The 56,195-nt window shown below is 69.7% G+C and carries 52 protein-coding genes and 1 pseudogene (1 of these 53 running past the window's edge); 17 read left to right on the top strand and 36 right to left on the bottom strand.

Annotated features, from left to right (window positions below; translation table 11 throughout):
• The 5 genes from ABT130_RS06175 to ABT130_RS06155 form a co-directional block, all read right to left on the bottom strand.
• Positions 1–647 carry the 5' portion of a cation efflux transmembrane domain-containing protein gene (locus ABT130_RS06175; RefSeq protein WP_350953309.1) on the bottom strand. It extends 73 nt beyond the left edge of the window, so 647 of the gene's 720 nt are visible here — the first part of the coding sequence; its start codon is at positions 645–647; its stop codon lies off the left edge, out of view.
• On the bottom strand, positions 644–1,051 hold the full coding sequence (locus tag ABT130_RS06170) for an ArsR/SmtB family transcription factor (RefSeq protein ID WP_350925294.1): 408 nt from the start codon (positions 1,049–1,051) through the stop codon (positions 644–646). The genes ABT130_RS06175 and ABT130_RS06170 overlap by 4 nt, the downstream gene beginning before the upstream one ends.
• A 250-nt stretch (positions 1,052–1,301) precedes the next feature.
• A complete protein-coding gene (locus tag ABT130_RS06165; protein WP_350953307.1) occupies positions 1,302–2,078 on the bottom strand; it encodes a VOC family protein in 777 nt (258 codons plus the stop codon).
• Positions 2,079–2,303: 225 nt separating this feature from the next.
• Positions 2,304–3,215 carry an NADP-dependent oxidoreductase gene (locus ABT130_RS06160; RefSeq protein ID WP_350953305.1) on the bottom strand — a complete coding sequence of 304 codons (912 nt, stop codon included), beginning with the start codon at positions 3,213–3,215 and terminating at the stop codon, positions 2,304–2,306.
• 11 nt (positions 3,216–3,226) lie between these two features.
• The gene (locus ABT130_RS06155) at positions 3,227–3,907 is read right to left on the bottom strand and encodes a TetR/AcrR family transcriptional regulator (RefSeq protein ID WP_350953303.1); all 681 of its coding nucleotides are present in this window, start codon (positions 3,905–3,907) and stop codon (positions 3,227–3,229) included.
• Positions 3,908–3,995: 88 nt separating this feature from the next.
• Between ABT130_RS06155 and ABT130_RS06150 the strand changes: the two genes are divergently transcribed.
• Positions 3,996–5,306: an MFS transporter gene (locus ABT130_RS06150; RefSeq protein ID WP_350953301.1), complete on the top strand. Its 1,311-nt coding sequence runs from the start codon at positions 3,996–3,998 to the stop codon at positions 5,304–5,306.
• 429 nt (positions 5,307–5,735) lie between these two features.
• On the opposite strand, the gene ABT130_RS06145 is transcribed toward ABT130_RS06150, so the two are convergent.
• On the bottom strand, positions 5,736–6,089 hold the full coding sequence (locus ABT130_RS06145) for a beta/gamma crystallin domain-containing protein (RefSeq protein ID WP_350953299.1): 354 nt from the start codon (positions 6,087–6,089) through the stop codon (positions 5,736–5,738).
• Between the two features lie 286 nt (positions 6,090–6,375).
• Between ABT130_RS06145 and ABT130_RS06140 the strand changes: the two genes are divergently transcribed.
• Positions 6,376–6,645 (top strand): hypothetical protein, encoded by a 270-nt coding sequence (locus ABT130_RS06140; RefSeq protein WP_350953298.1) that lies wholly within the window; start codon positions 6,376–6,378, stop codon positions 6,643–6,645.
• Between the two features lie 5 nt (positions 6,646–6,650).
• Here ABT130_RS06140 and ABT130_RS06135 read toward each other — a convergent pair whose 3' ends face one another.
• The 3 genes from ABT130_RS06135 to ABT130_RS06125 are packed head-to-tail and all read right to left on the bottom strand — an operon-like array spanning position 6,651 to position 14,037.
• Positions 6,651–9,494, bottom strand: coding sequence for a hypothetical protein (locus tag ABT130_RS06135; protein ID WP_350953296.1), 2,844 nt, complete (start codon positions 9,492–9,494; stop codon positions 6,651–6,653).
• A complete protein-coding gene (locus ABT130_RS06130) occupies positions 9,491–12,712 on the bottom strand; it encodes a DUF7824 domain-containing protein (protein WP_350953294.1) in 3,222 nt (1,073 codons plus the stop codon). Before ABT130_RS06130 ends, ABT130_RS06135 begins: the two co-directional genes overlap by 4 nt.
• Positions 12,709–14,037, bottom strand: coding sequence for an SWIM zinc finger family protein (locus ABT130_RS06125; protein WP_350953292.1), 1,329 nt, complete (start codon positions 14,035–14,037; stop codon positions 12,709–12,711). The genes ABT130_RS06130 and ABT130_RS06125 overlap by 4 nt, the downstream gene beginning before the upstream one ends.
• 67 nt (positions 14,038–14,104) lie before the next feature.
• Here ABT130_RS06125 and ABT130_RS06120 point away from each other — a divergent pair, with 67 nt between their 5' ends.
• The 3 genes from ABT130_RS06120 to ABT130_RS06110 all read left to right on the top strand — a co-directional run bounded on the left by ABT130_RS06120 (position 14,105) and on the right by ABT130_RS06110 (position 16,284).
• Entirely contained in the window at positions 14,105–14,308 is a 204-nt protein-coding gene (locus ABT130_RS06120; RefSeq protein ID WP_350953290.1) for a DUF1707 SHOCT-like domain-containing protein, read from the top strand.
• Between the two features lie 64 nt (positions 14,309–14,372).
• On the top strand, positions 14,373–15,041 hold the full coding sequence (locus ABT130_RS06115) for a class I SAM-dependent methyltransferase (protein ID WP_307662605.1): 669 nt from the start codon (positions 14,373–14,375) through the stop codon (positions 15,039–15,041).
• 904 nt (positions 15,042–15,945) lie between these two features.
• On the top strand, positions 15,946–16,284 hold the full coding sequence (locus ABT130_RS06110; RefSeq protein WP_350953288.1) for a hypothetical protein: 339 nt from the start codon (positions 15,946–15,948) through the stop codon (positions 16,282–16,284).
• Between the two features lie 389 nt (positions 16,285–16,673).
• Here the strand turns inward: ABT130_RS06110 and ABT130_RS06105 are convergent, their stop codons facing one another.
• The 6 genes from ABT130_RS06105 to rpmF all read right to left on the bottom strand — a co-directional run bounded on the left by ABT130_RS06105 (position 16,674) and on the right by rpmF (position 21,798).
• Complete coding sequence (locus ABT130_RS06105) at positions 16,674–17,432, bottom strand: MerR family transcriptional regulator (RefSeq protein ID WP_350953286.1); 759 nt, start codon at positions 17,430–17,432, stop codon at positions 16,674–16,676.
• Between the two features lie 10 nt (positions 17,433–17,442).
• A complete protein-coding gene (locus ABT130_RS06100) occupies positions 17,443–18,327 on the bottom strand; it encodes a DUF2268 domain-containing putative Zn-dependent protease (protein ID WP_350953284.1) in 885 nt (294 codons plus the stop codon).
• A 132-nt stretch (positions 18,328–18,459) separates the two neighbouring features.
• Entirely contained in the window at positions 18,460–18,714 is a 255-nt protein-coding gene (locus ABT130_RS06095; RefSeq protein WP_350953283.1) for a TetR family C-terminal domain-containing protein, read from the bottom strand.
• A 148-nt stretch (positions 18,715–18,862) separates the two neighbouring features.
• A complete protein-coding gene (locus ABT130_RS06090) occupies positions 18,863–20,470 on the bottom strand; it encodes an ABC-F family ATP-binding cassette domain-containing protein (protein WP_350953281.1) in 1,608 nt (535 codons plus the stop codon).
• A 27-nt stretch (positions 20,471–20,497) separates the two neighbouring features.
• Positions 20,498–21,583 carry a radical SAM protein gene (locus ABT130_RS06085; RefSeq protein ID WP_350953279.1) on the bottom strand — a complete coding sequence of 362 codons (1,086 nt, stop codon included), beginning with the start codon at positions 21,581–21,583 and terminating at the stop codon, positions 20,498–20,500.
• A 29-nt stretch (positions 21,584–21,612) separates the two neighbouring features.
• Positions 21,613–21,798, bottom strand: a complete 186-nt coding sequence (gene rpmF / locus ABT130_RS06080; RefSeq protein WP_350953277.1) for a 50S ribosomal protein L32 — start codon at positions 21,796–21,798, stop codon at positions 21,613–21,615.
• 843 nt (positions 21,799–22,641) lie between these two features.
• Between rpmF and ABT130_RS06075 the strand changes: the two genes are divergently transcribed.
• Both ABT130_RS06075 and ABT130_RS06070 read left to right on the top strand, forming a co-directional pair.
• Complete coding sequence (locus tag ABT130_RS06075) at positions 22,642–24,042, top strand: eIF2A-related protein (RefSeq protein WP_350953275.1); 1,401 nt, start codon at positions 22,642–22,644, stop codon at positions 24,040–24,042.
• Between the two features lie 499 nt (positions 24,043–24,541).
• A complete protein-coding gene (locus tag ABT130_RS06070; protein WP_350953273.1) occupies positions 24,542–25,102 on the top strand; it encodes a hypothetical protein in 561 nt (186 codons plus the stop codon).
• A gap of 795 nt (positions 25,103–25,897) precedes the next feature.
• Here the strand turns inward: ABT130_RS06070 and ABT130_RS06065 are convergent.
• From ABT130_RS06065 to ABT130_RS06060, 3 genes and pseudogenes are all read right to left on the bottom strand, one after another.
• Positions 25,898–26,089 (bottom strand): hypothetical protein, encoded by a 192-nt coding sequence (locus tag ABT130_RS06065; RefSeq protein WP_350953271.1) that lies wholly within the window; start codon positions 26,087–26,089, stop codon positions 25,898–25,900.
• A 58-nt stretch (positions 26,090–26,147) separates the two neighbouring features.
• Positions 26,148–26,357 (bottom strand): annotated as a pseudogene (locus ABT130_RS47735) (transposase); the annotation flags it as partial.
• A 283-nt stretch (positions 26,358–26,640) separates the two neighbouring features.
• Complete coding sequence (locus ABT130_RS06060; protein WP_350953269.1) at positions 26,641–28,092, bottom strand: MFS transporter; 1,452 nt, start codon at positions 28,090–28,092, stop codon at positions 26,641–26,643.
• A 101-nt stretch (positions 28,093–28,193) separates the two neighbouring features.
• Between ABT130_RS06060 and ABT130_RS06055 the strand changes: the two genes are divergently transcribed.
• Positions 28,194–29,045: a helix-turn-helix transcriptional regulator gene (locus ABT130_RS06055; protein WP_350953267.1), complete on the top strand. Its 852-nt coding sequence runs from the start codon at positions 28,194–28,196 to the stop codon at positions 29,043–29,045.
• A gap of 217 nt (positions 29,046–29,262) precedes the next feature.
• On the opposite strand, the gene ABT130_RS06050 is transcribed toward ABT130_RS06055, so the two are convergent.
• From ABT130_RS06050 to ABT130_RS06015, 8 genes are all read right to left on the bottom strand, one after another.
• Entirely contained in the window at positions 29,263–29,907 is a 645-nt protein-coding gene (locus tag ABT130_RS06050; protein WP_350953265.1) for an FAD-dependent oxidoreductase, read from the bottom strand.
• Between the two features lie 71 nt (positions 29,908–29,978).
• On the bottom strand, positions 29,979–33,122 hold the full coding sequence (locus ABT130_RS06045; RefSeq protein ID WP_350953263.1) for a hypothetical protein: 3,144 nt from the start codon (positions 33,120–33,122) through the stop codon (positions 29,979–29,981).
• A 590-nt stretch (positions 33,123–33,712) separates the two neighbouring features.
• Positions 33,713–35,146, bottom strand: a complete 1,434-nt coding sequence (locus tag ABT130_RS06040) for an MFS transporter (RefSeq protein ID WP_350953261.1) — start codon at positions 35,144–35,146, stop codon at positions 33,713–33,715.
• A gap of 23 nt (positions 35,147–35,169) precedes the next feature.
• Positions 35,170–36,273: a GntG family PLP-dependent aldolase gene (locus tag ABT130_RS06035; RefSeq protein WP_350925341.1), complete on the bottom strand. Its 1,104-nt coding sequence runs from the start codon at positions 36,271–36,273 to the stop codon at positions 35,170–35,172.
• 48 nt (positions 36,274–36,321) lie between these two features.
• Positions 36,322–37,629: an ATP-grasp domain-containing protein gene (locus ABT130_RS06030; protein ID WP_350953259.1), complete on the bottom strand. Its 1,308-nt coding sequence runs from the start codon at positions 37,627–37,629 to the stop codon at positions 36,322–36,324.
• Positions 37,626–38,657, bottom strand: a complete 1,032-nt coding sequence (locus ABT130_RS06025; RefSeq protein ID WP_350953257.1) for a PLP-dependent cysteine synthase family protein — start codon at positions 38,655–38,657, stop codon at positions 37,626–37,628. Before ABT130_RS06025 ends, ABT130_RS06030 begins: the two co-directional genes overlap by 4 nt.
• Positions 38,654–39,559: a GHMP family kinase ATP-binding protein gene (locus ABT130_RS06020; RefSeq protein WP_350925347.1), complete on the bottom strand. Its 906-nt coding sequence runs from the start codon at positions 39,557–39,559 to the stop codon at positions 38,654–38,656. Before ABT130_RS06020 ends, ABT130_RS06025 begins: the two co-directional genes overlap by 4 nt.
• Entirely contained in the window at positions 39,556–41,055 is a 1,500-nt protein-coding gene (locus ABT130_RS06015) for an argininosuccinate lyase (RefSeq protein ID WP_350953255.1), read from the bottom strand. Before ABT130_RS06015 ends, ABT130_RS06020 begins: the two co-directional genes overlap by 4 nt.
• Before the next feature lie 126 nt (positions 41,056–41,181).
• Here ABT130_RS06015 and ABT130_RS06010 point away from each other — a divergent pair, with 126 nt between their 5' ends.
• Both ABT130_RS06010 and ABT130_RS06005 read left to right on the top strand, forming a co-directional pair.
• Positions 41,182–41,916, top strand: a complete 735-nt coding sequence (locus ABT130_RS06010) for a helix-turn-helix domain-containing protein (protein WP_350953253.1) — start codon at positions 41,182–41,184, stop codon at positions 41,914–41,916.
• 4 nt (positions 41,917–41,920) lie between these two features.
• Positions 41,921–42,580: a LuxR C-terminal-related transcriptional regulator gene (locus tag ABT130_RS06005; protein ID WP_350953251.1), complete on the top strand. Its 660-nt coding sequence runs from the start codon at positions 41,921–41,923 to the stop codon at positions 42,578–42,580.
• A 55-nt stretch (positions 42,581–42,635) separates the two neighbouring features.
• On the opposite strand, the gene ABT130_RS06000 is transcribed toward ABT130_RS06005, so the two are convergent.
• Both ABT130_RS06000 and ABT130_RS05995 read right to left on the bottom strand, forming a co-directional pair.
• Positions 42,636–43,502, bottom strand: a complete 867-nt coding sequence (locus ABT130_RS06000; RefSeq protein ID WP_350953249.1) for an alpha/beta hydrolase — start codon at positions 43,500–43,502, stop codon at positions 42,636–42,638.
• A 12-nt stretch (positions 43,503–43,514) separates the two neighbouring features.
• Positions 43,515–44,228, bottom strand: a complete 714-nt coding sequence (locus tag ABT130_RS05995) for a hypothetical protein (protein ID WP_350953247.1) — start codon at positions 44,226–44,228, stop codon at positions 43,515–43,517.
• A 379-nt stretch (positions 44,229–44,607) separates the two neighbouring features.
• On the opposite strand from ABT130_RS05995, the gene ABT130_RS05990 reads away from it, so the two are divergent.
• Together ABT130_RS05990 and ABT130_RS05985 are read left to right on the top strand one after the other, a co-directional pair.
• A complete protein-coding gene (locus ABT130_RS05990; protein ID WP_350953245.1) occupies positions 44,608–45,141 on the top strand; it encodes a sensor domain-containing protein in 534 nt (177 codons plus the stop codon).
• Positions 45,142–45,171: 30 nt separating this feature from the next.
• Positions 45,172–46,054 (top strand): IS5 family transposase gene (locus ABT130_RS05985; protein WP_350953243.1). Its coding sequence is split into 2 segments (ribosomal slippage): positions 45,172–45,696 and positions 45,698–46,054, totalling 882 coding nucleotides; the frame shifts between segments, so codons are not numbered across the junction.
• On the opposite strand, the gene ABT130_RS05980 is transcribed toward ABT130_RS05985, so the two are convergent.
• Entirely contained in the window at positions 46,055–46,399 is a 345-nt protein-coding gene (locus ABT130_RS05980) for a hypothetical protein (protein WP_350953241.1), read from the bottom strand.
• A 122-nt stretch (positions 46,400–46,521) separates the two neighbouring features.
• On the opposite strand from ABT130_RS05980, the gene ABT130_RS05975 reads away from it, so the two are divergent.
• Complete coding sequence (locus ABT130_RS05975; protein ID WP_350953239.1) at positions 46,522–47,148, top strand: hypothetical protein; 627 nt, start codon at positions 46,522–46,524, stop codon at positions 47,146–47,148.
• 259 nt (positions 47,149–47,407) lie between these two features.
• On the opposite strand, the gene ABT130_RS05970 is transcribed toward ABT130_RS05975, so the two are convergent.
• From ABT130_RS05970 to ABT130_RS05955, 4 genes are all read right to left on the bottom strand, one after another.
• The gene (locus tag ABT130_RS05970; protein ID WP_350953237.1) at positions 47,408–48,250 is read right to left on the bottom strand and encodes a DUF4184 family protein; all 843 of its coding nucleotides are present in this window, start codon (positions 48,248–48,250) and stop codon (positions 47,408–47,410) included.
• Positions 48,251–48,451: 201 nt separating this feature from the next.
• The gene (locus tag ABT130_RS05965; protein WP_350953235.1) at positions 48,452–49,330 is read right to left on the bottom strand and encodes a hypothetical protein; all 879 of its coding nucleotides are present in this window, start codon (positions 49,328–49,330) and stop codon (positions 48,452–48,454) included.
• Entirely contained in the window at positions 49,327–49,668 is a 342-nt protein-coding gene (locus tag ABT130_RS05960) for a PadR family transcriptional regulator (protein WP_350953233.1), read from the bottom strand. The genes ABT130_RS05965 and ABT130_RS05960 overlap by 4 nt, the downstream gene beginning before the upstream one ends.
• Before the next feature lie 451 nt (positions 49,669–50,119).
• On the bottom strand, positions 50,120–50,362 hold the full coding sequence (locus tag ABT130_RS05955) for a RidA family protein (RefSeq protein ID WP_502992086.1): 243 nt from the start codon (positions 50,360–50,362) through the stop codon (positions 50,120–50,122).
• Between ABT130_RS05955 and ABT130_RS05950 the strand changes: the two genes are divergently transcribed.
• Both ABT130_RS05950 and ABT130_RS05945 read left to right on the top strand, forming a co-directional pair.
• A complete protein-coding gene (locus ABT130_RS05950; RefSeq protein WP_350953232.1) occupies positions 50,337–50,603 on the top strand; it encodes a hypothetical protein in 267 nt (88 codons plus the stop codon). The genes ABT130_RS05955 and ABT130_RS05950 overlap by 26 nt on opposite strands.
• The gene (locus ABT130_RS05945) at positions 50,495–51,463 is read left to right on the top strand and encodes a 5-methylcytosine restriction system specificity protein McrC (protein ID WP_502992085.1); all 969 of its coding nucleotides are present in this window, start codon (positions 50,495–50,497) and stop codon (positions 51,461–51,463) included. Before ABT130_RS05950 ends, ABT130_RS05945 begins: the two co-directional genes overlap by 109 nt.
• Before the next feature lie 639 nt (positions 51,464–52,102).
• On the opposite strand, the gene ABT130_RS05935 is transcribed toward ABT130_RS05945, so the two are convergent.
• The 3 genes from ABT130_RS05935 to ABT130_RS05925 form a co-directional block, all read right to left on the bottom strand.
• Complete coding sequence (locus ABT130_RS05935; RefSeq protein WP_350953228.1) at positions 52,103–52,618, bottom strand: cupin domain-containing protein; 516 nt, start codon at positions 52,616–52,618, stop codon at positions 52,103–52,105.
• On the bottom strand, positions 52,593–53,522 hold the full coding sequence (locus tag ABT130_RS05930) for an AfsR/SARP family transcriptional regulator (protein WP_350953226.1): 930 nt from the start codon (positions 53,520–53,522) through the stop codon (positions 52,593–52,595). The genes ABT130_RS05935 and ABT130_RS05930 overlap by 26 nt, the downstream gene beginning before the upstream one ends.
• A 67-nt stretch (positions 53,523–53,589) precedes the next feature.
• Positions 53,590–54,051, bottom strand: coding sequence for a cupin domain-containing protein (locus ABT130_RS05925; protein WP_061253105.1), 462 nt, complete (start codon positions 54,049–54,051; stop codon positions 53,590–53,592).
• 174 nt (positions 54,052–54,225) lie between these two features.
• Between ABT130_RS05925 and ABT130_RS05920 the strand changes: the two genes are divergently transcribed.
• Together ABT130_RS05920 and ABT130_RS05915 are read left to right on the top strand one after the other, a co-directional pair.
• The gene (locus tag ABT130_RS05920; RefSeq protein WP_350953224.1) at positions 54,226–55,275 is read left to right on the top strand and encodes a helix-turn-helix transcriptional regulator; all 1,050 of its coding nucleotides are present in this window, start codon (positions 54,226–54,228) and stop codon (positions 55,273–55,275) included.
• A 279-nt stretch (positions 55,276–55,554) separates the two neighbouring features.
• Positions 55,555–56,195 (top strand): IS701 family transposase (locus ABT130_RS05915; RefSeq protein WP_350953222.1); only part of this gene is annotated, 641 nt, incomplete at its 3' end.

The raw sequence follows: 56,195 nt of genomic DNA, 5'->3' as shown, positions 1-56,195 counted from the left end.
ACGGTGGTGGTGGGGACGGCACAGCAGGTGTCGCCGCGCCAGGCCTCGCGACCTTCCTTGACCGCGACGGCCGCGATGACCAGGGCGGCGATCGGGTCGGCCCACGACCAGCCGAAGGCGCTGTTGAGCGCCAGGCCCACGAGCAGCACGGCGGACAGGTAGGTGCACAGCAGCGTCTGTTTGGAGTCGGCCACCGCCGAAGCCGAGCCGAGTTCACGGCCGGCACGGCGCTGGGCGGCCGACAGGAACGGCATGATCACCAGCGACAAGCCCGCCAGGATCAGGCCGGGCGTGGAGTGCTCGGCCTCGCCGGCCCCGGCCAGGGCGCGTACGGCGTCGACGGTGACGTAGGCGGCCAGCACGAAGAACGAGAGCGCGATGACCCGCAACGCCACCTTCTCCCGCCGCTCGTGATCGGTGGCCGAGAACTGCCAGGCGACCGCGGCGGCCGAGGCGACCTCGACGACGGAGTCCAGGCCGAAGCCGATCAGCGCGGCCGAGGAGGCGAGGGTGCCGGCGGTGATGGCCACGACGGCTTCGATCACGTTGTAGGTGATGGTCGCGGCCACCAGCAGCCGGATGCGGCGGCGCAGTACGGCACGGCGGGCCGGTGCGGGCCCGAGGCCGGGCAGATTCAGCGCGGTCATGCGATCGTGCCTCCAGCGGGCAGGTCGGCGTCGCGGTCGAGGCTGCCGGGGCCGGAGACGGGGCAGAGCGTGACGGAGTGACCGGTGGCGGCCAGCAGCTGCTCGGCCGCGCCCAGCAGGTCCATCAGCTCGGGCCGGGTCAGCGCGTAGAACGACTGGCGGCCCTCAGCCCGGTAGTCGACCAGCCCGCAATCGCGCAGGCAGGCCAGGTGCTTGGAGACCGTGGACTGGGCCAGGCCGAGCTGTTCGGTCAGGTCCACCACCCGGGCCTCGCCTCGGGCCAGGCGTTGCACGATCTTCAGCCGGGTCTCATCAGCCAGCGAGTGGAACAGCGCCGCCGCCGGTGGGATGCCCGCGGCGATGTCGGCGTTCACGCATCGGCCGGCATCATTATCAATCGCCATATGGCGATGATAGCCAGAAATGGTTATGTGTTGGCAAGAGTGCTCGACCTCGAAGCTCGGCGGCACCCGCTAAGGGCGACGCCGCGCCGATACGACGGCCGGGCCCCTCTGGAGCCTGGATCGAGGCCACCGGGCGGCAACCCGATGCGGGTGCGGCGAGAGCGGACCGGCCCGGCGCCCGTCCAGCAGGCAGGGCAACAGCCGTGCGGTGGCGGTGCGCCAGACGATGACATCGACCGCGCCGCCGGCATCACACCGTGCCGCGGGGTGGATCGGAGGCGCGCCGCCCCCCGGGTCCGGTCACGCTATCGGGGGGCAACACACAGAACTCATTGCCATCGGGGTCGGCCATCACCACCCGACTGACCCCGCGCCGGCCGATGTCGACTCGAGTCGCTCCGAGGGAGACGAGACGGTCGGCCTCCGCTTGCTGATCACCGTGCACAGATGGAGCGAGGTCGAAGTGCAGCCTGTTCTTCCCTGTCTTCGGCATCAGTGGCGGACCGCCCCACGTGATCTTCGGACCACCGTGGGGCGAGCGGATCGCGGTCTCTTGGTCCTGGTCCCAGACCAACGGCCAGCCCAGCGCCTCGCTCCAGAAGTACCCGACCTCCTGCGAACCGTCGCAGGCAAGCGCTCCGATGAATCCGCAGTCGGCAAGGAAGTTGTTGCCCGGTCCGATGACGCAGAACTCATTGCCTTCGGGGTCGGCGAGCACCACATGACCCTCCTCCGGGCGTTGCCCGATGTCGATGTGCCGCGCACCGAGTCCGAGCGACCTCGCCACCGTCTGCTGCTGGTCCTCCAGGGACGTGCTCGTCAGATCGAAGTGCATCTGGTTCTGGCCGGTCTTCTTCTCCTGGGTCGGAAGACATCGGATCCGGAACCCGGTGTCATCGCTCGGCAGGAGCACGATGCCATCGTGGGGGTCGCCTGCCATCTCCCAGCCCAGGACTCCGGCCCAGAAGCGCGCGAGACGGAGCGGGTCGTTCGCATCGAAGCAGAGCGCGACAAGCTGAGAAGTCATCCCGCATCTCCAATCTGCTGACTCACAGGCGCAGGCAGGGCACACCCTCCTGGCGCATGACGGAAGCAACGCTAGCCCGCTCGAGGACTGCGACGCCAACGCATATGAGTCAGAAGGCGACGCTTCCGGCGCACGACCCGCGATCAGGACAGTGGACGACTGACTCATCGCCGCCGTCACCGAACACCTCGCTCCACCCCGCCGAGGCCGGTAGGGCGTGTGCGTTCAGCTGATGTTGATCACGACCTTGCCGCGGCTGTGCCCGCTCCCGACGTCGCGCTGTGCCTCCGCGGCGTGGTCGAGGGTGTATTCCGCTCTGATGTGTACGGAAATTTGGCCCTTGTCGTGGTAGGAGAGCATCTCGGTGAGACCTTCCGCGCTGCGGACACCGGTCCAGTCGCGGATGCCGAGGGCGGCGATCTCGTCGGAGAAGACCATGGTCACCACGCGGTCCGGGTCGTGAGCGATTCCGAGCGCCGCGCGGAGCCCGTCGGCCTCGAATCCGAGAGCGGCGTCGACGCCGTTCGGGGCGATGGCGCGGAGCCGTTCCACGAGTCCGGGCCCGTAGGCGACCGGGACCGCCCCGAGGGACCGCAGGTAGTCATGGTTGGCCTCGCTGGCGGTGCCGAGCACAGTGCTCGCCCCCATCGCCTTCGCGAGTTGGACCGCCATCGTCCCCAGCCCGCCGGACGCGCCGTTGATCAGGACGATGTCGCCGGTGGTCACGCGCATCTGGTTGAGGGCGTTGCGGGCGCCCTGGGCGGCTCCGGAGAACCCGCCGGCGATCTTCCACGGCATGTCGGCCGGCTTCGGCACGACCTGGTCGTACGGCACCACGACCCATTCCGCGTAGCCGCCGAGCGTGCTGAACCCGAGGACGGCGTCGCCGACCGAGAATCCCGTGACGCCCGCACCGATCTGGTCGATCGTGCCGGCGAACTCGTTTCCCGGCACGATCGGGAAGTCGCCCACGAGCGCGCGGGGAAAGCGTCCCTCGCGGACCCCGCAGTCGAAGGGCTGGACCCCGGCGACCTCGACCCGGACACGCACCTGCCCGGCTTGCGGGTGAGGCTCGTCCAGTTCGACGGTGCGGAGCACCTCTGGGGGGCCGAACGAGGACAAGGCGGCGGCTCTCACTGATGTCTCCTTCACTCAGTGGGCTGGGCGTCGTCTGTTGGAGGCGCCCATCTCATGGTGAACAGCTCGTATCCGGGGGGTCGGCCGGGCACCGGTCCGGCGGGCGTGGCCCTGAGGCCGTCGAGCGCGATGGTGATGACGCGTTCTCTCGCGTTCTGGGCGGCGTCGTCCAGCTCGGTCCGCCCCTGCCGGTGCAACTGGTCCTGGAGCGGGGACTTCGAAAGCTGTTCGATGAGCAGCTCAAGATCGACCGGAGTAACCCCGGCACGGAGCACCTCGGCCCGGTGCGCGCGCTCGACGAGCATGGCCACCGCGCGGTCGCCCTGCCCGGCCAGCTCGGTCATCTCGGCGGTCACCTCGAAGGTGCCGGCCACCGGCGCCAGCGAACCGGGGCCTGACCGGATCGAGGACATCGCGTAGTGCCTCAGGCCCTCCCACGGATCGCCCATGGCAAGCCCTTCCTTCGCCGCGTCGAGATACTCGCGCAGCGCGATCAGGCATAGCCGCTGGAACAGTTCCTGCTTCGTGCGGTAGCGCCGATACAGCGACCCGACGCCGACTCCGGCTCTGGCCGCGATCGACGCCACCGAGGCGTGCGCGCCGTCCGCCGCCAGCACCTCGCGGGCCGCTCGCAGCAACGCCCGGTCATTCCGGGCGACCTCCTCGCTGCGCCATGAACGCGAACTCGTCATGGGGGCAGTCTACACATTTGCGGAGCGATTCGCTCCGCATCTATGGTTCGCTGCGGAGCGAATCGCTCCGCAGCGTAGGGAGGACCTCATGACCACCGGCACGACCGGCGTCGACGACACCGATCCGGCGCCCGATCGCAACCGACTTCCCCGGCCACTCCGCCCGTTCCGCACGGGCCGATACCGGCTCCTGGCCACCGCGCTGGGCCTGAGCCTGGCCGGCAGCGGCATGTGGGCGGTCGCGGTGGTGTGGCAGGTGATCGCGATCGGCGCGGGTCCATCCGAACTCTCCCTGATCGCCACCGCGAGCGGCGTCGGACTGGTCGCGACCGCCCTGTTGGGAGGCGTCGTCGCCGACCGCGCGTCCCGGCGGCGCATCATCCTGCTCGCCCAAGCGGCCAAGGCGGTGGGAGCCGGCTCGGTCGCGGTCGCCGCCACCATGGACCTGCTCACTCCCGGACACCTCATCGCGGTCGCCGCGGTGCTCGGGATCGCGGACGGGTTCTTCTATCCCGCCTACTCCGCGCTCGTCCCCGCGGTCGTCCCGCAAGACGATCTGCTCGCTGCCAACGGGATCGAAGGCGTGCTGAGACCGACCCTGATGCAGGCGGCGGGACCCGGCGCCGCCGGCGCACTGATCAGTGTCTTCGCACCGAGTATGGCGTTCGTGGCCATCGCCGCCGTGCATCTCCTGGCCGCGACCTGCACCGCCATCATGCGCGAGCCCGAGACGCGCGACCGTACGGCACGGGCGGGCAACCCCGTCCAGTCGGCGGTGAGCGACCTGCGGGCCGGGTTCGCCTACCTGCTCACGACGCCGTGGCTGGTCGGCACGCTGACGTTCGCCGTCACCCTCGTCCTGGTCGCCGGCGGGCCGATCCAGGTCCTGCTCCCGTTCGCGATCCGTGACCAGGGGGCGGGCGGGCCGCAGGCGTTCGCGCTCGCCCTCGCCTGCTACGGCCTCGGCGGTGTGATCGGCTCGCTCACGATGTCCGCGCTGCCCCTTCCCCGGCGCTACCTGTCGGTGATGCTCCTGGCCTGGGGTGGCGGCTGTCTTCCGCTCGCCGTCCTCGGGGCGGCCGACCAACTGGGGATCATGATTGCCGCGCTCTTTCTGCATGGCGCCCTCACCTCCGGCGCGGGCGTCATCTGGGGAACACTGCTGCAACGTCGCGTGCCGCCCGCCATGCTCGGCCGGATCTCCAGCCTCGACTTCTTCGTCTCACTCAGCGCGGCCCCGCTGTCCATGGCGCTGGTCGGACCGGCGGCGGCCGAATGGGGAATCCGGTCGGTCTTCCTCATGGCGGCCATCGTCCCGCTGACGGTCGCCGTACTGGCCATCGCACTCGCCCGCCTCAGGCGTGATGAGCTCGACCACCCCCTCACCGGCGCGAGATGAGCAGGTCACGCACCACACTGCCTTAAGGATCAGCAAGATCCAGACCCTTTCCATGAACCGGCGCTGATCACTGGACACGTGCTCCCTCAGGAAGGCGTCGATCCGTGCATTAAGGTTGCGGGCGGCTTCGAGTCCGCTGCCGGTCTTGCGGACGATGTCTCAGTGCCGGTCTTCGGCCAGAGCGAGGGCCAGGTCGAGGATCAGGGAACGTCCGGTGTGCTCGCCGGCGCGATGCCTTGCCTTCTTGGCTGGTCTCGGGAGTCGTGTGCGGAACCGGCGGACTGCCTCGCCGCCCCGGTAGGTAGCCCACCCGCATCCCACGGTGCCCGCCGGTCTCGCCCTGGCCCGGCCTGTCGCACTGCCCGCCGCCGGTCACGCCTGCGGGGCGTGACCGGCCGGCGATTCCGGCGGCAGCCGAATGTCAACGTGTCACACGATCTGGATGGCGACGACCTTCGGAGGGCGGTTCGGGAAGGTGATGTCGTGCCAGCGCTCGATCTTCACCGAGTCGCCGTTGGCGTCGTAGTAGATCAGGTCGTTGTTGCCCGTGGAGATCCGGTCGACCCACCATCCGCCGAAGTCGGTCTTTCCGCTGTTGGCGTAGCAGTCGACGCTCTGGCGGCCGTCGAGGTGCGACCAGATCTTCAGGAAGTTCTCGCCACCAACGCATTGGACGTGGTCGATGGCGAAGGCGGTGCCGCCCGGGATGGTGATGGTGAAGGCGGCGGTTGCGGCGAGCGCCACGGCCATGGAGCGGGCGTTCTTCTTGCTCTTCGAGATCACAGACTCTCCTCCTGCGGAGACCGGCGCGCACGGCCCCGGCCCTGTTGGTGACGTCGCGTCCTGACGGAACGGTGCTTCGTCGGGCCGGCAGACGGCCGACTGCGCACTGGAGCGGCCCCTCGCGGCTGCGCTTTTCCGTGACGCAATTGGGTGGCCAGGTAACTCAAAGTAATACCACCTTTTGTCCGGCCAACACGGGGTCCCAGTAGTAACGACGCAGGAAACAACGGATATGCAGATCAGCTGCTCGCCTTCCAAGCTGTGCCCGAGGGTCCTTAAGGGAGCTTTGACCTGCGTATCCGTTGAAAATTTCGCCGACACTACCGGGACCTCTCCCCAGAGCAACACGTTTGACGAACGAAAGGCGCTCCTCGGCTTGGTCCGGGTCAGCACCGACAAGCAGAAGACCCAACGTCAGCTTCGGGAGGAGGACGCCCAGTTCGAGGCCGCGCTCGCCCTGGCCCGCCAGATCAAGGCGCACGCCCCGCACTGCCGCGTCATCCTGACCGTGTACGAAATGAAACGACTCGGCCGCCGACCCTTCCGCCGCCGCTGAGCCGATCAGGCCTCCCGGGTCAGGAACTGGTGGAGGCTCCGACAGGCCCGGGTCAGCGAGGTCGAACCGCGCTTCTTCGCGTGGGCGGCCACCTCGGGGATCTCGCCCCGCGCGCCGGCCCACGCGGCGATGTCGGTGGCCAGCACGACGGCGTCGGTGTGCGGACGCCGGGCCCGCTCGCCCTCCCTCGGAAGGAAGACGGCCAGGAAGTGGCGCAAGATCGTCCATACCTCGGCGTGCGCGCCCTGCTTGGCGGCCAGTTCCAGTGAGGGCAACGCGGGGTCGGCCTCGTAGCGGGTGCGGCGGCCGAAGAGGCCCAGCAGGCGGCCCGTCTCGGCGGCGGGGAGCGCGCCCTTGGCCGCCAGCTGAAGCAGTGGGGGCACCGCGTCGTCGCCCTCCACGGTAAGGAAGTAGGCCAGCACCAGGGCCGTCGCCGGGCCGGACGTGCCTTCGGCCAGGGTCAGGTTGCGGAGGTCGTCGATCGCGATGTCGGGCGGGTCGAAACGGTCGATCAGGCCGATCGCCAGATGGGCCGCCGCGAGCTCCCGGTGGTGGGGCGTCATACCGGGCCAGAAGTGACGTGACACGCGCCGGAACGGGCGCATCTCGGGCACGGTCAGCAGGGCGTCGAGGTGGGCGAGACCGGTGGGCTCCACGGGTTGCCAGCTCACATTGGCGATGCCGCGCTGGTCGAGGAGATGGTCGTCGTAGGGCACGACGCGGGAGCCGAGGTCGAGGGTCCAGGTCAGCTCCACCTCCGGTGGTGGGGGCGCGCCGCGCTCGAACCAGCGGGCCACCACCGCAGCCGCCGCCGAGCCGATGCCCTTCGCGCGTTCGGCCAGGTCGGGGGCGGGATTGGGCGGGAGGCGCAACAGGGCCTGTGCCACGTCCAGCGGGAGCGGTTCGCAGCCGGATTCCGCGCACACGGCCAGGCGGTCGAGCAAGGTCTCGGGGGCGAGGTGGCCGTCGGCGCGGGTGGGGGTGGCCAGCAGTACCGGGGGCAGGGCTCCGGCCTTCGCCGCGCGCAGGAGTTCGTCGAGGCGGGACAGGAGGAAGGCGTGGGGGCGGGCGCACTCTCGCAGGTGGGGGAGGCGGTTCCAGGGAGCGGGGGCAGGTCGCGCCTTCAGGTCGTAGAGGTCGGTCTGGACGTCGATCGTCCGCAGGATCTCCTCTTGTACGTAGTCGGGCATCTCGTGGAGCGGGACGACCGTGCGGAGGCCGGGGAACAGCTGGAAGGCCGTGGCCGCGACGTTCACCATGCCGTCGTACAGGGCCTGCCCGAGATCGCCGGACAGGCCGGGGAAGGCCTGCTCCGCGTCGGCCCGCTGCTCCTCGGAGATCGTCTTCCGGTACGACGGGCGCTGCCTCGGCGGACGGGACATGGGCGGCCCCGGATCTTCGCCGGGGTTGACGAGTTCCCTGGCCAGCGCGGTGCACCAGTCACGCGGGGAGTGCCACGTCGGCGCGTCGTAGAGCACCGGCCGCAGGTGTTCGCCGAACCGCCGAGCCAGCGTTTCCTTCAGGGAGTCCGGGCTCGTATGTGCCTCCCGCGTGACCGCCGCCAGCCACGCCTCGACGTCGATCCAGCCGATCTCCTCCGGCGGGCCGCTCTCCAGGCCGGAGGTGGGGAACGGGCCGGGGACGGTGGCCTCGGGCAGGCGGCCGGGGGTGAAGTCGCTGGTCCAGCCTTCGGTGAAGCGCTCGAAGAGCTGCCGGGCTGAGGCCGGGGGCAGCAGTTCGGCCGACTCCAGGATCGGGGCGGGGTCGGTGAGGTGGTCGGCGTGCTTGAGGGTGAGGGTGACCGCGCGGTCGCGCACCTCGTGAGAGGCGTGCGCGTACGCGTTGGTCAGCGCGGTGACGTGGTCGGCCACACGTTCCGGTGTGGTGGCGAGGTCGCGGTCGAGCCAGGTCAGGCCCTTCACGGCGAGCTTGGCCTCTTGGCGGAAGGTCATCGCCTCGATGGCCTCGGCGACGTCCGCCGGGTCGAGCCGCGCCTGGCGCACCTGCTGCCAGGCCAGCTCGGCTACCGGGCCCGGCGCGGCGGGCAGCAGACGCAGGTAGTCGCGCAGCCGCACGGCCGACTCCTCTGGCGTGGGCGCCACGAGCGTGTGCAGCCGGACGAAAAAACGCAGGTCCTGCGCGTCGCCGCCGAGCAGGAAACGGCTCACGCAGCCGGTGATGATCTGCTCGCGCGACAGTGTGCGGGCGGCCAGGGCCAGCCAGCGGGACGGCTTCGGGGTGAGCGTCTCGTTGACCAGCGCCCGGCCCGCGCCGGCCGCCTCGAAGATCTTCGGAAGCAGGTGGGGCGTCAGCGGGTCCTTGGCCACGCCCACCGCCGACAACCAGGCCGCCACCAGCGGCTCGTGGTCGGGTGGGGCGGCCTCGCCGTCGCGCAGCAATTCCAAGGCCAGCGGCACGATCCGGTCGTCGGGACGACGGATGCGGCGCGCGAGCCGTACCGCCAGATCGGCACGCCAGGCCACCGGGCGACCGGAGACCGCCTTCACCAGCCGGTGCGGGCTCGGCGCGCCGGACCAGCGGGGATTGAGGTCGCGCTTCATCAGCCAGGTGACCACCCCGGCCGGGCCGGGAATGGTCGCCGCGCCCACCATCATCAGCACCTCGGACCGGCCGGTGACCTGCTCGTCGGCGGTCCAGTCGAAGGCGTCCCAGCCGACGGTGGCGGCCAGCAGCGGGCTCTCGCGAAGCTCGGCGAGCAGGCCCGGCAACCCGGCAGCGACGGTGGCCCGCTCGGCGTCGGTGAGCTTCGGCAACCGCAACGCCAGACCCTCGGCGTCGTGGTTGAGCACGAGATTCCTGATCTCGGTACGGATGTCGTCAGAGGTCATGACGTGGCTCCGGTGAGCTGGGCGTGAAGGCGCTTGCACTCGTGGACGAAGCGGATCGTCCGGCGGCTGCGCGCGAACTCGGCGACGACCGGGATCTCCCCGCGCGCGCCGGTCCAGCGTGCCACGTCGGCGGCGAAGGCGACGAGTTCGGCGTGGGTCACGGTGATGCGCTGCCCCTCGCCCGGCAGCATCCCGGGCAGCAGAGCGCGCAGGATGCGCCACACCTCGTGGTGGCCGCCGGCGTCGGCCAGCTCGGTCAGGGCCGCGATGGCGGGGCGGGTCTCCCGCCAGGTGCGGCGCAGCACCAGCGCGAGCTGGCGGCCGATCGCCTCGGCGGGCAGCTCGCCCCTGGCGGCCACGCCCAGGACCAGCGGGATCATGCCGGGCACGCTGTCAGCCAGGAGAAAGGCGAGGATCACCGCCGTGGACTCGCCCATCGGGCCCTGGGCGATCTCCAGGCCGGTGATCTCCGTGGGCGTCACCCACGCGCCCCAGCGGCCGCGCAGCAGGAAGGGCAGGAAGTTGACGGCCACGACCTCGCGGTGCGAGGGCAGCATGGCGGGCCACGCCCGGAGCGTGCCGCTGAACTCGTCGACCGTCCAATCGAACGGCTGGCGCAGCAGCACCTCGTCGATCAGTCGATGGCCGGTCGGGGCCGTCACCCGCAACACCGGCTGCAGCCTGACCTCGGTGAAGTGCTCCGGTTCGCCGTCGCCGAACTCGACCATGGACGCGTCCACCATGTGGCGCCACACGTGGCCGCACTCAGGGTCGGCCATGCCGTCACCGGCGAGCCAGCGGGCGGCCGAGCGCGCCGCCTCCGAGTCGACCTTGGCGGCCCGGTCGGCCGCGGCCTGGTGACTGCCCCGGGGCAACCGCAGCAGCGCCTGTGCCAGGTCGGCCAGGGGCGGCTCCACTCCGGCGGCGGCGCAGGTCTCCAGCCGGTCGACCAGCACGTCGGGGTCGAGGTGGCCGCTCATCCAGGTCGGCGTGGCCAGCAGCACGGGCGGCAGGGTGCCGTTTCGGAGGGCCTCGGCGAGTTCCGCGTAGCGGTGCAGCAGGAAATCGTGGGGCGGGGAGACGCGATTGGGGTGGGGCAGCTGGTTGCGCCGCCGCCACTCGTCGTGCTCGGGCAACTCCTTGGGCATGAAGGAACGCAGCCGGGGTGGGACGAAGACGACGGTCACCTCCACGAGCGGCTCGCTTGGGCCTGGCGGGGGTACCTGCTCCTCCGCCCGCATCGCCGCGATCCGGGCGGGGGCCACGCCGAGCTCGGCCATGCGCTCGTAGGCGTGGTCGAGGATGAAGGACGGCATGGCCTCCACGGAGTCGTCGTACAAGACGCCAGGCCTCGTCCGCACCGGATGGAGGCGATCCGGCAGTCTGTCGTCGTAGATCTCCTCGTCCTCGTCCTCGTCCTCGTCGTCGGCGCCGAAATACCACGGCTGCTCGACGTCGGTGGGGGAGCCGTACAGGTGGATCCGGCCCCTGGCGAAGGGGATCTGCCGGTCGCCCTCGTGGGCCACCGCCCCGTCCGGGCCGTCGTCGCTGGTCCAGGTGATGAAGAAGGCGCGCAGCGGGGTGTCGTCGTCGAGGTAGCGGCCAGGCCGGTAGGCGCCGCCCACCATGATCCGCCGGGGCCTCGGCTCCGGGTCGGGCTCCTCGCCACGGGTGAGGGTGCGCACTCCCACGGAGTGGTTCGCGTCGTCCCAGAACTTCTCCGGCCTGATCGGCGGTAGCTCCGGCACGCTGCCGGGGGTGACGAGCTCGGCGGACAGCGCCGACTGCCAGTCATCGGGGTCGAGGCGCACCTCCCTGGACCGCCAGTAGCCCTGGTCCTGCTCGACGTGGGGCTTGAGCTTGCGGCGCAGTTTCGCCCGGTCGTCGGCGATCCCGGCGACGAAGGCCGCCAGCCAGCGCTCCTGGCCGATCCAGCGCTCGTGGTAGTTGGGGGAGATCGACGGCTCGGGGAACCGCCGCGCCTCCGGCAGCTCGGGCAGCGGCGGGAACTCCTTCTGCTCCAGCAGTTCCTCGACCGGGGTCTCCCCGCCGAACTGCTCGGCCAGCTTCGCGCCCAGGCCGGCGGGGAGGTGGCGGACGCCGTCGAGGATCGCCCCGGTGTGGTCGGCGAACAGGTCGGCGTATTTCAGGGTCAGCTCGGCCGCGCGGTTGCGCACGTCGAAGGACTTGTGCGCGTATGCCGTGGTCAGCGCGGTCACGAAATCGGCGGCCGCCTCGGGCGTGGCCCGGATCGCCTGGTCGAGCCAGCGCAGGCCCGTGGCGGCGAGCTTGGCCTCGTCCCGGAAGGTGAGCGCGTCGACCGCCTCGACCAGGTCGGCGTGGTCGAGCGGCATCGCCCCGCGCACCTGCCCGGCGGCCAGCTCGGCGACCGTGCCCGGAGCCGACGGCAACAACCGCAGGTAGTCGCGCAGGCGGGGCGCGGACTCTGCGGGCGTGGGGTCGAGGAGCATGTGCAGCCGGACGAAGAACCGCAGGTCCTGCGCCTCGCCGCCGCGCAGGAAACGGCTCACGCAACCGTCGAGCACCTGCTCCCTGGGCAGCTCGCGGGCGGCGGCGGCCAGCCAGCGGGTTGGCCGGGGCTCCAGCCGCTCGTCACGGAGGGCGCGGCCCGCGCCGTCGGCGTCGAAGACACGGGGCAGCAGCACGGGGGTCAGCGGGTCATCGGCCACGCTCGGCGCGGCCAGCCAGGCGGCCACCAGCGGGTCGTGGTCGGGCGGCACGGCGCCGGACTCACGCAGCAGCGCCACGGCCAGCGGTGCGATGCGGTCGGCGGGACGGCGCACCCGCTGGGCCAGCCGGACCGCGACATCACGACGCCACTCCCGGGGCCGGGTGGCCGCCACCCGGCACACCTGGGCGACGTCGGGGTCCTCGGCCCAGCGGCGGTTGACGTCGCGGCCGGTCATCCACGTCACCGCGGCCGCCGGGCCGGTGATGACGCCGACACCGGTCAGCAGCAGCGCGTCGGCCAGTCTGTCGAGCAGGTCGCCGACCTCCCAGGAGGCCATCTCCTCGAAGTCGTCGGGATGATGGGCGCGCACCTGCTCGGTGCGGACACGGCGCAGCTCCTTGACGAGGCCGGGCAACCGCCCGCCCAGCTCGGCGCGCTCCTCCTCGGTGAGCGTGACCAGCCGGTCGGCCAGGCGGGTGACCTGGTTGCGGGTGACCAGGTCGCAGAGCTCCGTCCAGAGGGTCATCGGGAGACCTCCACGGCGGCGCGGGCGACGATCCGGGCGGCCAGCACGTGTTTGCACGGCCCACGGGAGCCGCGATGGTCCCACCACCACTCGCAGGTACAGGATCCGTCGGCCAGCGAGACCCGGCGCGCGCCGCCCGAGGTGTGGACGGTGGCCAGCTCGCCCTCGAGGTGCACGGCGCCCGCGTCGACGAGCTTGCGCGCCTTGGCCAGCCGCGGGTTGAGCAGGATCACGTTGTCCTTGTCATAGGGCAGCTCACGGTGGAAGTGGGCGGCCTCCGACAGGTCGTAGCCGACCCGGCCGGCGACGCCGAGCTGCGTTAGCGCGGCCCGCACCCGGTCCGCGGGGATGCCCGCGCGGTCGGCCAGCAGGCCGATCTCGACCTCGGGCTCGAAGTTGAGCAGCATGCCCACCACGTCGGCGTCGTTCTCGGCCTCGTCGGTGGCCAGGTCGTCGAGCACCGCGCCCTCGCCGGAGAAGCCGCGCCAGCGCTCGGGCGAGAGGGTGAGCGTGTAGCGCATGCCCGGCAGCTCCAACTCCCAGGCGCTGGAGGCGGCGTCGGCCGGGCCGTACACCCGGAGGGACTTCGCGAAGCGCAGCAGCGGCAGGAGGGTGCCGAGCCGGTTGGGGCCGGCGAGCTGGACCGAGCCCGGAACCTGACGGCCGGAGACCTTCAGCTCCCGCCCCGCCTGCGCCACCCACACCGTGCCCTTCTTGGGCAGCCCGCGCAGGAACCGCACCGCCGCCATGCCGGTCAGCTCACCGCGCTGGTCCATGCCCGAGGCGATGACCTGCACCTCGGCGAAGCCGCGTAACCAGCGCTCGGGCAGCGGCACCTTCTTCTCCACCACCGCGCCATCCATCGTGGTCACGACCAGCTCGTCGAGCCCGACCCCCAGGTGCAACGGGTCACGCGCGCCGATGCGCGCCAGCGCCTCCCGGAGCGGCGCGTTCACGTCAACGTTGGTGGTGCCCCGGTCGAACACCTCGCCGTCGAGCGCGCCGTTCAGCAGATCAAGCCGGGCGTACACGCCGCCACAGGCCGAGAACGACTCGAACCGCAACCGGTCTCCATCGCACGTCACCACCGGATCCCGCACCCAGCCGGGCCGCGCCTGCGGCTGGTGGTAGCGGGCCAGCGCCACGTCGGCGACGCCGAGCAGGGCCACGGCGGCGGGGGCCGCCTGGGTCACCACGCCGCTGAAGAACCGGGGGGCCACGGCCGGGCCGGACAGGGCCCGCCCGCCGGAGGTCGCCAATCCGAGACGACCGTCGACAAGGGAGGAGGGCGCGGCGTACGTGTACGCCTGCGTCGCTGAAGTCATGGCCGGGACATTAGATCGCCCCACCGACAAACCGGCGCGGCAGATATCGAGGAGATGAAAGGATCCTGTGAACATCCATGCCACCCGCCGGACGAACCGGGTAATTTGTCGTGCGCCAGGGGAGGGGGACGATGTGAAGCACATCCGCGTTTCCGACGCCGAACGTGACCGCGCCTGTGTGATTCCGCGTGAACACTTCGCCGTGGGCCGCCTGAAGAAAGACGAACTCGACAACCGCGTCAACGCCCTTGCGGGTACAGCCAGGCCATGATCAACGGCTTGTCGTTAACCGCTGTACCAGTCCCAGGGCCGTCGCACAGTCCTATCGTTGGCTGATGCGCGCACACCATATCGACCGCCCAGCCGATCTCGACGTGGTACGTGAGTCCTATGACCGGGTGGCCGACAACTACGCCCACATGGTGGTGACGACGGGAGTCGGCGACATCCGTAGCCATCCATGGCTCAAGGCATCGATCGACGCCTTTGCTGACACCGTGAGCGAGCTTGGGCCTGTCCTCGACGTCGGCTGCGGACCCGGAACGGTGACCGCCTATCTTGCCGAACGCGGACTCGACGTGTCCGGGGTAGACCTCTCTCCTCGCATGATCGAGAACGCGCGCCGTCTTCATCCGCAATGCCGCTTCAGTGTCGCCTCTGCCACCGACCTCGACCTCGGTGAAGCGTCCCTTGGCGGCGTGCTCGGGTGGTGGTCACTGTTCAACCTCCCCCGTGACGTCCTTCCTCAGGTTCTCGCCCTGTTCGCGCGCGCGTTGAAGCCAGGCGGACACTTCATCACCGCAACACACGTCGGCGACGAAGACGCGGTGCGCACCGAGGCCTACGGAGGTGTACCCGTTCGTTGGACGACACACAAATGGCGACCGGAACAACTCGTGGACCTGATCGAGCAGGCTGGACTGCGCCCGGTCGCCGAACTTCGGCTCCCCGCAGATGAGCAAAGCGGGCCGGGTTTGGTCGTCATGGCCAAGCAACCCGGTTGAGGATCAGGCGTCGGAAGCGGCACAGGGTCTCGTGCCGGGCAAGGCTCCTCCGGACGGTTGCGACGCCGGTTGAAGGTGCTGCTCTGAAGGGCAGCAGTCGGCGCGGCGACCGCGACCGGAGCGGGCCTCGTCACGATCATGGCTGACTGGATCAATAGTCTGTTATGGGCCGTTCCTGAACTTGTTGAACCTGCCGAAGTGCCGGTCGACGATCCAGCGCGTCGGTTTGTTCGGGCGGTTGTAGACGGCCCACTCAACGCAGTCACTCGCCACGTGCGACCTCATGTCGCAGGGGTCCGTGCGACCAGCCGCAGTGCGCCACGAGGCGCTGTTTTGTCCGGATGGAGGTGAAAGACCGTCCATCTCTCCGCCGTCGTAGCGGTGGGGTGAAGCTGGAGGCAGCCGTAGCCGGGGATTGCCGGTGAGGGTGGGAGCAGCCTCGACAAAGTCGGGTCGGCCTGGCACTGCCGGATGGGCCGGGCCCGGTGAGCGAGACGAGAAGGTATACGCGAGGAACCGGTGTTGTTACGCCTCTTGAGGTCGCGCCAGCTCAAACCCGGTGGATATGGGCTGGTCAGCGGTGCGCACCTGCCTGGTATGGGCGGGGAACCCCTGGTCGGGCATTGCGCGTCTGGGCTGGGAGGCCACGGTGAAGGACTACGGCGTAGCCGTGGCGAGGCCGCAGGGGTATAGCCGGGTGCCTAACTCGTCGACCGGACAGCAGTGAACGTGGGAACCATCCGGGTTCGCTCCCCGCGACCCGTCCAACCAGGGCGGTGCGTGGGGATAGGCACGATGCCGGCCGAAGGGCGCGGATGGGACGGAGCCGTCGTAGTACTCCGAGCCGGGGAGAGCCCGGCACCTGGGGAAGGGCGGCAGCGTGTCAGTTAAGGAGAAGAGTGCAATGTCCGAAGACGCGGCGGTGAATACCGGCGCTGCCAGATGGCCGGATCCTGATTCGGCTTTCTTCGCGGTACGGAGGATGCAGATCAAGTTGCACCGTTGGGCGACCGATGATCCCGGTCGCCGGTTCGGTGACCTGTTCAACCTCGTCTATGACCCGGCGTTTCTGGTGCACGCGTGGGAGCACGTCGCCTCCAACGTCGGGGCGCGGACTGCGGGGATCGACCGGGCCACGGTGGCGTCGCGTCGCGAACTGGATCTTCCGAAAACACTCCCGGCTCAGCAGGCAGGAGATGCGTCGCAGATTTTGTCAGCCGGGCTCCTGGAAGATCGCTTATGACGGTATCGAGTTCACCGGCGCCGCCTGCGTCGCAGTGACTCGCTACCGCTACCGCGGGGCCAAGATTCCTACCCCGTGGACCCCGACACCGGCAGCCGCCCAAGCCGGCGGCTGACCAACGGTCACGACACGTGGAGAGCCCAGTGCCTTGTGAGGGGCACGCCGGGTTCGGCGGGCGGGTCGGGGAAACGGACTGATCGCAAGGTCAGTACCGCGCCCCGGCCCGACCCAACAAGTAGGGCGTCCGTGCAGGTTGCGGCGTCTTGGAACGGTCTCTCGGAACGCGGAGGTTGTGAGAGGGATTCTGCGAACGGCGACCTGGGGGAACGCCTCACCGGACCAGGGGGCGCTGACCTCGCGCAACTGACCATTTCTGCGAACCACACGAGCTACATCCGGGTCCGCGCGTACGCGTGCAGTGCGTCGCGGACGAACGTCGCCCCCGCGGCGTCGTCGTACATGCCGGCGAAGCGGGGGTCGTCGACGAACATGTCCCCAATGCCGTTCACCATCTCGATCGAGCGCTCCCGGTCGCCCTCGGCGGTGGGGGTGCCCGGGATCTGACTCAGCCACCGGACGTGCCGGGCAGCCAGCGACTGAGCGTGTTCCGATGTCGGCGAATCCCCGGCCTTCACTGCGGCGACCCATGCGGCGACGAGGTCGTCGGTGTCCTGCTTCCAGGCCCGCTGCTGGTCGAGGCTCTTGCCATGCCACCAGTCGTTGCTCACTTGGAACGCGCGCTCGCCCCAGCGTGAGATCACCTCGTCCTTGTAGCGGTCGTTGAACCCCGCCAACATAACGTCCATCCGCGGTTCCGCCCCCGCCTGCAGAGCCTCGAGCGTGTGACGCACAGACCGGACCTGCCGTTCGATGCGGGCGCGTTCCTCTTCCAACGCGGCGATGTGGGCACGGAGCCCGTCGAGCGCGTCCACCTCCTCGGCCAAGACCTCGGCGATGGCCGGCAAGCCCATGCCGAGCCGGCGCATGAGCAGGATCCGCTGTAGCCGGGCGACCGCGGTGGGGTTGTAGTAGCGGTACCCGTTCGCGCCGACCCGGGACGGGACCAGGAGCCCGACGCGGTCGTAGTGACGCAGGGTCCGGCTGGTGATGCCGGCCCTCACCGCGAGTTCCTGGATCGTCCACTCCATCCCTCCAGTGTTACCCGCGGCGGAGAGTGGTTGCGATGATCTCCGAGGCGTCGGCGTGCAGGGCTTGGGCCGCCGTCTGCCCGGTCGCCGCCAGGTAGGTGTCGACCAGCCGGTTGCCCGCGGCGTACCCCGCGCCCATCGGCAATCCCACCGGGGTGACACCGAGGTGCTCGGCGCCGGGGTCGCCGTGCACCCAGGCGGTGAAGTTCTGCATGCCTGTCACGTCGAGCCCGGTGAGCACCTTGGCGAAGACCTCGTCGTCGTGCAGGTGCGGCACGCCGATGCGGGCGGGGCCAAGTTCGTCGCCGTAGAGCTGACGGGCGAAGGCGTCGGCCAGGCCCTCGCCGACGATGTGCTCGCCGACCGTGACGGTCATCGGGTCCCACACCACCCCGCCCGGGCTCCACCGCAGGTTGTGGTGGAGTTCGTGCACGGCGGTGGCCTCCAGCCGCTCCACGTTCTCGGGGAAGGGCCAGAACGTGATGGCGATGTTGCCCGAGATGCCGCCGAACCCGGTCAATCCTTGGCAGGGACCCATGAAGTGTTCGTCACCCGGATCGCCGAGGACGAACAGCACGGTGATGTCCGGGGCCTCCAGCCCCGGCGTCGCCTCCAGCAGTACGGCGAGAGCGTCGTCGAGCGCGCGTTGCATCCGCTCCCAGGCCCCGGCCGCCGCCAGGGTTTCGAGCGCGTCGAGGCAACGCTCCTCGTCGCGGTCGATGGGGAACCCGGACGTTGCGAGGTGTATGGCCACCAGGTCGACCTCGCCGGGGTGGTAGCGGTACATGCCGCTGTTGGGCTCCAGCATCGAACGCAGCAGGTCAGCGCGGTCCGCGACCGGGGCCAGCAGGATCCGCCGCATGGCGGAGTAGGTGTCAAGAACAGTGATCGACATGGCCCCGATGCTAGAAGTTGACGCAGCGTCAAGGTCAAACCAGCGGCGCTCTTCGTCGAGGTACGGCCGGCATGCCGTCACCCAGTCCCGTCATGACCGGCGGTTCGCCGCTGCGATTGAAGAGCCTCCCGGTCACCTGGGACGTGTGACCGCAAGCCGGTGACGGGGCAGGTCGCGTACGGCCGCCCGCCACCGCTGTGGTTGCTCGCCTGCGGCGATCGCGTCCGCGGCGCCGTACAGGACGGTGAACAGGATCGTGGCCGCGGCATGCGGGTCGACCTGGCGGAACGCGCCCTCGTCCATCCCACGCCGCAGCGCCCTGACGATGGCGGCGATGGTCTCCCGCCGCCCTTCGTCTTCGGGGGCAGGGGCGGAGTGGAAGACCACAGTGTGCAGGCTGCCTGGCCGGGCGATGGTCTCGATGGCCGGTGTGCATGAATCGGTATGTGGAAGGTTTCCCGCGAAGGAGCAGGTGGGTCAGCCGGCCTACGACCTGCCTGCTCCTTAACGCCTGGTCACGCTCGATCCAAGACCATCAGATGTTCAGGTCTCGGCGTTGATGCATACGGCCGTCCCTGCCGAGCTCGATGGCAGTGTCGGCTCCAATCCGCTCGAGGAACGCGAAGTCGTGGCTGACGACGAGAAGGGCCCCGCGGTACGCATCGAGGGCCTCCGCGAGCTGCTCGACGCTGGCGATATCGAGATTGTTGGTGGGCTCATCCAGGACCAGCAGCTGAGCCGGCGGCTCCGACAAGAGGAGTCGCGCGAGGGAGACGCGGAACCGCTCGCCGCCGGATAGCGTACGCACTGGACGATCGGCGCTGTCGCCCCGCAGAAGAAGCCGGGCGAGCTGGTTGCGGATGGTGCCTGCCGGCGTCCCAGGGGCGACCGACTGCACATTCGCCATCGCGCTCGCATCGTCGTCGAGCCCGTCGAGACGCTGGGGGAGGTAGCCGACGAGCTCGGTCAGGAGACGTCCATGCGGCCGATCGGGCGCGGGAGCCGTGCCGCGGATGAGCTGCTCGATCAAAGTCGACTTTCCGGTGCCGTTCGCCCCGACAAGCGCGACCCGCTCCGGCCCTTGGATCACGAAGGCGCGGTCCTGGTCATGCAGCTCCGCGAGGCGCCTTCCGCGCGGAACGTCGGGATCAGGCAGGACGAGGGTGATGTGCTCCTCCTCGCGTACGCGGGCGTCCGCGGCGTCGACTGCGGCCTGGGCCGCCTGGACCTTGTTGTCGAGCGTGGAGCGCAACGAGCCTGCGGACGCCTGGGCCTTGCTGGCACGGTTGCCCGCCAGGATCTTCGGGATGCCGCCGTCCCTCTGGGTCTTCTTCGCAGTGCGTTCCCTGCGCGCCAGCTTCGTCTCCGCCTCGACGCGCTGCCGCTTCTCGACCTTGAGCGCCTGCTGGGCCGACCGCGCGGCTTGGACCGCCGCCGCCTGCTCTTGCTCCTGGTATTCCTTCCAGGCGCTGTAAGGGCCGCCGAAGGTGTCGAGGGTGCAGCCGTAGAGCTCGACGGTGTTCTCCATGTGCTCCAGCAGTTCGAGGTCGTGGCTGACCACGACGAGGGTCCCCGGCCACTGGTCGACGAAGTCGGCGAGCTTGGCGCGGGTAGGCAGGTCGAGGTTGTTCGTGGGCTCGTCGAGCAGGGTGATCGGAGTGCGGCGGACGCGCAGCCCGGTGATGGCGATGAGCATCGCCTCACCGCCGGAGACCTCGGCCACGCGGCGGTCGAGGTCTCCGGCGGTGAATCCGATCTGATGTAGGGCTTCGTCGGCGCGGGACTCGATGTCCCAGTCATCGCCGATCGTGTCGAAGTGGCGCTCGTCGACGTCGCCGGACTCGATGGCCCTCATCGCGGCGATGATCCCATCGATCCCGAGGAGCTCGGCGATCGTCGCCTCTTGCCGGAGCGTGAGCGTCTGGGGCAGGTAACCGACCTCGCCGATGGTGTCGATCTGGCCGACGGTCGGCTGCAGGATGCCTGCGATCAGCCGCAGCAGCGTCGACTTCCCGGCACCGTTGCGCCCGATCAAGCCGGTGCGGCCGGTGCTGAAGGTGCCGTTGACGCCCGAGAGTGCAACCGTGCCGTCTGGCCATTCGAAGGTCAGATCGCGGAAAGTGATGGCGGACTTCGTGGACATGGGTGATGTTTCTCTTCCTTCTTCCCGTCAGTCGCGGAAGGGCGTGACGGGGACCGGTTCGGTGTTGACGGGAGCGGCGATGGTGGGGTCCGCCGCGAGGTATTTGGCGTGGAGCTGACCGCAAGCGGCATCAATGCCGGTGCCGAACTGCCGTCGCCTCGTCGCGTGCACGCCGCGCACGGTCAGCCCGCGCACGAACTCGTCTACTCGGATGGAGGACGGGGCTCGGTAGTCCGGCGGCGCTCCTGCCGCCTCGTTGTAGCGGATGACGCTGACGTGGAACAGCTCGGGCCGAGAGCGCGCACGGACCAGTTCGGCGAGAGCAGCGAGATGGTCGTCGCTGTCGTTGACGCCGGCGATGAGCAGATAGGCGAGGTAGACCTTTCGGCGGCTCGTGGCGGCGTGCCGGTCGAGGATGTCGAGGCTCTGCGGGAGCGGAAAGCGTTCCTCGAGCGGGATGATGCGGGCACGCTCCTGCGCGAACGGTGAGTGCACGGACAGGGTGATCGTCACCTGTGGGTGCTCGTCGACCAGGCGGGTGAGGTTCGGCGCGAACCCCACGGTGGACACGGTCACCCGTCGTGCGGACATCCCCGCGTAGCCCGCGTCGGTCAGCAGGGTGAGCGCGTCGAACACGTGAGGGTTGGCGAGCGCCTCTCCCATCCCCATGAACGCGACACTCGCGGGTCGGGGCAGCCCTTCGCGGGTCCAGTGCGGGTGCATCATCTGGGCGACGATCTCGTCGGCAGTGAGGTTGCGGACCAGGCCCACCGCGCCGGTGGAGCAGAAGGTGCAGCCCAGGCCGCACCCGGCCTGCGACGAGATGCACATGGAGTCCCATCCGGCTCGATAGTGAGACACGACGGTCTCGATGCGGGCGCCGCTTTCGGATGCGAATAGCACCTTCTCAACCTGTTCGTCTCGTTGGACTTCCAGCGGGGTCAGGGGGTGCAGCCGTGGACCGAATCGTTCCGCGAGATCGGCACGCAGGCCGGCAGGCAGCGCATGAACGTCGGCGAAGGTCTCGGCCGTCGAGCTCTGCCACGCGGCGATGAGCTGACCAAAGCGGAACGCAGGTGCACCGGTCTGTGCGAGATGGTCGCGAATGCGCATCCAGCGGCTCCTCGTGGTCAGGACAGTGCTCACGTGTCACCGCCCGTCGGAGGCAAGACCTCACGACCCCGGTAGACGCCGCAGTGCCGGCATGCGCGGTGTGGCGGGGTGGGCTTGCCGCAGGCGGGATTCGTGCAGGTGGTGAGCGTCGGGGCGCTCGTCTTCCAGTGAGCGCGACGGTGACGGGTGCGGGAACGCGACGTGCGGTGCTGCATGGCCATGGCCTTTCGTGAGTGGTTGCGAATGCCAACGGAACTGGCGGGACAACCGACCACGGGCCGTGAGTCACTGCGGCGAGAGATTCGATCAGTGCTGCCGGGGCACCATCTGTCTGCGGAACTGGGCCGCTGCCCGAGTGCTGGGCGATGGATGGATGGCACGGGGAGGATCGAAGTCGCGCGCGTTCGCAGGCACAAACCGGGGACCGAGGTCGGTGCGGTGCGAACGTGCCGGCACGTTTCACGCAGAGGTGTCAACGCCTCGGACGGGCGGACTCACGCTGCTGCGCTAGGAGAACGGTCATTCACCAGCGTGGGCATCGCCCACACGGATGAAAGCCACCGGCAGTTCGGTGGCTAGATTCTGTCGACCTCAATCATGGCACCCATCGTAACAAGGACCTCCTATGAGTTCGAACCCGATTCACTCCCGCTGAAGGTTTCGCCGGCGGAACTCACGGGTTTCCGCTTCTCCAGGTCCTCCTGGGCTCGTTCGTGGTGCATCGCAGGCAGGGGCACCGTGGCTGGTGCTGGACCCTGCGGTCGCTGAGTCCGGAAGCCATCCTTACCTTTCTGATGCGGTTCTTCGTGTGGATCCTGTGGCCCTTTCGCCGGGTCGGGCGCCTGTTCACCTGGATCGGGAAGCTCCTGTCCGAGCTGGGAAACCTCTAACGATCTTTGGTCGTGAGCTTCACAGCGGGCGGCCAGGCACGGCCCGGGGCCGTCCCAATGATCTCCAAGCCGGTTCCCAGTGCCGGTCCGTAGCTTCGTCCTCGACTCCCGCGGCCCGACGCGACAGGGGTTGGGGCGGGCAGGTGAGCAACGGTGAGGAGCGAGATCGTGACGGTGTCCGGAAACGGCCGGATGATCGCTGAAAAGCGGATCGACGAGTGCCTGCGCGACAGGTCGAGCACGCTCGATCTGTCCGGGCTCGGCCTGAGGACGGTGCCCGAGTCGCTCGGCGGCCTCACCCACCTCACCGTGCTCCACCTGGAGAACAACGAACTGACCGCTGTTCCCGAGTGGCTGGGAAACCTCTCCCACCTGAGCACGCTCCACCTGGAGAACAACCAGCTGATCGCCCTCCCCGAGTCGTTGGGAAACCTTCCCCACCTGAGCACGCTCCACCTGGAGAACAACCGGTTGACCCCCCTGCCGCCGCCCCACACCGCGGATCGGCGGCTGTCCCGGCGCCGTGTCCTGCTCCTGGGCGGACTCGGGGCCCTGGCCGCGGTCGGCGTGCCGGTCGCGATCGCTCTCGCCCGCACCATCGAGCTCCCCCCAAGCGCCACCCTCGAACTCCCACCGACCGCCACCCCCGAACTCCCCCCGACCGCCACCCTCACCGGCTACATCGGCACCGTCTACTCGATGGCCTTCAGCCCGGACGGCAAGATCCTCGCCGCCGGCGGCCACGACGACACAGTGCGGTTGTGGAACGTGGCCGGCCGTAAAACCATTGCCACCCTCCCCAGCCACACCAGCATCGTCTACTCGGTGGTCTTCAGCCCGGACGGTAAAACCCTCGCCACCGCCGGTGGCCTCGACGGCACGGTGCGGCTGTGGGGCGTGACCGGCCGCAAAACCGTTGCCACCGCCGCCCTCACCAGCAGCCCCGTCTACTCGATGGCCTTCAGCCCGGACGGTAAGATCCTCGCCACCGGCGGCAGCGACACGGTGCAGTTATGGGACGTGGCCGGCCGCAAAACCATTGCCACCCTCGACAGCCACACCAGCGACTGGTTCCACTCGATGGCCTTCAGCCCGGACGGCAAAACCCTCGCCACCGCCGGCAGCATCAACGGAGAGGTGCGGCTGTGGGACGTGGCCGGCCGCAAAACCGTTGTCACCGCCACCCTCAGCGGCCACACCGCCTATGTCCGCTCGGTGGCTTTCAGCCCGGACGGCAAATTCCTCGCCACCGGCAGCGACGACGGCTGGGTACTCGTGTGGGACGTGGCCGGCCGCGAAACCGCCACCACCCTCAGCGGCTACACCGGCGCCGTCTCCTCGGTGGCCTTCAGCCCGGACGGCAAGACCCTCGCCGCCGGCGGCCTCGACGACACGGTGCGGCTGTGGGACGTGGCCGGCCGCGAACCCACCATCCTCACCAGCAACACCGAGAACATCTACGAGGTGGTCTTCAGCCCGGACGGCAAAACCCTCGCCGCCGGGAGCGAAGACGGCACAATACGGCTGTGGAGCACTACTCGCCCCGTCACCGAGGCCACTCACTCCTAATCGGCTCGGAACAGGAATCCACGCTTGTGCTGCCTCTCAAGGCGTCGATCACGGCCAGCTCTGCGGCAGTGGCCTGGAAACTCCACAAGCGTCGGCGGCCGGTCCTGGCTTGCAATGGCTTGGCTGAACTCACCGCGACGCGCGGGGAGCAGGCTATCGGCGGGTCTGGCGGCTCCGCTGTGCCTGACGGCCACGAGATCACCGAGTCGGCTACGCATGGCGCCGAGTGCATCGGCCGCCCGTCGGCACCCTTGTCCATCGATCGGGCGCTGGCCGCGATCTGTCCGGAGTGGTCCCGGAACCGTCCCGTATCGGTGATCGCGCCGCTAGTGATGCGCGTCGCCGCCGGGTACGTCGAGGGAGCAGGGCCGCCGTGGGCACTATCCACCAGATCAAGGTCACCTCACCCCACAACCCACAGGAGACGAATCATGAGCGTCGTCACCTCACCCTCGTTGGACCACCGGCACGACGGGCACCCAGACCGATGAGCCGACCGGTGTGGTTACTCGACGTCGACGGGGTGATCAACGTCTCCCGGCCCGGCTGGGGCGCCGCCCCACGCAGTGGCAATGCCTACTCCGCCGGCGAGGCGTACCGTATGCGCTGGGCGCCGGCCCTGCTCGAACGCATCCGCACGCTGCACCACGCGGGCACCGTCGAGATTCGCTGGTGCAGCACCTGGTGCCCCGACGCCGACCAAGTGGAACGACTGTTCGCCCTACCCCGGCTGGACCGCGCCTGGTCCGATCACCTCACCGACACCGCCGCGACAGCGGCGAAACTCGCCGCCGCACGCCAGGTCCTCGCTCAAGGGCGACGACTCATCTGGACCGACGACGTCGAAGTGCCCACCTCCGGGCCAGTGCACGGCGAATTCACCAAAACCGGCCGAGCCCTGCTGATCGCACCCTCACCACGCCGCGGACTGCAGCCCGAACACATGGACGCGATCGAGGCATTCATCTCCGCCTCCTCGACCGAGGCCCTCAGCGCTGTCACAGATGACGCCTCAGTAGCTGACGCCCTGCTCTTCGCGCGACGCCTCCTTGACAGCTGACACGTCAACACCGCAATACTGCGGCTGCGAACGACCACTACAGAGCGGTCCGGATAGCGCTGAAGATTCACCGCCATTTATCAATGAAGATCACAGCATCAGCTGTAGATGGCGCAGCCGCGCAGAACGGTGCCGGGCGGCAACAGCATTCCATTGAGACCATCCGATAATTATCAGAATGGCGCACACTCCTGCTGGAACCCCGATGTGCCAGGTGCTGAAAATCGCGTCGACAACGACGCTGATGAGCTGAATCGCGAAAGAGCCGGCGATGAGTGCGATGACGGTGGCGGCGCACCATTTTGCCGGCCCAGCGGGCATTCGCGGCTGGGGAAGGCACAGCCGGAGTGATCCCGTGCGGCGTTTCACGGCGTCCCAGTCGGGGCGGGTGGCGGTGGCTCCTGGTCGGCGTCGGCGGCCTGCTCGGGGGCCGAGGCCTGGGCTGGGGACGCGGGCTCCGACACCGAGGACGGCGGCTGGGCCGGGGTGGGCTGCTCATCGCCGCTCTGGCTCCAAAACCATGCGAGGGCGGCGAGCCCGACCCCTTCGCGCTTTTCGGCCTCGATCTATTAAACCAATACCCGCGCCGATAATACCTGCCTTGAGACATGACGACTCCCTGAAAATGTTAGTGGCGTTTTGCCGCGTAGTGGCTTATGTGAGATGTAAACACGAGCCACCGACAGATGAGCCCGAATTCGTGGCGTTCAGGAAAGCTGTTAATGGTTAGTGTGTTTCCGCCGGGTGAGCAGATTGTCGCGTTCTTGACGTAGCAGCGGGGGCCGGCCCAGTGCCTCATACGCCACCGGAGTAGCTGGGCGAGCAGGCCCTGGCAGGGAGGGCGACGGCGTCGGCGATGACCGAGTACGGCCGGCCCGGAATCATCTGATGGTCGCTCCTGCGGCGGCCGTAGGTGTGGCAGAACAGCCGTTGCGGGCTGGTCGGCGCGTCCGGGCGCAGCCACGGTGTCACGTCGGCGGCCGGCACGATCCGCCGTCCGCCGTCCGCCGTCCGCCGTCCGCCGTCCGCCGTCCGCCGCCCTCGGCAGCGGCAGCGGCAGCGTAGCCGGCGTCCGCCGCAGCCTTCCGGTCTCGATATGGCCGTGGTTGAACGCGTCGTACAGGGCGCCGTGGCCGCGCCGGTGCTCGGGCACCGGCGCCGGCCCGACCAGGGTCCGCACCGGGCCTTCGGCGCATAAGACCGCCTCGGCCGGTTCGAACAGCTCATCGCGCTGCGCGGTGAGACAGCCGTACACCTCCTGGCGGAACTCCGACAGCTCTGCCAGCGCCTCGATACGCGAGCCTTCCCTCCACGGTTCTGGGACACTCGCGGTCGCGCACGCCAAGATGGATCCCACGGCCACCGCCTTCTCCTCGATGTCGTTCAACTCGACGATGAGACGGTGGCCGTCCGCCGTACAGCCTCAGGCCACACCCGGGCGGACACAGTCCGCTACCGCCCTTCGTGCCCTCGGATATGACCGTTCACGGCATACGCGAAGGCCGGAGGTTAAACGACAAGCTCAGGGAGCTGTGGGATCAGCGGCGGGGGAGGGCGAGGGCGCAGAGCGCGAAGACGACGGCGAAGGCGGCCTGCACGGTCATGCACACGGCGAGCGCGGTTGTGTACGTGACGCCGACAGGTGCGACTGACCCGACGGTAACCGCGGCGAGTAGCCCGCCGGCCACGGCGACGCCGAGGCCCATTGCGGCTTGTTGTGTCGTCTGGAGCGCTCCTGATGCGGCCCCGGCGGAAGCCGGGGGGACGTCGGCGATCATCGCGCCCACGAGGGGCCCGAACATGAGCGCTTGCCCGATGCCGACGCCGATCAGCAATGCAGCGAGAGTCCAGGAGTTCAGGTTGGCGCCTTGTAGGAACACCGATGTCGCGGTAATCGCAAGCAGTGCTGCCTGGATGATTCCGCCGATGATCAGCAGTCGGCGGAATCCGAAGCGCGGTGCGAGTTTTCCGGACCAGACGGAGACGACGAAGAAGCAGAGGGCGAATGGAAGCAGCACGACAGCGGCGTGCATCGGGGTCCATCCCAGCCCGGTCTGTGTGGTGAGGGCGTAGAGGAAGGTGAATGCGCCGAAGGCTGACTGGAGCATGAGTGCCATCACGAGTCCAACGCGGTAGGAACCCAGGCGGAAGAGGGGCGGCGGGACCAGTGGGACGCGGTCGCCGCGGTGCAGTTGGAGCTGCCATCTCCAGAACGCGGCGCACAGGACGGGGACGGCGACAAGCAGTGCCCAGCACCATGCGGGCCAGCCGAGCGTGGCGCCCTGAGACAGCGGGACGAGCAACGAGAGGAGGGCGGAGCCCAGAAGCACGGTGCCGATCAGGTCAAGTGAGCGGTGGCCGGGAGAGCTGGTTGCTGGCACCCAGCGCAGGGCAGCGAGAAACGCGACGACACCCATGATGACACTCACTGCGAACACCATGCGCCAGCCGGCGCCGAGGAGCGGGACGGAGAGCAGCACTCCGCCGAGGACCTGCCCGATCGCTGTTGCGCCTCCCGCGGTGGCTCCGAACAACGCGACCGCTCTGGCGCGTTCGCGCCCCTGCGTCGATGCGGTGATCGTTGCGAGCACCTGAGGAACCATCGCTGCTGCGGAGATGCCGGTGAGGGCGCGCGCGGCGATCAGGACGATGATGATGGGGGAGAGGGCCGCCATCAGGGAGAAGAGGGTGAAGCCGGCCATGCCGAGGAGGAACAGGCGGCGGCGTCCGTAGAGGTCACCGAGGCGGCCGCCGAGTACCATCGGCACCGCGAAGCTGAGTGAGTACACCGAGACCACGAGCGATTGCTCGGCAGGGGAGGCGTGCAGTGATGCGCCGATGTCGGGGACGGCGATGCCCGCGGCGGCGAAGCTGACCACCGCGAGGAGCAGAGCGGAGAGGGTGGCGAGGAGTCCGGGAAGCCCGAGCGTTCGTGGTTGGGATGGGATCGTTGGGGTTGAATCGGTGTGCGGGGTGGAAGCTGTGGTCACGTGTCGAGCCTGCGTGTTCGCGGATCCGGGTACCAGAAGCCTGTTTATGGGGGTAGTAGCCGAACCTGGCTGGGGAACCTTGGGTGCAGCAGTATGGAGTCATGACCGACACGATCTCCCCGATCGCCCGGCGTGAGCTCGGCGACTTCCTCCGCACCCGACGCGAGCGGTTGAGTCCCGACAGGGTCGGGCTTCCGGCTACCGGACGACGTCGCACGCCGGGCCTACGGCGTGAGGAGGTCGCAGTGCTCGCAGGGGTGGGGGTTACGTGGTACACCTGGCTCGAACAGGGTCGGCCGATTAATGTCAGCATGCAAGTGCTCAGAGCGGTCGGCCGGGCATTGCATTTGGATGAGGCGGAAACGCAACACTTGCAGAGGCTTGCCGGCGTGCGGACACCGCCCACCGATCCGGTCGTATGCGACCCGGCTCTGCTGACGGCCTTCCAGCCGGTGCTGGACAAGCTGGATCCCTATCCCGCGTGTCTGCAAACGCCCTTGTTCGATGTGGTGGCGTACAACCGCGCCTACCAGTACCTCTTCACCGACATGGACCTGATCCCATCCGGTGAACGGAACTGCGCTATGCAATTCTTCACGGACCCGGACTGGCGCAGCCGGTACGTCGATGACGACATCGTCGCGACCAGGATGGTGGCGAGGATGCGTGCCGCGGCGAGTGCCGGGACGGCAGGAGCGGATACCTCGAGCGTGGTCGCGCGGCTGCTGGAGCAGTCGGACGAATTCGCGCAATTGTGGAGCCGCCACGATGTGCTTCTCCAGCACTACGAGGTGAAACGCCTCGAGAGTCCGCTTGTGGGGCTTCTCCAGCTGAACTTTGTCTCCACCGACGTCACGGAGACGGGCCACCGGCTGATGGTGATGACTCCCGACGATGAGGAGTCATCGCGGAGGCTGGAAGAGTTGTCAGCCCTTGCCGCGAGTGTCGCGTAGTGGTGTCCTGACGTGCCTCTACCCGGCAACGACGGCGCGCAACCTGTCGTACGCGCCCGGACGCGACTCCGGCCCGGCTGTAGGCGCAAGGAGACCCTCCCGAAGCAGGGCTGTCATCGGCCCCGCCGGACTGGCGACGCTGCGCCGCCTGGTCAACGACGGCGTCTCGGTCACCGAGGCCGCGTGCACTCTCGAAATCGGCCGCTCCACCGCCTGCTCAGCGCTCAGGAGCGGTTGAGGTGTCTGGGTAGGGGTCGGTATCGGTTGACCGGTCAGCGCTGGGGCGGGCCGAATCCTGCGATTTCGCCGCTGTCGTGTCGCTCGAGCAGGGCCTCGGCACCGTTTTCGAGGATCCGGGCCGTGTCCGCCGCACGGGGGAGCATGGTCTTTTCGTAGGTGGCGATGGCGTCGGCGACCGTGGTGGAGCCGGCCAGCTGACCTTCTCGACGGCGCGGCCCCACTGTACGGTCCCCGGCTCCAGCGAACTGAGCAGCAGATCGCGCAACTGGCCCCGGTCGATCTCCGGTTTGAAGAGCTCGTCTTCGGCTGGGACGTGGTGGCCCAGAATCCGCCCCGTCGGATCCAACAGGCGCATCTCCTGTCCCTCCGGGCGTGCCAGCCGGAAGAACTCCTCGATCAGGCCGGCCTCGCGCAGGGCAAGTTGCCCGTCGTCGGCGTGCAGGTCGAGGGTGCCGCCCTGGTTGCGCGCCGCCGGGTGGGTGTCGCGGTCGTAGACCGTCACAGGAATGCCGTGCTTCTGCAGGATGCGAGCACAGGTGAGGCCACCGGGACCTGCTCCGATGATGCTGATTCTCGCTGCGGCCGGGGCTGGTTCGCGAGTCAACAACCCGATGATGACCACACCCCTGCGCTCTGCTGACCCAAACCTCACACCAAATCCCTTTGTCAGCAGGCTCTTACATTAGTTCCACATCAGTCCTCCTCTGCCGGCACCCCGAAGCGACGCAGTTGCTTTGCTTGTTCGGCTGGCCCCTGTCTGGCCAGCAAGCCGACCAGCCGGTGGGCGGCGTATGGGTTACCGGTAGCAGCACGGGCGCGGAGTTCCTCCACCTGCCCCTGCTCTGCCAGCAAATCGACCAGCCGGAAGGCGGCGCCTGTGTCGCCGCTGTCGACGCGAGCACGTAGTTCCTCCACTCGCCCCTGCTCTGCCAGCAGATCGGCCAGGCAACTGGCGGCGTGTGTGTCGCCGGTGTCGGCGCGGGCGCGGAGTTCCTCTGCCCGCCCCTGCTTTGCCAACAGTCCGGACAGCTGACGGGCGGCGTGTGTGTCGCCGGTGTCGGCGCGGGCGCGGAGTTCCTCCACCTGCCCCTGCTCCGCCAGCAAATCGACCAGCCGGTGAGCGGCGTGTGTGGCGTCTCCGCCGCCGGCATCGGCGTGGGGGCGCAGGACCGTGATGGCCTCCTCCGCTCGCCCCCGCTTGATTAACAGACTGGCCAGCCGATGGGCGGCGTACGTGTCGCCGGCATCGGCCCGGGTGCGTAATTCCTCTGTCCGTCCTTGCTCGACCAGCAGGCCGGACAGCCACTGTGCGGCAGGTAGGTCGCCGGTGTCGGCATGAGGGCGCAGGGCCGCGATGCCCTCCTCCGCTCGCCCCCGCTTGACCAGCAGGTCGACCAGCCAGCAGGCGGCGTATGCGTCGACACGGGGGCGCAGGACCGTGATGGCCTCCTCCACCCGCCCCTGCTCAAGCAGCAAGTCAGCCAGCCGCTGGGCGGGAGGTATGTCGCCGGCATCGGCGCGGGGGCGTAGGGCCGTGATGGCCTCCTCCACCCGTTCCTGCTTGACCAGCAGGTCGGCCAGCTCTACCGCGATGGATATATAACCGGTATCGGCTGTATCGCTGGTGTCGGCGTGGGGGCGTAGGGCCGCGATGGCCTCCTCCACCCGCCCCTGCCCGGCCAGCAGTTCGGCCAGTCGCCGGGCGGCAGGTACGTCCCCGGCATCGGCGCGGGGGCGTAGGGCCGCAGTGGCCTCCTCCACCCGCCCCTGCTCGGCCAACAGGTCGGCCAGCTCTACCGCGAGGGATGTATCACCGGTATCGGCATGAGGGCGCAGAGCCGCGATGGCCTCCTCCACCCGCCCTTGCTCGGCCAACAGCCTGGCCAGCCACCGGGCAGCGCGTGCGTCGCCGGTGTCGGCGCGAACGCGTAGTTCCTCTGCCCGCCCCTGCTCGGCCAACAGGCTGGCCAGCCGCACGGCGGCGTATGTGTCGCCGGTGTCGGCGCGAGCACATAGTTCCTCCACCAGCTCTAGCTCGGCCAGCAGACCGACCAGCTGTAGAGCAGCGTATGTGGCGTAGTCGTCGCCGGCGTCTTCGCCGCCGGCACGGGCGTGGGGGCGCAGGACTGCGACGGCTTCCTCCACTTGCTCCTGATCGAGCAGCAGGTTGACCAGACGCTGAGCGGCGTATGTGTCGCCGGTGTCGGCGCGGGCGCGTAGTTCCTCTGCCCGCCCGTGTTCGACCAGCCGGTTGACCAGGTGGTAAGCGGCGTATGGATCGCCGATGTCGGCGCGGGCGCGCAGGACCGCGACGGCCTCCTCTGCCCGCCCCTGCTCGACCAGCAGGCCGGACAGCCGTAAAGCGGCGATGTCGTCGCCGGCATCGGCGCGAGTGCGCAGGACCGCGATGGCCTCCTCCACCCGCCCGTGTTCGACCAGCAGGCCGACCAGACTGCTGGCGGCGCTTTCGTCGCCGGCATCGGCGGCGTGCCGGTAGAGAGGTTCGGCGTAGCAGTACAGCAACCGATCCCGCGCGGCCCTACCGGTACTGGCCTGGTCGGCGGGGTCGGTCAGGTGCTCACATAAGGCCCGCCAAGTCGCGCCGGGCACCTTCGTAGCGCGCCGCTGAGCCCCGGCGTGCTGTTGCAGGTAGTCGGCGACCAGGTAGCCCGAGGGGCGCCCCATCGTGCCGGGGGCGGCGACCGGGGCCAACGCCGCTGCGGCGCCGTGTAGGGTCTCGGTCGCATACGCCAGCGCCCCCTCGAACCAGTTGGCCGGCGCGGCCGCCCTCTGGCGGGCGTCGCAGTAACCGGGCGAGGCCGCGCGCAGCAATTCCGCACTCAGCGGAGATTGCACACCGAGCCGGGTGGCGTCGACGGCCGCGTTCAACACCGCCGACTGGTAGGGGTCGGCGCCGCGCCAACGGTCGATCAGTTGCGGGGCCGCGGCGATGACCTGCGTCAGGCCGTAGTCGGCCGATTCCAGCGCCAGCGCGATCCTCGGATCGGCCCCGGAGGCGGCGCGGGCGCGTTTCCGCTCGGCCAGACTGAGCGCGGCATCGAGGTGAACGATGCCGGCCAGGTCCAGGAGTTCGCGTTCGGCGACGTAGGGATCCTCACCGCCGGAGCAGGGCGGGGCGGTGTAAACGGCATGACGCTCAGGCCACACGGTGGCCACCACGACCGCTCCCGCCTGCAGCAGCGCACGGACGGTGGCGGCGCGCAGCCCGGCCGGGCCGCCCAGGTAGCGTTGCAGCTCATCCAGCCACACCACCAGCCGCGACGGCGGGTCGGCGGCCGCCTGCCGGACGTGGTCGGCATCGGCCGGGTGCAGCAGCCACCACTGCGGCACCAAGGCGCGGATCGCCTCATAGGCGCAGCGGGTCTTACCCACCGACGAGGAGCCCACCAGCACCACCAGGCCACCCCGCTCGGCGGCACGGCCAACCAGGGCACGTACCCCGCGCGGATCGGTGTCGGTGTCGCGTAGCACGTACACCGGCAGTTCACCTGTGGCGCCCGGGGCCTCGATCGCGGCATGCACTCCCAACAGGCGCGGATCGGCCTGCTCCACCCGCACCACCCCGGCCAGCGCCGGCGCGACCGTCAGGGCGCGCTTCCGCGCCGACCGCCACGACCCCCGAGCCTCCTCGGGCACGTCGCAGGCGGTCAGGAACAGCTCCAGCGTCTCGGCTGACGGGCGCGTCTCACCGGACAGCAGGTCGCTGAGGGTGCTGGACGCCAGCCGGGCGGGCCGCACCGCCTTGGCCAGTTCGCTGTAGGAGCGCCCTGCCCGCAACGCCTCCAGCGCCGCGGCCAACTCGGCCAGGGTGTGCACCTGCGCTGGATCGGCGCCCGCAGAAGGGGGCCGATCTGCTGAAGGCCGCGTCATCGCATCCCTTCGTCATCCTGTCGCATCGCCGGCCGCTACCGGCGATGACCTCCGTCCGGTTCCGGCGGCGAACAGCGCCGGACACCCTGTCCAGGTTCGGCCCGGGCAGAATCCACCGAGGAAGTACCAGCTTGCCTTCCGCAGGTAGAGAGCCGCAGCGATTCGTCCGGCTTTGTTCGCCGCCGCTGCCGGACTCTCCGGACGTCGGGTGCACTGGGCATCAGCACCACACAGCGTTGGTCGGCTCACCCTTCCTCACGACCCCCGAGACTTCCTGGAGTCCGTCATGCACGACCTGCCCGCCTGGATCCCGCTGGCCGTCAGTGCCTTGAACCTGGCTACCGCTCTCGTCGGCTGGGCCAGTGCCCGCACCCGCCGCCCCGGCCAGGCAGCCGGCGGCCGCACTTCTGACGAATCCCCAGCGGCCGATCCGACCCGACCCGCCGGCCGATGACCACGGGTGGGGAGCCGGACCATCCGTGCGTTTTACCGGATCAGGATCTCCTGAGCGCCGACCGTGATGTCGGACAGCCGCCTCATTCGCGGCTCGCGGCCCCGCGGTGGCCTCGTGCCGGACCTCCGGCCTCCCCACCGCGCAGGATGATAGCCGCCGCGAGCAGGGAGAGTGCGCAGGCGGACCAGAAGACGGCGGACATGCCCGCCAGGGTGGCGAGCAGGCCGGCGGAGGCGGCGCCCAGCGGCATGGCACCCATGCCGATCAGGCGGCAGGTGGCGTTCACCCGGCCGAGTAGACCCTCGGGGATGAGCCGCTGGCGCAGCGAGACGGAGACGACGTTGGTGACGGCGTTGGCCGCGCCGATGCCCGCGGCGGCGGGGAAGACCACCAGGGGAGAGGGAAGGAGGAGGGGCACCACCAGCAGCAGGGCATTGAGCAGTGTGACGCCCACCAGGGCGCCGTTCTCGCCGGTCAGGCGGGTGAGTGAGCCGGAGAGCACCGAGCCGGCCACCGCGCCGGCGGCCAGGGTCGCCGCCAGGAGGCCGTACTGGCCGGGGGTGAGTCCCACCCGGGAGCCGTCACCGACCACCCAGAGCACGAAGACCGCGAAGTAGGCGCCGTAGGCGAGGTTGAGCACGCCGGAGTACGCGGCCAGGCCGCGCAGGGCGCGGTGTCCCCACAGGTGGCGCATGCCATCGGCGATGTCGGCGCGCAGCGCCTGGGCGGGGGCGGCCTCCGGGCGGAACCGGCCGCGCATGCCGAGCAGCAGCAGCGCGCCAGCCGCGTACAGCAGGGCGGCCGTGCCGAACACGGCGGTGGTGGCGATGCCGACCAGCAGGCCCGCGAGCGGGGCGCCGAGGAAGTGGTTGCCGAGGGTCTGGGTGGCGACGAGCCGACCGTTGGCCGCGCCCAGCCGGTCGCCGGTCACGGTCATCGGCAGCGCCGACTGGGCCGAGGTGTCGGCGAACACCTCGGCGGCACCGGCGAGCAGCACCGCCGCCACCAGCACCGGCAGGCTCAGCAGGTCCAGCCAGGCGGCGGCGGCCGTCGCGGCCAGCACGGCGGCGCGGGACCAGCCCGCCAGGACCATGATCCGGCGCCGGTCGAGGCGGTCGGCGATCGCGCCCGCGTGCAGGGCCAGCAGCAGCCACGGCAGCGTCGTCGCGGCACTGACCAGCGCCACCTGCGCCGGTGAGCGAGTGAGGGAGACCGCGAGCAGGGGGACGCCGACGAGCAGGACGCCGTCGGCCAGGTTCGACAGGCCGGACGCCGCCCACAGGTGATGAAACGAGCGCCCCAGCCCCGGGCGGCCCGCGTTTCCCCCGGCCCGCCGTTTCGGTGGTTCGTTCGCCGTGGTGCTCGTCGCCTGTGGTTCCGCAGGCCGGTCTCGGTCGGTGTCCGCTGTTCGCTGTTTCGGCGGTCTGTTCTCAGAGAGGTCCGCCGCTCCTCGTTCCGCGGGCCTGCCGGTGTCCGCTCTCCACTGTGCCGACGTGCTGTTCTCGTCCGTTCGCATGGTCTCCCCGCCCCGGTGGGTTCTCATCGGCCGGTGGGGGCGAGCAGTTCGGCGAAGACCCCGATCGCCCGGTCGACGGCGTCCGCGCTGACCCCCGCGTGGGTCACCGCCCGAATCCGCCCGTGCCCCAGTTCCTCCACCCGGACGCCTCTGCGCCGGGCCGCCGCGATGAACGACCGGGTGGTGTAGCGCTCGTCGCGTACCCGGAAGAAGACCATGTTCGTGATCGGCGGGCCGGGGTTCAGCCGTACGCCGGGCAGCCGTGCCAGTCCGCGGGCGAGGCGGGCGGCCTTCTCGTGGTCCTCGGCCAGCCTGCCGGTCATCTCGGTGAGGGCGATGATGCCGCAGGCCGCGATCATGCCGGCCTGCCGCATGCCGCCGCCGAGCATCTTCCGCATCCGCCTGGCCTGGGCGATGATCGCCCGGTCGCCCACCAGCACCGATCCGATCGGCGCGCACAGGCCCTTGGACAGGCAGATCTGCACGGTGTCGGCGTAGAAGGCGATCTCCGCGGGGGTGATGCCCAGCGCGACCGAGGCATTGAAGATGCGCGCCCCGTCCAGGTGCAGCGCCACGCCGTGCGAGCGGGTCAGCTGGGCCACCTCGGCGAGGTAGTCGAGCTGGAGCGGCAGGCCGCCGCACCGGTTCTGCGGCGTCTCCAGGCTGACCAGCGCCGGAGGGGCGATCTGCGGGTCGGTACGGTCGACGGTGCACGCCTCGGCGATGTCCTCCAGGCTGATCGTCCCGTCGGGCAGGTTGGCGAGCGGCTCGTAGACGATGCCGCCGCACATCGAGGCGCCCCCGGCCTCGTAGACGTACAGGTCGGACTCGTGGCCGACGATCGCCTTGCCGCCGCGCGGGCAGTGCGCGAGCAGCGCGGCGAGGTTGGCCATGGTGCCGCTCGGCATCAGGCAGCCCGCGGCCTTGCCGAGCAGGTTGGCCGCCAGCCGTTCCAGCTTGGCCACCGTCGGGTCCTCGCCGTAGACGTCGTCGCCCAGCGGCGCGTTCGCGGCGGCCTCCAGCATCGCGGGGGTGGGCAGCGTGAAGGTGTCGCTGCGCAGCTCGATCTCGCCGCCGCCGTCGTTCTCTCCGGCGACCAGGTGGGGGTTGTCCAGCACGCTCGTCATGGGATTTCCAATCGGGGGAGTTCTGAGTACGGAGGCCGGGGCGGAGATTCAGGAGAATGAGGTCCGGTACTCCTGGCGGGGGATCTCGATCGGCGGAAACTCGTGGAGCAGCACGGGCCGCAGGTGGCCGAGCGCGGTGTTCAGCGTCTCCTCCAGCTCGCGATGGCCGGACGCGTGCGCGATCACATAGCCCAGCCGGTCGTAGCTGCTGCGGGCCGGCCGCACCTCGGAACCCTGCGGCGCGGTGACGGCCACCGTGTCGACGCCCGGCACGGCACCGGCCTCCCGCGTCCCGGCCACCTCCCGCAGGACGGCCTTCCCCCGCCCGGTCGCGGCGCGCTCCGGGGGCAGCAGGAAGGCGATCCCCGCCGGGGTGAACCGCTCGGGCAGCGGCAGCTGCTCCAGGTCGACCGCGGCCCGTAGGTGGGCGTCGAGCAGGTCGAAGCCACTCGCCCGCGCGATGACCTCGGGGATCATGCCCCCTGCGGGACGGGCGTTGATCTCCACGACGTACGCGTGGCCGTCGATGAGCTTCATCTCGATGTGGGTGGCACCGTGGGTGACGCCGACGGCGGCCAGCGCGCGGAACGCGGTTTCGACGAGGATTCGGGTCTCGTCCGCCGGCAGCGGCGCGGGGAAGACGTGCCCGCGCTCCACGAAGTGCGGCGGCGCCGTCACCCGCTTGGCGGTGACGCCGACACAGCGGTGCGACCCGCCGGAGCCGACCGTCTCGACGCTGTACTCGGGGCCTGCCAGATAGCCCTCGATCAGCGCGGTCCTCGCGGTGGCCTGGCCCCGTACGTTGACGGCGGCCGAGGTGATCCGGCGGCAGTGGGCCGCCACCTCCCCGGGCGTGTGACAGAGCACCACGCTCAGCGAGCCGGTGTCGTCGACGGGCTTGACGACGCAGGGCAGCGCGATCCGCGACAGCGCGATCACGACTCGGGTGTCGATGTCGTCGCAGGGGCCGACCAGTTCGAAGGCGGGGGAGGGCAGCCGGGCCGCGGCCAGGATCCGGCGGGTCCGCCCCTTGTCCCGGCAGGCGGCGACGGCCTCCGGCGGGTTGCCGGGCAGCCCGAGGTCGGCGGCCAGCCGGGCGACCGCGACGGTGTAGAACTCACTGGTCGTGGTGACCCCGGCGATCTCCCCCAGGGCGCGGCGCAGCTCTGTCGCCAGGGTGGCGGGAGAGTCCGTGTCGCAGGTGACGATCCGCACCCCGGTGGCCGCCAGCCCGGTGTAGCGGGCCGGGTCGGCGGTGGCCAGCACCGGGGTGAACCCCAGCGCGGCGGCCCTGGCGAAGGCCAGCATCCCGGAGCCGGTGGTGTTGGACTCGACGAAGACGAGGACGGGGTTCATGCGTACTCCAAGGACCGGCCGAGCGTCGCGTAGGACCAGGTCACGGCGGTGTCGGTGAGCTGGATCGGTTCGGGGGCGAGCGGTGGGCGCAGGTCGGTCAGGCCGTGCGCCGCCCGGTACTCGGCGCTGTAGATGGTGTTGACGTACCGGTCGCCCCGGTCGGGGAAGATCACCACCACCGACACGTCCGGGTCGAGCCGCGAGCCGAGCCAGCGCGCCACCTGGTAGGCGGAGCCGGAGCTGTTGCCCGCGAAGACCTTCTCGTGCGAGGCGAGCTCCAGGGTGGCGGCGAAGGCCTCCCGGTCCGACAGCCAGTGGACCTCGTCGATGACCGAGAAGTCGACGTTGGCCGGAACCAGGCTGTTGCCCAGTCCGCTCTGCAGCCGCTTCGGCACGTCGGGCTGGCCGAAGATGGCGCTGCCGACGGCGTCCACGGCGACCACCCGCAGCGCGGGGTTGGTCCGGCGCAGCGCCCGCGCCGTCCCGCACAGCGAGCCGCCGCTGCCCACCGCGCCCACCAGTACGTCGACCCGGCCGATCTCCGAGATCACCTCCTCGGCGAGGCGGTCGTAGGCGGCTGGGTTGGCGGGGTTGTCGTACTGCCTGGGCCAGAACGCGCCGGGGTTGGCGGCCAGCACGGCCCGCAGCCGCTCCAGCCTGGCGCTCTGCCAGCCGTTGCCGGTCATGGCGGGCACGATGTCCAGGGTGGCGCCCAGCGCCTCCAGCTTGGCCATGGTGATCGGGTCGATCCGGGGGTCGGTGACGATGTGCACCTCGTGGCCGAGGTACGTGCCGACCAGCGCGACCCCCATGGCCAGGGTGCCCGAGGAGCTCTCCACGATCAGGCCGCCGTCGGCCAGCACCCCCTCGGCCCTGGCGGTCAGGATCGCCTGCCTGGCGACGCGGTCCTTCATTCCGTACGGGTTGGCCAGCTCCAGTTTCGCGTGGACGGTCGCCCCGCCGGTCGCGCGCAGCCGCATCAGCGGAGTACGGCCGATGGCGTCGATGGCGTCAGTTCTGAGTGTCATGTCCGGCTCGTGCTCCTACAGACGATGAGGGGCCGCCCCAGCCGCTCCAGCTCCGTGAGGGCGCGGGCCAGCCGGGGACCGTGCTCGGGGTCGTGCCGGGCCAGCAGGATGCCCAGGCACGTACCGCTGTGACCGACGACCGTGCCGAGCCCGCCGACGTCGTGGCAGATCTCCTCCACCGCCGCCAGATGGGGTTTGGGGTTGAAGGTCTGGAACAGCCGGGCGCTGGCGGTGGCGACCTGGCCCACAGCGGCCAGGTCGTGGTCGCGTACGGCGTGGGTGAGCTGGTCGAGCAACTCGCCGTAGCGCACCGCCCAGTGGGCGGGAATCGGCTTCCTCGACCGGTTGAAGGCGACGGTGTCGACGCTCTCCCCGTCGTCGATCCCGGCGATGGTCAGCTGGGGGAGCGTGCCCATCCGCCGGTGCAGCCGCACCTGCCGGTGGAAGAACGCGGTGATCCCCGGATGCATGACCCCGTCGGACGGCTCGATCTCGGCCATCATCTGTTTCAGCAGCCGGTTGGGGAGCTTGAGGCGGAAGGCCGAGTCCACCGCGCGCGCGGTGGCGACCAGGTCGGCGGTGGAGCTGGCCATGCCCTTGCCCTCGGGGAGCGCGCTGTTGAGCATCAGCCAGCCGCCGGTGTGCACCCCGTAGTGGGACATGATCCCGGTGGCGAGGCGCCGTGCCTTGTTCTTGTGCGGCGGTGAGACGATCACCTGGTCCAGCTGGGGATCGGGTTCGAAGGCGGCCTCCACGTACAGGTCCACGGGGAAGGTCACCAGGAAGTCCGTACCGGATCCCAGGATCCCCTGCAGGAGTTCGCCGAAGGTGCCTGGGGCACGCCCTCGGCCGGCCCCTCCGCTGCGGCCGTCGCTCTCCCGGATCGGCATCTGGATGGTCATGTCAGCTCGCCCGCCTTCGTGCCGGTGGTGTGTTCCCAGGCGTCTCGCAGCCATCGGGACCGCTCGGCGGCTCCCCGGTCGACGGCGGCCAGCCGGTCGCCGACCTGCTCCAGGAGGAGATGGACCTGCTCGGGGTGGGTCGAGCCGGTGGTCTGCTTGCGCCACACGCCCGCCTCCGGATCCAGCAGCTCGCGTACCTCGTCCTCCGTGAGGGCCAGGGTGAAGCCGAGCCGTTCGCCCGCGGAGACCAGGTCCGGCGCCGAGAGCAGGCCGGGGGTGAGGGTGTCCGCGGGGCCGAGCCGCTCCAGGGCGGCCGAGATCCACGCGCCGACGAGCACCTGCGCGTCCCTGGCCGGCACGCCGTGCTCCAGGGTGAGGTGGTTGGCGACGGTCGAGGCGGCCATCAGCTCGTCCCGCACCACCCGGCGGGCCCGCTCCGGGTGGAACCGCACGTCCGTGACCACCCGTTCGAACAGCGCCAGCATCGTGTGGCAGGTCGTGAAGAGGTCCTCCAGGAAGCGGGTGCTCTCCTTGGAGACCTCCACGAGGTTGGTGTAGCCGGTGTTGCGCTGACCGATCATGAGGTCGTACGAGAGCCCGACCAGGTGGCCGCTCATCCCGCGGACCCGTTCCAGGATCGGGAAGTTGCGCTTGTGCGGCATCGCCGAGGAGATGCCGGCGAGCTCGTCCGGCAGGTCGATGAAGCGGCAGCTCGACCCGCTCCACCAGATCAGGTCGGTCAGGAAGCGGCTCAGCGTGGTGCCGAGCACCGACAGCTCCCCGGCCGTGCGCAGCACCCAGGAGCGGGAGGCGACCGAGGTCAGCGCGTGCGGCTGCGGGCCGTCGAAACCCAGCGCGACCGCGATCCGCCCCCGGTCCCACGGCAGCTCCAGACCGGCCATCGCCCCGGCGCCCAGCGGGCAGAGGTTGACCGTGTCGAACAGCGCCTGCAGCGACTCGGCGGCACCGGTCACCGCCTCGGCGAGCGCGGCCAGGTAGAAGCCGAAGGTCATGGTCTGCGCGGTCTGGTGCTGGGTGTACCCCGGCATGATCGACTCGGTGTGCCCGGCCGCGGTCTGCAGCGCGGCGCGGGCCAGCCGGCTCACCGCGGTCGCGGTCTCCAGCAGCCGTTCCCTGCCGAGCATGAGCTGGGCGCAGGCCTGGACGTCGTTGCGGCTGCGGTCGACGTGCCAGGCGTGCGCGCTCTCGAGTACGTGTGCCTGGACGCACCTCTCCAGGGCGAACAGCGGGTCCGACATGGCCGCCGCGCGCTCGGCGCCGACCTGCTCGGGCGTCAGGTCCAGCACCGCCCGGCGGATCCGCTCGGCCGCGTCCCGGTCGAGCAGCCCCATGCGGGCGTACTCGCCGGTGTGGGTCAGCTCGATCCAGCGGTAGTGCCGCAGCAGGGTGCGCGTCTCCCAGTCGAACCGCTGGGTCAGGACCGCGTCGTCCAGTAGCGGCGCCGGGCCCCGTCGTATCCGTCCTGTCGGAAGCATGCGTCTCACGCTGCCAGCGCGCATGGGGGGTGACCAGGAGGAATGACCGGCGATATCGAGGCGATATCCGGCGATAACCGGCACTTCTTACGTTGACGGCATCTGGTCGTCACCGGGAGGATTCACGTGAGGTCTGCACTGTTGTCCGACAGCCTGGGATTCGCTCAGCTGCTGCGTACCCATCGCGACAAGGCGCGGCTGACCCAGGAGGAGCTGGCGGAACGCGCCCGCCTGAGCGTGCGCACGCTGCGGGACCTTGAGCGGGGTCGCACCCGTTACCCGCACCGTACCTCGGTGCGTCGCCTGGCCGCCGCCCTTGAACTGACCGGTGAGGACCGGGTGACCTTCGAGGCGGCGCCGCCCCGCTCGCTCGGCGCTCCCGCCGTGGCGCCGCCTCCGGAGTGGGGCCTGCCCTCGGTGAGCGGCACCGTCGCGCTGAGCCGGCTCCCGCTGCTGCGGGAGGTCGAGGAGGTGGTGTCGGTCGCCTCCGGTGGCGGGGAACCCGCGCTGGTGACCGTCACGGGCCCGGCCGGAGTCGGCAAGACCACCCTCGCCGTCCAGTGCGCCCACGTGCTGCGCCAGCGGATGGCACTGGACGTGCTCTTCCTCGACCTCGGCCGGGACCGGCGCGGCCCCGGCGAGCTGCGCACCGCCGCGCGGCTGGCGCGCATAGCTCGCATGACGTCCCCGGCCTCGGGCGGGCGGTGCCTGCTGCTGGTCGACGACGCCGACGGCGCGCGGGACGCCGACCGCCTGCCGCCGCTGCTGACGCTCGGCTTCACCGCCGTCGTCGTCACCGGCAGGGAACCGCTCGCGGGGCTCGTCCCGTCCCGGCACCTCGTCCTCGCACGCCTGAGGTGAGACGGTGACGAACAGCTCGACCACGGATATCCGGGTCCTGATCTGCTACTCGGAGAGGCTGCTCCGCACTGCGCTGTGCTCGATCCTCGCCGCCGAACCGGGGCTGCGCGTCGTGGGGGACGCCGGTGACGGATTCGAGGCGGTCTCCAAGGCCCGCGGCCTGCGGCCCGACGTGGCACTCGTCGACGAGCGGCTCACCGGCCTCGACGGCATCCAGGTCACCGAGCGGCTCCGCGCCGACTCCCTGGTCGGTCCGGTGCGGAGCGTCATCCTGACCGAGCAGCCGGAGGCCATGTTCGACGCGGTACGCGCCGGAGCCCGCGGCTTCCTGCTGCGCTCCAGCGACCAGGACGAGCTGGTGGGGGCGATCAGGGCCATCGCGCGGGGGGAGGCGTTCTTCGCGCCACAGGTCGCCAGCAGCTTCCTGCGGCGGTTCGAGAACGGGCTGCCCTACCGCCCGCCCGAGGCCGTCAAGTCGCTCACCGAGCGCGAGCACGAGGTGCTGGTCCTGGTCGCCGACGGGCTGAACAACACCGAGATCGCGAGCAGGCTGTACGTGAGCCAGGCGACCGTCAAGTTCCACGTCTCCAACCTGCTGTGCAAGCTCAATCTCCGCGACCGCCTGCAGATGGCCGTCTTCGCCCACAAGGCCGGCGTCGTCTGACCCGCCCGCCGCGCCGGGCCCGGCGAGGGGGCGCGGGGCGGCAGGGGCTGGGGAGTCATTCCCCGGGGCGGCAGACGGTACCGGGGGCGGGAAGTCTCAGGTCGACGAGATAGCGGGTGAGGTGCCCGATCACGCACCTGCTGGCCGGTCCGTTGTTACCCGGCATGTAGAGGACGTGGCCGGGGCCGTCGTACTGGATCGTCGTCGAACCGGGGACCTTCCCGACCAGGCTGGCGGTCATGTCGTGGTCGCTCCAGCTTCCGGCTCCCAGGAACGGCGGCAGGCCGCGTGTCGGCAGCGGGCGGGACGGGTGGGCGACCGGCCGCGGCCAGCCGGAGCAGGACAGCATGTCGAGCGCTCCGGCGCCCAGGTTGGGGGAGGCCTGCCGTATCCGGCGGGAGTGCTCATGGAACTGTTCGTAGCCACGGTAACCGCGGTCGTCGGCACAGGTCATCATGTGCAGGAGCGGCATCGTCCAGATCCACAGGTTGCCGAGGGCATGCCCCTCGAAGCCTGAAATGTCACCGTTCCTGGCATTGTCCACCGCTTTGGAGAAGGTCACCCACGCCGCGTTGTCCGGCCCCGGATTCCCCGGAAAGCCCAGCATCTTCAGATACCAGCCGGTCAGCCTCCCCTCGCCGAACTCCGGAGACGAGATCGGGGCCGGAGACCGGTCCAGCCTCTCGGTGAGGCCGCGCCAGATGGCGCCCGCGTCCTGTCCGTGCAGCGCGCAGGCGCTGTCGGCCGCGCACCAGGCGGTGAACCGCGCGAACCCCCGCTCGGACGAGGCGGCATTGATCAGGTGCAGGTTCGCCCACCCGATGGTCTGGTCGGCCACGCCGTCGAGGTACATCGCCCGGATGCGCTCGGGGAACAGGCGCGCGTACGCGGCGGCGGGCACTCCGCCGTAGGAGTTCGCCATGAAGCTCAGCCGCTACTCGCCCAGGGCCACGCGGACGGCCTCCATGTCCCGGGCCACGGAGAGGGAGTCGAGGTTACGGGACAGGCCGGTGGGGTCCGCGTCCTGGCACTTGCGGTCCGCCGCCCCGAGGGCCGCCGCCTGGGCGCGGTACTCCTCGCGGTCGCGGGGTTCGACCAGTTGCGGCCCGATCTCCAGGCACACCGCCGGCAGCCTCTCCCGCAGGCGGGTATTGCGCGGGTTGTAGCCGACGAGGTCGAAGCGCCTGCGCAGCTCAGTGAGGCCGGGCGCCGAATCCTTAAGGTCCTCCACCCCCTCGGCTCCCGGCCCTCCCGGCACCTGCAGCACGCTGCCGATCCGGTTCGCCGGGTCGGTGGCGGGGAGCCGGGCCAGCTCCAGCGTGAGTTTCCGGCCGCGCGGCTTCTTCCAGTCCACCGGCACGGTGACGGCGGCGCACCGCATCCCCTCCGGCAGGTTCTCCCCCGTGCACGCCTTCCACTCCAGGCCGGAGGCCGATCCCGCCGGGGACGGTGACGCCTCTGCGGTCCCCGCCGACGGGGTCGTCCCGGCCGGCGGGGAGGTCCACGCCGTACCCCCCGCCAACGGAGCCGCCCCCTCCGGTGGGGAGGCCCACGCGGTCCCCGCCGCGGGCAGGGCCGCCCCCGGTGGGACGAACAATGCCGACGCCGCGACCAGTCCGGTGAACAATGATCCGATCTTCCCGAGCATCCACACTCCTCCGTCTGCACGGCGACCGCTTCGCCGTAGGTGCCGGCCGCTCCAGAAGCGCCGACCCCTCCACCGTCGTGGCCCTGCCCGCCGGACGCCACGGGACCATCCATCATGAAATATCGGGATATCCCCCCAGGCTTGCCGGATGTCGGGCGGGCTCGTGGTACGGCAGGCTGAAGGAATGAGCCGCCCCGCTTCGGCCTTCCGCCTCCGAATCCGTTCCCGCCCGTGACCCCGCCCGTGAGTCCTGACGCGTCTCCGGCACCGTCCGTCCCGGGAGCGAGGCCGGCGCCCCCGGACCGGACTCCGGTCCGGGCATCCTCGCCGCGCCGCTCCCGGGACGGGCCTGGCGCGAGCTGGTCTACGTGCTGGCCGGGTGCCGCCGGCCGTCGCGGGCATGGGCCACCTCCTGCTCATGCTGCTGAGCGCGTCGTGGTCGACGGCACTCGTCGGCCTGCCGATGCTGGCCGCCGGAGTCAGGGGAGCCCGATGCCTGGGGGCGGTGCACCTCGGCCTGGCCCGCCTGCTGCTGGGCGTCCGGACACCGGCTCCCGCCCCCTTCGGGCCGCGTCCGGGGTTCGTCGGCTGGTGCGCGTCCGCACTCGGCGACGAGGTGGGATGGCGGGCGGCCGCGTATTTGCTGGTCAAACCCCTGACCGTGCTGCCGGCTCTGGGGGCCGCCGCCGGATTCTGGGGTGGCGGCCTGTTCCTGTCCTCCTTCCCCATCCGGTGGGCGTTGGGACTTCTCCGCAACGGGGATGTCCACGCCGGCGCCTGGCCGCACGTTCTGCTGCTGGGTGCGGCGGGCCTGGCGCTGCTCGCCCTCGCCCCCTGGGCGTTGCGGGCCGCGCTGCTTCCCGAGCGGCTGCTGGCGCGCGTCCTGCTAGGTTCTGTCCGGCGGATCATGTGACCGTCTTGCCTTGGGGTCATTATTCCGGTCGTGGGGCGGGGCGATCTGACACATGACGAGTGGGCGCGACTTGCGCCGCATCTGCCGAAGTCCGGGCGCAGGGGTGGTCGTTGGAGTGACCACCGCAAGGTGGTCAACGGGATTCTGTTCCGGATCCGCACGGGCATCCCGTGGCGGGATCTGCCGGAGCGGTTCGGGAGATGGAAGACCGTCTATGAGCGCCACCGTCGGTGGTCCGCGGACGGCACCTGGGACAGGATCCTCCGGGCGGTCCAAGCCGATGCCGATGCCCAGGGGCGGGTGGACTGGGGCATGGTGAGCGTCGACTCCACCTCGTGCCGGGCCCACCAGCATGCGGCCGGGGCGCCGCGCAAAGCACCGCGGCTCCCGAAGAGGAGATCGACACCTCGGCAGCACCGCTCCGACGAAGGACTCGGACGCTCCCGGGGTGGTCTGACCTGCAAGATCCACGTTGCCGGGGAGGGCGGTTGTCGGCCGCCGGCCCTGCTGGTCACGCCTGGCCAGTGGGGCGACAGCCCGCAGCTGATCCCGGTCGCTTGAACGCATCCGGGTCAAGCGACCGGGCGGTGGCCATCCGCGCACGCGCCCCGATCACCTGGGTGGCGATAAGGCTTACAGCTCCCGCCGCAACCGTCGCTACCTGCGCAGACGGCAGATTAAGCACACCATCCCCGAGCCGAGGGATCAGCGGGCCAACCGCCGACGCCGGGGCAGCCGAGGCGGACGGCCCGTCGGTTTCGACAAGGAGTTGTACAAGCGCCGGAACGAAGCCGAGCGTACGATCAACCGGCTCAAACATTCGAGGGCCGTGGCCACGCGGTATGATAAACGTGCGTACGTCTTCCATGGCGCCGTCACCGTGGCCTCGATCCGCCTCTGGCTCAAGCCGTGATCAGCCCGCTTCTAGAGCGGCTGCCCGCCGCGTCAGGTCTGCTGCGATGTCGTCCCAGTCCGGTCCGTGCAACCACAGGTTCTCGGCGGCCTCTCGCATCAGCGCCGGCTCGTCCGGTCGCTGCAAAAGCACCAGCCGATAGGACAAGTTGCGGACCCAGACCGGCAGTTGGCCGTCGACCGCGTGCGGGCAGAGCTCACGCAGCATGGCCAGGAGCGAATCCGCGTCAGCAAAGGTCAGCTCCTCGAGGAAGTAGTGCTCCTGATGGTCGAGGTCGCACTCTGGCGTAGGTCGGTACTCGTCTCCGTAGAGACACCGGGCGTGCTCCGTCAGAGTGCTGTGCATGTTCTGGAGCGTACGACGCCTTGATCCGCCGGACAGAACCTAGGCCGGAGACGGATTTCTCGAAGTGGGCCAGTGCCGTTCGAATCAACCTTCAGACCTACATCAAGGACCACGTACCCGACATGGTCAGCAAACGGGCACCCTTTGAGGATATCGCCAAGAAGCTGACAAGCCTGGCGTACGCCGTGACCTACAACGGCAAGAGCGAGAGCACGGCTCGGGAGGAGCTCGTCGCGTGGCTGGGGGGAAACGACACGGGTGGCTGGGGAACCTTCATGACCCACGTGACCCGGATGGAGACGCTGAAAGCTCAGGAGAAGGAGAGTAAGGAGAAGATCTCGCTTGCCTCCACAGCGCGGCAGGAGGCGCAGCATCTGATCAAGAAATACAGCACGGGTTCGGGCGACAAGGTCGGCACGGTGATCGCCGTCGTCGCCCACGCCGGGACGGGCAAGACCTGGCCGGGGACCAGCGGAGAGTATTCCCTCAGCAAGAAGCACCCCATCATGGCGAAGGTCCTGGCCGGTGTGACGCAGGTAGAGGAGTGGCCGGTCACCGCGTGCGGAGAGGTCGCCGCGATGAACGCATACCTCAACAGCACCGGCATCACCGATGTGTCCAAGATCCCCAGGGACACCCTCTACTTCCATGCTCAGACCTGGAACGCCATGGCCGGCAAGTGGCAGGCCCGCTCCGGGTGCGGGAACTGCCGCCAGTGGGTGACGAAGATCGGCGCGGCCTGGATCTGAAACCCGCCCTCGCCGCCTGTTTCGCCCGCCGTTCTATTGTGCACAGTGACGGCCGGCCTTGCCCGGGATGGCGAGCCAAGGGCCGGGGCGCCGATCCCCAGGTCGTCAAGGTGCTGGGCATGGAGGTGTTCCGATCCGACGTACCGGCCACGGCCGGGCTGGACCGCAGTGCCTCCGGTGGAGTGGTGGAACAGACGGCGCCACGCCATCTGGGTGGGGAAACTCGTACACCATTTCCGGGGACGCGACCGGGGGGAGTTCAATGTGTGCTCAAGTCGTGCGGCACAGCGGGTCGGATCGCCCTGTGTACCCACCAAGCGCAGGCGTAAAGGGTGAGCGCGCAGGCCAGCGCGGCGCCACCGCCCTTCGCCGAGTCCGAGAGGATTCCCTCCACTACCTGTTGGACAGTTGCCTGGTCGGCTGCGGCAGGTCCGCCCCGGTAGTCCTCCAGGGTCTGCATGTTGACCACGGCGCCGGTGAGGGCGGCAACGGTCAGCGCTGTTATGACGCTCCAGCGTGCCGCTGCCGGAAGCCCGGCACGGACGGTGGTGTCGGCGGGGACTCGGCTCAGGCGGCGCCACAAGTGCACCGCGATGGCGACCAGCCCTCCGACCGTGCTGATGTGCTGGACCACCCGCGCTACCGTGAGATCCCCCGTGACGTAGGACCGCAGGACGCTCAGGTGAGTGACCACGTAGCCGTCGGCGTGCGTGAAGGAGTCCCATACCAGGTGGGACAGGATGCCGATCACGACGGACAGCAGCACCCAGCCTGTCCGGCGCAGGCCATCACCGCCGCGCTCGGCTGGCCTGGCCGGGGAGAGCCGGGCGGGCAGCAGGTCGGCGGCCGGGCGGCGCACCAGCCAGTACAGCATCAGGAGAGCCAGCGCATACGGCACCCCCATGGCGATGCCGGACAGGCTGTGGGAGACGGTGGCGTTGAGGAACGGCTCGTACCAGGACTGGGCACTCACGGGTATGCGCGCGCCGGCAAGGAAGTACGGCGCGTCCGGAGCCATGGCTCCGCAGACCAGGGCGGCAGGGGAGAACGGGTGGCGCAACAGCGGCAAGACGGCCGCGGGGTGGGACAGCGTGAACGGCATCGAGGTTCTCCTCCGTGCCGGCGCGGTCCTGCGGGGGCGAGCGCCGGGTGCGGTCGGACATAGGACGGCACACACAGCCCTATGAGCCGAATAGTTAGATAACTCCCCCAAGGATATATGCCGGTTACCTGACTATTCGGAGGGGTGGTCAGCAAATACGAAGCCGCCCCCCGAGTTGAGGAGGGCTGCTGGTGAAGGGCTTTAGCGCCGGCTGGGCCGGCCGCGAAGGCGAAGTGCGTGCACGCCGGCGGCCAGCGCACCGGCCAGCGGCACAACCGCGGCGATCCCCAGGACGGGAAGCGGTTGACCCCAGGCTCCTGTGTAGGCGTAGGCAAGGAACGGCGGGCAGGCTGCGGTCATCACGGCCGTCTCGGTCAGCCCCGGTGACCTTGACCGCCAAGCCAGCGTGAGGCCGGTGGCCGCGAGTACAAGCAGGGGCCACATGCCGTAGTCGGTGCTGATCGGCAGTACGTCCGCGTAGAGAGCGGTCACCGGCAGCCACGCCGCGGCAGCCATCACGCCGGCTGCGGCACACACCCTGGGCCCCGGCATCAGATCGGGCGGACAGGCCAACACGACCAAGGCGGTGAGCAGTGCCATGGCTGGGGTGACGATCGGGTCGCCGAACGCGGGCCCGCTGACGACAGCCGCGACGGCCGACCCCACGAGTCCGACGGCGACCGCGACCACACTTCCCCGCCACCGCCCCGTCAGCGCCGTGACCGCCCCGACGACGACCAGCGCCGAAGCGAGCAGCAGCGCGCTCCACGCGTCGGCGAAGAAACGCACCGGGGCCGGTGAGGCGACCACGCCGGCATACCAGCGGCTCAGATGCACACCGCAACCCGCCGCCGCCGCGGCCACCGCGAACGGCGCCGCGCTTGCCAGTAATCGTCCTGCGGCTGTCGCGGAACTCACGCCCAGCCTCATCCGCACCGCGTGACCGGCGATGTCCGCGGCCTCCCGGAACCTGCCCGCAGGGGAGGCTTCCGTCACGGTCTGCTGATAGACGGCAAGGATTTCCTCACCGCACTCCAGACGATACCGCCGCGGATACAGGCGCAGAACCAGCCCGATCACGCCTGCGTCACCGCCACCCCGGAGGCCCCCAGTCGCCGGCGGGCTTCACGGGCGGTGGCCGCCATCCGCTCCGCCGCGACCGCCAGCCTCTCCCGCCCCAACGGCGCCAAAGCGTAGACCTTGCGGGCCCGGCCGTCGACGACCTCCTCACGGTGCACCTCGATCAGCCCTTCCTTCTGCAGCCGATCGAGGGCACCGTAGAGGGTGCCGGTACGCAAGATCACCCGGCTACCGGAGAGTGATTTCACCTCCTGGGCGATGGCGTAACCATGCCGCGGCTCGTCCGCCAGGGCTGTCAGCACCAGAAGAGTCGGCTCCTGCAATACACGCTCGCTCATCCACTCAACATATGTCGCCCAGCGACCTATCGACAATGCTGGGGCGCCGCGGTGTCCGGTGTCGACTGCTGTCCTGGCGGGTCCGGCGCGCTGCGTGGGCCGGGCACCGCCGCCGCCGTGACGGCCAGGTCGAGCCGGTTGTTCATGTCGAGCTCGAACGGCGGTGCTGCGAACCGGCTCCCACAGGTTGGCCGATCCCAGGTCGTCGACCGTGCACCGGATGCGGAGTGCGGCCGTATCCGACTGGGCCGGGACTTCTGCGTTCAAGAGGCCCGCGCTCACATCGCCCGGCTGCAGCATGCCCAGCGGCAACGCCCCCACTGCTTGGAGCACCTGCCCGTAGACGCGACGTACGGGACGAGGCCCGAAGGAGGGTGCCGGTCATCCCGCCGGTGCGCACAGGGCGTCCAGCAGTTCCGCCGACGGAACCCTCAGGCTGATGCAGCCCTCGTCAGACGACCGGCCATCCTGATCGGTCGTCCAGCACTGCCAGGGCGTCGACCTCCACGAGTAGTCTCGGCGGAAGCCGCATATAGACGGTGGTGCGGGTGGGAAAGGGCTCACCGACGGCCGCCGCGTAAGCCTCGTTCATCTCGGCCAGGTGGGCGGGATCGGTGAGGTACACGCGGAGCATCACGACGTCCTCCAAGCCTGCGCCGACCCGGGAGGTGCTGGGACGCTGGCTTGCGGTCAAGGGGTTGCCTGACGACGCGGCCAGGCTGCTGGTCGAGCTCAACGCCCGGATCGAGGACCGCGACTTCAAAATCGGCCCGTCCTATCTCATGCGTCTGTCGATTTACCAGGATCCGAAGGGGTTCGAGCGGGTGTGGCGGACGCAGATCCTGCCGCTGCTGGAGGAGCACCACTACGGCGACGGGATCGACGTCTCCCAGCGGTACGGCCTGGCCGCGCTACGGCTGCGGATCACTTCGTGATCCACCTGGTGGAGGGGGCTCCACCGGTCGAGTACGAGCTGACCGCCGAGCAGGCGGTGGCGCTGTCGGCGGCGAAGGCCGTACGGGTGAGTCCGGGACCGAGGGCCGGTCTGTGGAAGGTCCGCGACAACGGGTACGTGGGCGCGGCGGTCATCGGCGGGGTCGAGGTGCGGATCACCCCGAAGGTCCCGGTGGATCGGGTGTTCTTCCTGCTCGGATACGCCCGCCGGCCGCGCGGCTGGCGGCAGGAGGAGGTGCACGCGGGGGAGCACCCCGAGCTGCTTCCGGCACTCGCGCACGCCTACGCGCTGGCCGCCGACCGGGCGCTCCGGCGGGGAGTGTTACAGGGGTATCGGGAGATGGAGGAGGCGCTGCCGGTCGTCCGGGGCCGGATCAGGGAGGCCGACCAGCTCCGCCGCCGGTACGGGCTGCCACTTCCCGTCGAGGTCCGCTACGACGACTACACGGTCGACATCGCGGAGAACCGGCTGCTGCTGGCCGCGTCGATCCGGTTGCTGCGGCTGCCCGACCTGGTCCACTACGCCATCGACTCCACCGGCAGGGAGGTCCCGGCCGCGGTGCTGGACAGCAAGTACAAAGTCTCCGCCGACGGGGCCGACCTCTACCAGATGCTGGCGTACTGCACGGCACTCGGCCTCGGCCGCGGCCACCTGGTGTACGCCACGGGGGAACCGTACCGACACGCGGTACGCGGCACGGGAATCGAGATCACCCAACACGCCATCGACCTGACCCTGCCCCCTAGCGAACTACTTGGTTCCGTGGAGCGTCTTGCCGAATCCATCGTCGGTCTTGGCATCCCTGACCCGACTCATCAGCCTGTCATTCCCGGCCGCTGAACGCCGGCCGGTATGCGTTCGTCTGGATCGACGCGCTGACGCAGAAGGTGCGTGAGGGTGGCCGGACGGTGAGCTTGCACGCCCTGGTGAAGGGGGCTTCTGCTCAAGGCGGCGGGGACAGACCGGCTGGTAGGCGGGACCACGCTAGCTGAGCGTCGTGCAATTGGGCAGGGTGGCAAGGGGCGACCACGGTCACTCATGACCGGCTCCGCGCGCAGGTCAGCGGCTCTGACTGGCCGTGATCATGCGGTTTCCAAGCTGACAGTGCGGGTTCGATTCCCGTCACCCGCTCCACTGTGATGTCTCAACACATCGGAAACCCTCGAACCTACGGGCTCGAGGGTTTCCGCTTGTTCTGGGGTTGGTAGTCGCGGCTGGGATCGATGTTCAGCTCGCACTCGCAGAGGAGTCCTCCGGTGGTGGCGTTGACAACCCGGACCTGGAGGTCGGCGAGCAGGACGACGTCGGTTCGGGTGTGGGTTCGTCCGATGCCGATGTGGTGGAGCCGTCCGTTGAGCGCCTATATGGGGGACGCGTCCAGAAGCCGGTACGACAGGTCGAGGTCGATCAACGGCCGGGCCCGGGCACGCCGTGTCGTCATAGACGATCCCCGGGGGTTCCTGGAGCCGCATCACGCCATCAAGCCCGATAACCCGGTGCGCGCCGGATAAGGTGCTGCTGCCAGACCTGGTTTTCCTCGAAGTGGTTGTCGTAGAGGTCCTGGGCTTCGAGGATGCTCTCCAAGGCGGCCTCGCCCTTGGCGACGCGCTGCAGTTGGCGGAAGTACTCGAAGCGCTCTATTCCGGGCGTGACGACGATCAGCAGATCGGCCTCGGTTCCGGGGGCGGCGGCGAAGGCGTGGACGGCGCGGGGCGGGACCACGACCAGGTCTCCCTGCTCCGCCGTGAGGACGCGTTCTCCGGTGAGGATCTCGGCCGTCCCCTGCAGGACGTAGAAGAGCTCGCTGGCCCTGGTGTGATGGTGCGGCGACGCTCCCGCGGCTCCCTGCCCGAGGGTGATCCGCTGAGCGCTGAGAGCTCCCCCAACCTGACTGCTGTCGGCATACAGTCGCCCGGTCACCTGGGCGGTCGTGAGAATCTCGGTCTCCGCCTCTCGTACCACCACGACGTCATGGGAGGAAACAGGTAGTGACATATGACAGCGCCCCTTTCGTCGTCGCCAGAGTGCCCCTCTGTGGCGACGTTGCCAACACCTTCGGAGTGAGCCGGATGGTCGCCTGACGCCGCCCCCTCGCACAGCTGTTGCCGTGCAGTCGCACTACCTCCCGCGGGGTGAGCGAGGGATCGTGGTGCAGGATCCGATCCTCCATCACGCGGATGCGAGGATCGGGGTCGAGACCGAAGGCCTCGGCCATCTGCCTGCGTCCTTCGGCGATGAGGGACAGCGCGTCCGCCTGCCGGCCCGCCTGGTAGAGCGCGTGCGCGGTGAGCGCACGCAGCCGCTCCCGGTACGGGAAGGCCGCCAGCAGCCGTCCCAGTTCGGGGACCAGCACAGGGCCGAGCCCCTGAGCCAGATCGGCCTCCGCCGCCTCCTCGATGAGGCCCCTGTGCAACTCGGCCAGGTAGTGCGCCTCGTCACGGATCCATGGCCCGTCGGGAAAATCCTTTAGCGGCGCCCCGCGCCACTCGGCGAGTGCCTTGCGCAGATAGGCCGACGCCTGCGCGCTGTGGCCCGCGGCGAAGAGCTTGCGGCCCTCCTGTGCCAGGATGCGCACCCGTCCGATGTCCAGGGACTCCTGCCGGACGGTCAGGCGGTAGCCCCTGGAGCGCCTGGTGAGGATCTCGTAGTTGCCGCGTCGCTCCGTACCCGGCTCGAGGATCCGGCGCAGCTTGGACACGTACGCATGCAGGCTGTTCACGGCGACGCGACTGTTCGCGGTCTCCGGCCAGATCACGTCGATGAGCTGCTCGATGTCGATGGTCTTATCTGCCCTGAGCATCAGCGCGCCGAGCACCATGCGCTGCTTTCTGGGGCCGAGATCAAGCGACGTGCCGTCAGCCGCCAGCACCGCCGTCTCACCGAGTAGCCGGAAGTCCATGATCTCCTCCATGAATGACGGAAGGCCCCTGGCCGGGGCCTCCCTCGGCCGGCCTGAATGAGAGCGGTTACTGTGCGGGACGGCCGATGAAGCTGGTCCGGTTCCGCTCAGCGATCTCGGTGATGAGCGGAGCCAGTTCCTCCATCGCGCGCCCGGGGGGAACGTTCGCGTCGAGGTCGGCGAAGAGCTTTCCGGTGCCGTCGGTCAGGCTGAAAGCCAGGAACTTCGCGGCCTTGCTGCGCACCTCGATGGTGTGCACGGCACCAGTGGGTACCGTGATCGACTCGCCGGGGCCCATCTCGTACCGCTTGGAGCCCACCTGAACTGACATTCTGCCGTGCAGCATGTAGTACGACTCAGGCCAGGGGTGCCGGTGCGGCGGGACGAAGCTACCTCGCTCGCCGTCGATCTCGAACAACTCGTACTCGCCATTGGTGTGCTCCGCGCCGACCTTCACCGTCGCGGTGCTGTCGACCGTGAACAGCTCCCTGCCCTCGCCGGCAAGGCTGTGGTGAATCTGCTGGGACATCGAATCTCCTTCTGTGACACTGGGGTCGCAGTCCCCGGTGCTACCGGCATTGCGCTCTCACGTTAAGAACCAGGTGCGGCTGCGCTCCATCCCACGCGAAGGGGGATCTCGCCCGGCCGGCACCCCCAGGAATCTGGGATGGTGGCCGGCGGAGGACTCTTCGATACTGGGACCATGGTGAACCAGGCACGGGCCCGCGAGGCCAGGCGCGCCCTATCCGCCGTCGCGGCGGCCGGCTTGGGCCCGGCCGACGTCCAGCAGGAGGCGATCGACGTGGTCGGCCAGGTCGTGCCGTACGACGCCACCTGCTGGGCGGCTGTGGACCCGCAGACCATGCTGCCCACCGGTTCGGTGACGGTCGACCTCAACCCCTCAAAACAGCAGGAGGCACTGTTCGCCGAGATCGAGTACGGTCCTTCTGACTGCAACAGCTTCGCCGACCTCGCGCGGAGGCAGGTCCCCATCGGCCGGCTCTCCGACCAGCCGTTCGGCGAGGTCGTGCGCAGTCGGCGCGTCAACGAGCTCTACAAGTCCATCGGGGTGGCCTTCGACCTACGCGCGTCCTTCGTCAGCGACGGTGCCTGCTGGGGGATCGCCGGCCTGATGCGCGGCCCTGGCGGACCCGACTTCTCCACGGCCGAGGCAGACTTCCTGGCCTCGGTCGCTCCGCTGATCGGCATAGCGCTGCGGACGGCGAACAGGAGCAGGATGCCCGGCACCAGTGCGTGCTCCGGCGGCCCGGTCGTGATCGTGCTCGATGCTGGCGGCGAGTTCAAGGGCGCCACGCCCGCCGCCCTCGAATGGCTGGAGGCCTGGGAGGCGACACGCCCCGGCTGGCTCAACGTTGCACTGCAGGCGGTGGCCGCCGCGCTGTCCGGTTCCCCTACCGGCGCGGCCTACGCCCGCATGCGTGACATCTCGGGGACCTGGGTCGCGCTCCGCGCCGCGCAGTTGATGCCCCTGGACTCGTCGGCCGAGCGGGTGCTCATCACCGTCGAACCGGTGCCCGTCGACGAGGTGATCGGCATTATGCTGACCTCCTACGCCCTCACCGCGCGGGAGCGAGAGGTGTGCGAGGAGGTCCTCACGGGCCGTTCCACCGCCGAGATCGCCGATCGGTTGCATCTGTCGGCCTACACCATTCAGGACTACCTCAAATCGATCTTCGCGAAGGTCGGCGTGCGCAGCCGCAACCAGCTCGTCGGTCGTCTCCGCGGTTCCTAATCCAGGGACAGGAAGCTAGCGATGGAGCGTCGATCGCGTTTGACGACGTCTTCGGTCATCTCTTTCGATCAGAGGGTCGGGTCGGGGTAAGTGAGGCTCGATCAAGGACCATTCCTCGTCAGTGAGGTCTCCACGCGCCATGGCGATGGCTTACCAGCATCAGAGCTCAAGGCGCAGACGAATCCTTCTGATCTCAACTCCGTACAGGCCCTAGTAGTGCTTTGTTAGGTCAGCCTGTTGTGGCTGGTCGGGTTGGTCGTGTGGTGGTTCGATGCGGGCGTGACCCCCGAACAGCTCGCTCATATCCGTCGGCGGTTGGAGACGTTCGCCGCTGAGGTGTTCACTCCCTTGGCCCGCTCGGATCAGCGGGCCAAGGGGATCACCTACCTGCGGGGACTGCTCTTGGACGGTCGCCGTAAGTCGATGCAGCCGATGGCCGAGCGCCTGGGGGTGGATCACCAAGGGTTGCAGCAGTTCGTCACCTCTTCCACCTGGGACTTCGCCGCGGTACGCCAGTGCCTGGCCGCTCGCGCGGTCCAGGCGGTCGCTCCGCGGGCGTGGGTGATCGACGACACCGGGTTCGTCAAGGACGGTAAGGGGTCACCGGGGGTGGCCCGGCAGTACTCCGGCACGCTGGGCAAGGTCGGTAACTGCCAGATCGGCGTCAGCGTGCACGCCATCACCGATGTGTCCTCCTGCCCGCTGAACTGGCGGCTGTTTCTGCCCGCCTCCTGGGATCAGAACCAAGCCGCCGATCCGCAGGTGGCCGAGCAGATCGGCGCGCGCCGTGCCCGGTGCGCCATCCCCGCCACCGAACGGCATCGCCCCAAATGGCAGATGGCCCTGGAGATGCTCGATGAGCTTGCTGTCTGGGGGCTGACGGCGCCGGTGGTGGTCGCCGATGCCGCCTACGGCGACAA

It is taken from the genome of Streptosporangium sp. NPDC001681, from assembly GCF_040298085.1.
Lineage (GTDB): Bacteria > Actinomycetota > Actinomycetes > Streptosporangiales > Streptosporangiaceae > Streptosporangium.
The sequence above is the reverse complement of the archived record's forward strand: the minus strand, read 5'-3'. Positions and strand labels throughout refer to the sequence as shown.

Coding starts and splice junctions, on each gene's coding strand:
- ABT130_RS06135 (WP_350953296.1), bottom strand. CDS start 9,494: ATGACCTCTGACGACATCCGTACCGAGATCAGGAATCTCGTGCTCAAC.
- ABT130_RS06020 (WP_350925347.1), bottom strand. CDS start 39,559: ATGACCATCCAGATGCCGATCCGGGAGAGCGACGGCCGCAGCGGAGGG.
- ABT130_RS06030 (WP_350953259.1), bottom strand. CDS start 37,629: ATGAACCCCGTCCTCGTCTTCGTCGAGTCCAACACCACCGGCTCCGGG.
- ABT130_RS05960 (WP_350953233.1), bottom strand. CDS start 49,668: ATGAGCGAGCGTGTATTGCAGGAGCCGACTCTTCTGGTGCTGACAGCC.
- rpmF (WP_350953277.1), bottom strand. CDS start 21,798: ATGCAGCACCGCACGTCGCGTTCCCGCACCCGTCACCGTCGCGCTCAC.
- ABT130_RS05975 (WP_350953239.1), top strand. CDS start 46,522: ATGGTCAGCAAACGGGCACCCTTTGAGGATATCGCCAAGAAGCTGACA.
- ABT130_RS06035 (WP_350925341.1), bottom strand. CDS start 36,273: ATGACGAGCGTGCTGGACAACCCCCACCTGGTCGCCGGAGAGAACGAC.
- ABT130_RS06000 (WP_350953249.1), bottom strand. CDS start 43,502: ATGGCGAACTCCTACGGCGGAGTGCCCGCCGCCGCGTACGCGCGCCTG.
- ABT130_RS06165 (WP_350953307.1), bottom strand. CDS start 2,078: ATGACTTCTCAGCTTGTCGCGCTCTGCTTCGATGCGAACGACCCGCTC.
- ABT130_RS06150 (WP_350953301.1), top strand. CDS start 3,996: ATGACCACCGGCACGACCGGCGTCGACGACACCGATCCGGCGCCCGAT.
- ABT130_RS06125 (WP_350953292.1), bottom strand. CDS start 14,037: ATGACTTCAGCGACGCAGGCGTACACGTACGCCGCGCCCTCCTCCCTT.
- ABT130_RS06155 (WP_350953303.1), bottom strand. CDS start 3,907: ATGACGAGTTCGCGTTCATGGCGCAGCGAGGAGGTCGCCCGGAATGAC.
- ABT130_RS06130 (WP_350953294.1), bottom strand. CDS start 12,712: ATGACCCTCTGGACGGAGCTCTGCGACCTGGTCACCCGCAACCAGGTC.
- ABT130_RS06105 (WP_350953286.1), bottom strand. CDS start 17,432: ATGGAGTGGACGATCCAGGAACTCGCGGTGAGGGCCGGCATCACCAGC.
- ABT130_RS06085 (WP_350953279.1), bottom strand. CDS start 21,583: ATGCGCATTCGCGACCATCTCGCACAGACCGGTGCACCTGCGTTCCGC.
- ABT130_RS06110 (WP_350953288.1), top strand. CDS start 15,946: ATGTCCGAAGACGCGGCGGTGAATACCGGCGCTGCCAGATGGCCGGAT.
- ABT130_RS06055 (WP_350953267.1), top strand. CDS start 28,194: ATGACCGACACGATCTCCCCGATCGCCCGGCGTGAGCTCGGCGACTTC.
- ABT130_RS05995 (WP_350953247.1), bottom strand. CDS start 44,228: ATGCTCGGGAAGATCGGATCATTGTTCACCGGACTGGTCGCGGCGTCG.
- ABT130_RS05930 (WP_350953226.1), bottom strand. CDS start 53,522: ATGGACTTCCGGCTACTCGGTGAGACGGCGGTGCTGGCGGCTGACGGC.
- ABT130_RS06170 (WP_350925294.1), bottom strand. CDS start 1,051: ATGGCGATTGATAATGATGCCGGCCGATGCGTGAACGCCGACATCGCC.
- ABT130_RS05920 (WP_350953224.1), top strand. CDS start 54,226: ATGGTGAACCAGGCACGGGCCCGCGAGGCCAGGCGCGCCCTATCCGCC.
- ABT130_RS05935 (WP_350953228.1), bottom strand. CDS start 52,618: ATGTCACTACCTGTTTCCTCCCATGACGTCGTGGTGGTACGAGAGGCG.
- ABT130_RS06025 (WP_350953257.1), bottom strand. CDS start 38,657: ATGACACTCAGAACTGACGCCATCGACGCCATCGGCCGTACTCCGCTG.
- ABT130_RS06100 (WP_350953284.1), bottom strand. CDS start 18,327: ATGTCGATCACTGTTCTTGACACCTACTCCGCCATGCGGCGGATCCTG.
- ABT130_RS06090 (WP_350953281.1), bottom strand. CDS start 20,470: ATGTCCACGAAGTCCGCCATCACTTTCCGCGATCTGACCTTCGAATGG.
- ABT130_RS05925 (WP_061253105.1), bottom strand. CDS start 54,051: ATGTCCCAGCAGATTCACCACAGCCTTGCCGGCGAGGGCAGGGAGCTG.
- ABT130_RS06015 (WP_350953255.1), bottom strand. CDS start 41,055: ATGCTTCCGACAGGACGGATACGACGGGGCCCGGCGCCGCTACTGGAC.
- ABT130_RS05970 (WP_350953237.1), bottom strand. CDS start 48,250: ATGCCGTTCACGCTGTCCCACCCCGCGGCCGTCTTGCCGCTGTTGCGC.
- ABT130_RS06115 (WP_307662605.1), top strand. CDS start 14,373: ATGCGCGCACACCATATCGACCGCCCAGCCGATCTCGACGTGGTACGT.
- ABT130_RS06040 (WP_350953261.1), bottom strand. CDS start 35,146: ATGCGAACGGACGAGAACAGCACGTCGGCACAGTGGAGAGCGGACACC.
- ABT130_RS05980 (WP_350953241.1), bottom strand. CDS start 46,399: ATGCACAGCACTCTGACGGAGCACGCCCGGTGTCTCTACGGAGACGAG.